The organism is Paraburkholderia sp. FW306-02-B, assembly GCF_058782725.1.
The window spans coordinates 1,665,070-1,722,740 of record NZ_JBYSXZ010000002.1 but is presented as its reverse complement, the minus strand read 5'-3'; the positions used below and the strand labels follow the sequence as shown (position 1 = coordinate 1,722,740).

The window sequence follows — 57,671 nt, the reverse complement described above, 5'->3', positions numbered from 1 at the left end:
TGTTCGCAGCTTCGTGCGTCAGCGCGGTGCATTTTGTCTAGACAGGTTGGTGCAAAGCGATCGAATGCGCTTCGCGATGGCGCAACCGCGCGGCTACCAGACGAACGGTATAAAGCGGTAGCGCACGCGGGTCATGTAGTCGGCGTAGCCGTCGAGTTGCGATGCCAGCAAGCGCTCTTCACGCACCGCACGCCAGCCGAGAGCGATCACCATGAGCGGCACGCAAGTGAAACCCCACCACGAACCGAGCAACAAAGGCGTGCCGACGAAGAACAGCAGCGCGGCGGCGTACATCGGGTGACGGACATACGCGTAAGGGCCGCTGTCGACAACCTTGTGACCACGGCTTGTCTGGATTTTCACGACCGGGGCGGCATAGCTGTTCGCCCGGAACACGAAGCGGCACATGAAGATGCAGAGGAACACGCAAAGCGAACCGAAGCTCACCAGCGGCACCGGCAACGGCGCCGACCAATGGAAGCGCATGGCGTCGAGCCCCATCAGGATCAGCCAACTGCACCACACCAGCGCGACGACCATCATGAAGAAGCGGTCCCAGCGGCTTTGTTGTGCCTGCATAATCGGCGCAAGACGTTCGGCGAGCAGGCCGGGATCGTGGCGCGCCAGCCAGAAGCCGATCCATAGGCTTAGCACGCCTATCTCGAACAGATACCACCCGGCGGCCGGCCACGCGAGCGTGCCCGCCGCGCCGAACAGCAGCACGCCCATGACGGCCAGCGAGATCGACGTTTGGAAGACGAGGCGCTTGATCATCGTTCTAGGCGGTGGTCGCCGCGGGCTGGCGCACGCGGTCGAATACGCCGGCGATGTCGATGTCGCCGGTGTTCAGGCCAAATTGATCGCGCAGGCAGGCAGCGAGTTCGTCTGCGGTTTTGAGTTGCCGTTCGCTGATTATTTCGCCGTCCGCGGCGCGTGTGTTGAGCTGGTCGTTGAGGAGCGTCAGGCGCGATTGCTCCAGTACGCGGCAGACGATCAGGTTGCTCGCGAAGATCGAATCGGGTGAGGTCGATGTGTACCAGTTGGAGGTTTCGTAGTCGATCCACTCGACTGGGTGCAGATCGAAGCGGTAGATGCGGGACCAGGTTTTGTCTCTCGCCTGCACTTCGAGGTAGAGCGCGTCGTGCGACGCGTCGGCGAGGTGGAAGGTGCCTAGCTGGGTCTGCTGCGCGATGCCTGGGGTCAGGCGTAGGGGCGCTGTTAGTGTCACGCTGCCGAAGCCGACGTCGGCGATCCATGGTGTTTTGTTGTTGTCGTTGTTTTTGTCGATGTCGACGCGGAGGATCATGTGCGTGCGAGGAGGGATTGCTTCTGGTTCGCGGCCCCACAGGACTCGGCCTATTAGCGGCGTTATTTTGAAGCCCAATTGCTTCAGCACGCTCGCGAAAAGTGCGTTTTGTTCGAAGCAGTAGCCGCCGCGGTTTTGGGTTACCAGCTTTTCTTCTATCGATGGGATGTCCAGGTTTACCGCGCGGCGCGTTAGAGGGTTCAGGTTCTCAAATGGGATCGCTTGAGGGTGGAGCTTGTGCAACTCCTGCAGCACTTCCAGCGTCGCCGCGCGCGGGCCTTTGTAGCCTATGCGGGTGAAGTAGTTGTCCAGGTTCACTGTGTCTGACATCGGTGTCGTCCTTTTGGGCGCTGGGCGCTTATGGGTTTTGCCCTTCGGTGCGGTCTTGGGTGATGATCATAGCTTTTTTTGTTGTCCGCCTGCGGTGGTGGCTTTTCCTTGTTTTCGTAGTGGTTTATTTTTTGTTGTTTGCTTGCGGTGGTGGCCTTTCCTTGCTTTGTTATTGGTTTATTAGCGTTCCCCCTGTGCGGGGGAGCACCTACTTTTCTTTGCCGGCCGCAAAGAAAAGTAGGCAAAAGAAAGCGGCTCACACCGCTAGTTCTTAAGTGGGTCCCCTGGCTTGGAGGAGGCAGTGGAGCATCTGGAATCTGTGCTCTCGCACACTCCGCGGCGGTGACAAGGCAGTCATACTTCCGGCGGCGCTGCGCGCGGCGGAGCGGTACTTCACAGAACCGCTCGCCGGTTTTAAAAGCCCACGTTTGGTTCGGCCCGGTGGCTCGCGCTGTGCGCGCCGAGCAGCACTTCAAAAAGCGGCTAGCGGGATCTCGTCCTTCCGGGCGAAACCCCGTCGTTTAACCTGTTTTACTGCCCGCCCTTCAACGCCGCCGTCGCTATCGACGGCACACTAATGCCGTGGCTCGATGCGAATTGCATCGCCGAACTCAGTGTCGACATCAACGATTGCAGTTGGCCCGGCGCGGATTGCGCTATATACGACGCGGCCTGCGCCGTCTGTGGATTCATCCCCGCCTGCAACAGCGACGAGGGGTTCATCTGGCCAATGCCGCCCAGCCCGGACTGCAAGCTCGAATACTGGCTCACGCCCTTGCCTAACGACGACAAGCCGTCCGTGAACGCCTGCTTGTTCACCGGTGTCGCCAACGCCGCGCCGCTCGCGCGATTCGCGAATGCCTGGGTCAGCGTCTGCGATAACGATTGCTGCGTACCCCCCATTTGCGTCAATTGACTCACCGACGGCGTGCCGCCACTCAGCAATCCCGCCGCCTGTTGCGCCTGGCCCGCCGCGCCGCTCAATCCCATCGCCGAGGCAAGACTCGATTGGCCACTCAGCACCTGCTGGTTCGCGCCGACGTACGTCTGCAGCAACTGCGACATACCACCCGATGACGCCGTCGCCCCAGCATCCGCCGAACTGTCGCCGCCTATGCCGAACTGCTTCAGATTCAACTGCGCGTTCGATACGCCACTCACCAGCAAACCACCACTAGCAAGCAACGAAAGCAAAAGCATGCGTTTCTTCATATCTATCTCCTGACAGGGGTCTTCCGAGGTACTCGTGCACTTCGACACCCCCTCATGCCACACGTTCGATATGACTGAATCCATACCAAAACCTTACACATTTATTCCGTTTTAATTACGCGCAAATGCCGTTTCCCAGCAGTGCGTAAATATCGGTATTACATCTCAGTAATATTGATGCGAATCGTTCTCATTTGTGTTGACGCATCCATTCTGCATGCGTACGATCTCGCCATCTGCTGCATCCGGCGTCGCGAACCGATGCGGCAAATCGCCGGCACGCAGTCATGTAACGCCGCGATGGTTAGATCAGTCGATACAACACAATAAGGATTTCGATGAAGTTCGCCCAGTCCAACGGATCCGCCGCTCACGCGAGTTCACCCCGGGATGCCGATCCGTACGGCCGCGCCGTGCGCCGCTCCCGTCTGCCTTCAATGCGGCGCGCCGCCCTCTGCACCGCTTTCGCATGGGCCTCGCTGACAGCCGGCGCAGCCATGGCCGAAGCCAATCCCGATGCAGCACCGGAAGCGCCTGAAGCCGACCTGAATATCAAGGCGACCCAAACGAGCCAGTGGACCGGTTTCTGGAATCGCCAGACCATGCTCGGCGACATGGGCGGTCTGCGCCCCTGGCTCGGTAAATACGGCGTGACGTTCGCGCTGACCGAAACCAGCGAACTTCTCGGCAACGTGCGCGGCGGCCTCGATCGCGGCGTCGCCTACGACGGTCTGACGACGGCCACGGTACAAGTCGATACGCAAAAAGCATTCGGCTTGCCGGGCGGCCAGTTCAACGTCAGCGCACTGCAAATCCACGGCCGCAATCTGAGTGCCGACAAGCTCGGCACGCTGAATACGGCGAGCGGTATCGAAGCGCAGGATACAACCCGTCTTTGGGAACTCTGGTATCAGCAGTCGTTCCTGAACAAGCGCGTCGACGTCAAAATCGGTCAGCAAAGTATTGACCAGGAATTCATCGCCAGCACGTATTCGGCGCTGTTCGTCAACACCATGTTCGGCTGGCCTGCCCTGCCGTCCTACGATATGCCCAATGGCGGCCCGGCTTATCCGCTGTCGGCCCTCGGCTTGCGCGTGCGCGGTCAGATCACGCCTTCGTTGACGGCGCTCGCGGGCGTGTTCGACGGCGATCCGCTCGGCAACAATCCGAACAACAGGAGCGGCACCAACTTCAACCTGCATAACGGCACGTTGTTCATCGGCGAATTGCAGTACGCCATCAACCAGCCGGCCGACGGCGAAATGGTCGGCGCGGGCGGCGGCGGTTTGCCGGGCACCTACAAGATCGGTGTCTGGTACAACAACGGCAGCTTCGCGGATCAGCGCTACGACAACACCGGTTTGTCGCTGGCGAATCCGGCAAGCACCGGCATCGCCGCGAATCATCGTGGCGACTACAGCTTCTACGCGGTAGCCGACCAGATGATCTGGCGTCCGAACCCGGACGAAGCGCGCAGCCTCGGCGTGTTCGCCCGGGTGATGGGCGCGCCGGGCGACCGCAACCTGGTGAGCGTCGCAGCCAACCTCGGCATCGTGCTGAAAGCGCCGTTCGCAGGCCGCGACAACGACAGCGCCGGCCTCGCGCTGACCTACATCAAGGTCGGCAGCCACGCGCACGGACTCGATCAGGATAACCTGGCATTCAGCGGCGGCCCGTACGGCGTGCGCACCAGCGAAACCGCGCTCGAAGCGACCTACCAGTATCAGGTCAACCCGTGGTGGACGCTGCAAGCCGACGCGCAATACACGTTCAACGCCGGCGCCGGCCAGAACCCGAACGATCCGACGCAACCGCTGCGCAACACGTTCGTCGTCGGCGTACGGACCAACATCACGTTCTGACGCCGTTAGCGCCATTTACACACGACCATTCGCACGCTTCCAATCAATCATGCTTTCGAACATGACCGCATTCACCGCTTTGTGCGCAGGCACGGAGGCTCATTCATGAACAATCGCACGCGCAAATTTTCGCCGCGCGCCGCGCGGGCCTTGGTCGCCGTCACTGTCAGCGCCGCCGCATTCGCGACGGCCGGCAGCGCGCACGCCGAGCCGCAGGGTTTCCTTGAAACCGTCAAGCACCACGCCACGCTGATCAACACCGTGCCGGAAAACGGCGACCAGAATCCGTACGCGGTGGTGGTCGCGCCGGTCACGGCAGGCACCGTCAAGCAAGGCGACGTGCTGGTCGGCAACTTCAACAACTCGACCAATCTGCAAGGCACCGGCAGCACGATCGTCAACTATCACCCGGACACGAAGCAGATGACGGTGTTCGCTACAGTGCCGCGCGATCTGAAGGAATGCCCGGGCGGCATCGGCCTGTCGACCGCGATGACGATGCTCAAGTCGGGCTACGTGATCGTCGGCAGCACGCCGAGCAACGACGGCACCACCGGCACCAAGGGCGCCGGCTGTCTGATCGTGATCGATCCGAACGGCAAGGTCGCCTCGACCATCGTCAGCCCGAACATCAACGATCCGTGGGGCAACATGGCGGTCGTCGATCACGGCAGCAGCGCGACGCTGTTCGTCAGCAACGCCGGCTTCGGCGTGGGCGGCGCGAACGGCAATCCGCCGGTGTTCAAGCAGGCCACCGTGCTGCGTCTGGACCTCGATGTGCCGGCCGGTAAGCCGCCGGTCGTCAAGAAGGAAACCGTGGTTGGCAGCGGCTTCGGCGCGCAGGCCGACAAGGGCGTGTTCCTCGTCGGTCCGACCGGCCTCGCGCTGTCGGCCGATCAGAAACTGCTGTACGTGTCCGATGCGATCGGCAACCGTGTCACCGAAATCGACGATCCGATGACGCGCGACACCAGCGCTGGCGTCGGCCGCCAGTTGACCGCCGACGGCCTGCTGCATCGACCGCTGGCGATGGTCACCGCGCCCAACGGCCACCTGCTGGTCACGAATGCGTTGAACGGCCAGGTTGTCGAAATCGATCCGGCCAGCGGCAAGCAGCTCTACGCCCGCTGGATCGACACCGACAAGGCGCAATCGCCGCCCGGCAACGGCGACCTGTTCGGCATCGCGATGACGCCGGAAGGCGACGGTTTCTACTACGTGCAGGACGACGTGAACACGCTGGTGCTGGCGAAGTAAGCGACGCAAACCCCGCAAAACCCAAGGCCAAATAAAAGCTAAGTCACCATGGCAAACGATCATCCGTCGCGGCCCGCAAGGCGCGGCTTTCTCAAAGCGGGCGGCGCCGCGGTAGCGGCCGGCGCGAGCCTCGGCGCGGGTCTGGGTACGCCCCAGGCCGCGCTCGGCAAGACGCCGGCGCACAATGCCGATCCGCACATGGCGGTCGAGCCGTTCTATGGCGCGCATCAAGGCGGCATCGTCACGCCGCAGCAGAGTCACACGTACGTGGCCGCGCTCGATCTGACCACCGACAAGCGCGACGACGTCATTGCGCTGCTGCGTGCATGGACCGACGCCGCCGCACGCCTGACGCAAGGCGCCACGGCCGCGCCGTTGCCCCCCGGCGACGCGGGCGCAGATAAGGCCGCGCCCGATTCCGGCGACGTGCTCGGTCTCGGCCCAGCCGGTTTGACAATCACGTTCGGCTTCGGCCCGGGCCTCTTCACACGTGAAGGCAAGGACCGCTACGGCCTCGCCGCGCGCCGCCCCGCCGCGCTGGTCGATCTGCCGCGCTTTAACGGCGACCAGCTGATCGCCGAGAAGACCGGCGGCGACCTGTTCATCCAGGCATGCGCGAACGATCAGCAAGTCGCTTTCCACGCGGTCCGGCAACTGGCGCGCCTCGGCTACGGTGTCGCGACCATGCGTTGGGGTCAGTCCGGCTTCCTGTCGGGTCCGCGCGGTCAGACGCCGCGCAATCTGATGGGCTTCAAGGACGGCACCAACAATCCGTCGACCGCCAGGCCGCAGTTGATGAACGAGTTCGTGTGGGCCGGCGCCACTGCCGATGCGCCGTGGATGGAAGGCGGCACCTACACCGTCGTGCGGCGCATCCGCATCACGCTCGAACACTGGGACAACACCGAACTGGGTTTCCAGGAACAGGTGTTCGGCCGTCACAAGTACAGCGGCGCGCCGATCGGCAAGAAGAACGAGTTCGACCCGGTGGATCTCAAGGAAGAGGATAAGGACGGCAATCCGGTCATTCCGGAGAACTCGCATGTTCGTCTGTCGAATCAGGCGAGCAACAACGGCGCGCAGATTCTGCGCCGCTCGTACTCGTACAACGAGGGCACGAACTTCTACATCGAGCGCTGGCCGCCTTGGCGCCAGGAAACCGAATACGACGCGGGGCTGATTTTCGTCGCCCACCAGAGCGACCCGCGCACCGGCTTCATTCCGATCAACGACAAGCTCGCGAAGTTCGACATGATGAACCAGTTCACGACGCACGTCGGCAGCGCGGTGTTCGCGGTGCCGCCGGGCGCGAAGCCGGGTTCGTATATCGGCGCGGGGCTGTTCGAGACATAATGGCAGCCGCCAGGCGATCAGCAAAACAAGCAGCAGAAAAGATCAACTATTACATCATCAACGGACTTTAGGATCATGGCTCATTCCTGGTTTATCACCCGCCTGCGCCTCGTCAGCAGCGCGGTCGCGCTCACGCTGGCCGCACTCGGCACCGCGCCGACAGCGGCTCATGCTGCGTCGATCACGCTGTACAACGCGCAGCACGAACAGGTCGTCAATCTGCTCGCCAAAGACTTCGAAAAACAGTCGGGCATTTCGGTGAAGATCCGCAACGGCGAAGGCCCGGCAATGGCCGCGCAGCTCGTCGCGGAAGGCGCCGCCACGCCCGCCGACGTGTACTTCACGGAAAACTCGCCGGAGCTGACGCTGCTCGAGGAGAAAGGCCTCTTGAACAAGGTCGACGGCTCGACCCTCGCCACCGTGCCGGCGCGCTTCAACTCGCCAGCCGGCGCATGGGTCGGCGTGACCGCGCGTGAAAGCGTGCTGGCCTACAACACGAGCAAGCTGCAAGCATCGCAACTGCCGCAATCGCTGTTCGACCTGGCCAAGCCCGAATGGAAAGGCAAGGTCGGCATTGCACCGAGCGACGCCGATTTTCTGCCGCTCGTGAGCGCCGTGCTCGCGCTGAAGGGCGAAGCGCAAACCGTCCAATGGCTGAAGGGCCTGAAAGCCAACGCGCAGATTTTCGACGACGAAGAAGGCGTGGTCGCCGCGGTCAATCGCGGCGGCGTGGCCACCGGTGTGATCAACAACTACTACTGGGACCGTCTGCACGCCGAACTCGGCGACGCGAAAACCCGCAGTGCGGTTCATCACTTCGGCAACGGCGATGTCGGCGCGCTGGTGAACGTGTCGGGCGCGGCAGTGCTGAAGTCCGCGCACAACACGGACGGCGCGCAGAAGTTTCTCGCCTATCTGGTCAGCGAACGCGCGCAAAAGTTGATGGCGAACAGCCACGTCATGTTCGAATATCCGCTGCATGCGGGCGTCGCGCCGGACCCGATCCTCAAGCCGTTCGCCGAACTGAGCCCGCCGTCGCTGACGATCGAGCAACTCGGCGACGACAGCCAGGCCGGCAAGCTGCTGCGTCAGGCAGGCTTGCTGTAAATGAGCGATGCCGTGTCAGCCGGGCCACCGGCTGTGACCCCCGCCCCGGCGCGCGCCCACTCGCGCGCGCCGCGCGGTTTGTTTGCGGCAGCAACACTCAGCGCTTTGCTGGTGTTGCTGCCGATTGCGTTTACCTTCTGGCGGGCGGCGAGCTTCGGGATCGGCGAGGCGGTCGACCTGATAGTCCGGCCATTGGTGGGTGAACTGCTGGTCAACACGCTGCTGATCGCCGTGTCGACCACGCTTGTCTCCGCTGTCATCGGCACGGCGGCCGCATGGTTCGTCGAACGCACGCATTTGCCGGGACGCCGCGCGTGGGCCGTGCTCACTGCCGCGCCGCTCGCGATGCCGGCCTTCATCTCGAGCTATGCGTGGGTGTCGTTGAGTCTCGATTTGCAGGACTTCGCGGGGGCGCTGCTGGTGCTGACGTCCGCGTACTTCCCGCTGGTCTATCTGCCGGTGGCCGCCGCGTTGCGCGGCATGGACCCGGCGCTCGAAGAAAGCGCGCGCGCGCTCGGCTGCAACCGCTGGACAACTTTCATTCGCGTGGTGCTGCCGCAATTGCGCCCGGCGCTGCTCGGCGGCATGTTGCTGGTCGCGCTCGGCGTGCTGTCCGAATTCGGCGCGTTCACGCTGCTGCGTTTTCGCACCTTCACGACGCAAATCTACGCGGAATATCGCACCAGTTTCGACGGCGGCGGCGCTTCGCTGCTCGCCTGCCTGCTGATCGTGATCTGCCTCATCGTGCTCGCGTTCGAGTTCCGTGTGCGCGGCGCGGCGCGTTATGAACGCGTCGATCGCGGCACGCGTCGCGCGGTGCTGCGCTACGAGCTCGGCGCATGGCGCTGGATCGTGGTGGCCGGCTTTGCCGCGCTGGCGATCGCGACGCTGGGCGTGCCGCTCGGCATGATCGGCTACTGGCTCACGCAGCCGGGCGCTGCCGCCGTCACACCGGCTGACGTGTCGCCCGAGTTGCTGTTCAACGCGACGATCTCGTCGCTTGGATTCGGCCTCGCCGCCGCGGCACTGACCACGCTGCTGGTCCTGCCGCTCGCGTTCCTGCTGGTGCGCTATCCGACGCGTTTCGCGACGCTGTTCGAACGCACGGTGTTTCTCGCCCAAGGCATTCCGGGTCTGGTGATCGCGCTGGCGATCGTCTCGCTCGCAGTGCACGCACTGCAACCGCTTTATCAAAGCACGACACTGCTGATCATCGCGTATGCGATCCTGTTCATGCCGGTTGCGTTGGTGAGTGTGCGCGCGGCCCTGATGCAGGCACAACCGCGCCTTGAAGAGACGGCTCGCGCGCTCGGCCTCGGCTGGTCGCAGACTGTGTTCCGCGTGTTGTTGCCGCTTGCCGGCCCGGGGCTCGGCGCGGCGGCGGCGATGGTGTTCATCTCGGTCGTCACCGAACTCAATGCGACGCTGCTGCTCTCGCCCATCGACACCCAAACGCTCGCGACACAAGTCTGGGCCGACACATCGACGATGGCCTTCGCCGCCGCCGCGCCGTATGCGGCGCTGCTAACCGGCATTTCGCTGTGCGCCTCCGGCCTGCTGTTCGCGCTGCTCGGCAAATCGGCGCTGCTCGGCGAGCGCAGTTGACGCCCGTCGCTTTTTCCATCGAATTCTCATGAGCGAACTTCGTATCCGCGGACTGCAAAAATCGTTCGACGGCCATCCGGTGCTGCACGGCATCGATCTGTCCATCGAGCGCGGCACGCTCCTCGCGCTGCTCGGGCCATCTGGCAGCGGCAAGACCACCCTGCTGCGCCTCCTGTGCGGCTTCGAACGCGCGGACAGCGGCACCGTCGAAATCGACGGACGCCGCGTGGCCGGCGAGAACCTGCATGTCCCGTCCGAACAACGCCGCATCGGCTATGTGCCGCAGGAAGGCGCGCTGTTTCCGCATCTTTCCGTGGCGGACAACATCGTGTTCGGCCTGCCGCGCGCACAACGCCGTGCGCGTCATCGCGTGGCCGAATTGCTCGAACTGGTCGGCTTGCCGGCGAACTTCGGCGAGCGCGCGCCGCAGCAACTGTCCGGCGGGCAGCAGCAGCGTGTCGCGCTGGCGCGGGCGCTCGCGCCCTCGCCGACGCTGGTGATGCTCGACGAACCGTTTTCGTCGCTCGACGCGGCATTGCGGCTTGAAACGCGGCAAGCAGTGGTGAGCGCGTTGGCCGCGACCGGCGCGACCGCCGTGCTGGTCACGCACGATCAGTCGGAAGCGCTGTCGCTCGGCCATGAAGTCGCGGTGCTGTGGCAAGGCAAGCTGATTCAGACGGCGACGCCGGAGACGTTGTATCGGCGGCCAGTCACGCGAGAACTGGCGTCGTTTGTCGGCGAGGCGGTGTTGTTGCCGGGCGTGGCCGAACAGGATCGCGTGACGTGCGAATTGGGTGAACTGCCGTTATGCGCGCCGATGGGTCGTGGCGCCGTCGACGTGATGGTGCGCCCTGAACAGATCCGTCTGCTGCGCGCGGACGAAACGATGGCGAATGGTGCGGCGTCGTATGAAGCGGTCGTGCAGGACGTGATCTTCCAGGGGCAGGACGCAGGCGTTGCGCTGCAATTGCAGTCGCCCGCGCAGACCGTGGTGCGCGCGCGCGTACCGGGCTATCTGACGCCGCGGCCGGGCGAGCATGTGCGGCTCGCCGTCGACGGCGATGTGACGGCCTATCTCCGCGATTAACTGACAAAAGTAAGTGACGCAAATAAGCGACGCTGCGATGCGTCACCTATCAGCCGTTACGCGGACGCCGCCGCACCCGGCGCGCGCGTCTGCGGACGCAGCGACAAGTCCTGCACCATCTGCGCGGCCAGATAGTCGCACGTGGGCCGGTCCGATTTGGCGCTGCGCGCCACCACGATTTCCAGCGGCGCGATTTTCGGCAAACCTTGCGCTTCGCCGAGAATCGCCAGCCGCGACGGTACGCTGCAACGCGTCAGCGCAATCACCGACAACCCCGCATCCACGGTCGCCACGAGACCCATCAGACTCGCGCTGCTGAACGCGGCCCGATAACGGATCCGCGCGCCGTCGAGTGCGGCCAGCGTATGCTGCCGCGCGACACATCCAGGCTCGTAGAGTCCCACCGGCAACGGCGACGCCGCCAGCACCGGGGTATCCACCGAAGCCCCCACCCACACCATCGGCTCGCTGCGCACGAATTCACCGCGCAACTTGCGATCGCGCGTGACGAAGGCGAGATCGATCTTGTTATCGGCCAGCATCGGCGCGAGCGACGTGCTCTGCGCGCAGACGATCTCGATCTCCACGTGCGGATACAGATTCGAAAAGCGCCGCAATACCGGCGACAGCAACGACGACACGTAATCGTCCGGCGCGCCGAGCACCACGCGCCCGCTCACCTCGGGCCGCACGATCGCCGACCACGCTTCCTCATGCAAAGCCAGCACGCGCCGCGCGTACTCGAGCAGCGTATTGCCAGGCCGCGTGAGCGAGAGATTGCGCGTGTTGCGGGCGAACAGCGTGGTGCCGAGCATGGTTTCGAGCCGCTTGATCTGCATGCTGACCGCCGCCTGCGAGCGGTGCACGGTTGCTGACGCCTTCGTGAAGCTGCCCGTTTCCACCACCGCGACGAAAGTCCGCAGCAGATCGACGTCGAATTCGGGGTGCATGATTTATCAATCCAGCTTATGGGATTTCTCAATTTAATTCGTTTGTCGGTGCCATGCAAGCCACGCAATACTTGGGACTCACTGCCACGGAGCCGCTTCGCATGCCCCTCACCTCACGTCAACAAGGCGCCATCACGCTGGCCGGCGGCGGGCTATTGATGGGCACGCTCGGCATCTTCGTCGAGGAAGCGCGGCTCGGTGCGCTCACGCTGGTGTTCTTTCGCTGCCTGTTCGGTTTTCTTGCGCTGGCAGCGTATTGCGCGTGGAAGGGCTTTTTCACGCGCCAGCACTTCACGCGGCGCACTGTCGTGCTGGCGCTGATCTCCGGCCTGTTGATGGTCACGCAGTGGGTCGGCTTCTTCGATGCGATTCATCGCACCAGCATCGCGGTCGCGACGGTCGTGTTTCATGTACAGCCATTCTGGGTCGTGCTGATCGGCGCGGCGCTCTTCAACGAACGCCTGGGCGTCGACCGGCTCGGCTGGATCGCGACTGCGTTCGTCGGGCTCGTACTCGCGTCGGGCGTCGCGGCGACCGACAATCTGCAAGGACACACGAGCTATCTGATCGGCATCGGCGAAGCGTTGGCAGGTTCGGTGCTGTATGCGAGCGTCACGCTGATTGCCAAAGGGCTCGGCAGTTTACGGCCGCACCTGCTGACGCTCGCGCAGTGCTTTGTCGGCGTGGTGTGTCTGCCGTTCATTGCGCCGCTCACCGCCGCGCATATCGGGCCGATGCAGTGGTTCTGGCTGGTCGGCATGGGCGTGTTGCACACAGGGCTGTCGTATGTGCTGATCTACGGCGCGCTGCCCAAGCTGACGACGCCGGTTATCGCCGTGTTGCTGTTCGTGTATCCGCTGACGGCGATTGTCGTCGATGCCGTCGTGTATGGGCGGGCGCTGTCGCTGCCGCAACTCGCGGGCATGGCGTTGATTGTCGTCGCGAGTCTGGGCGTCAATCTCGGCTGGCCGCTGCTTTCGATGTTGCGGCCCGGTGGACGGACGCGGCATCACGCCGATTGAGTTTCAGCCGCGCTGCTTGCAGGCGGACCGCGCGCGCTGGACTTTCAGGTGCTGCTTTCGTTGCAGGCGTTGAACAAAAAATCGGGCGTTGCGCCCGATTTTTCTAGTCATCGTAGTGATCGCCGCTCTGCCGGGTTATCAGCATGGGCATGTGATCGCGGCAAACGTCGTCCATCGCTTGCTTAAAGCCGGCACGCGCCTCGCTATAAGTAAGGACGTTCATTCGTTTTCTCGACCTGAGAGGTTGCCCTCCAGTCGCTCCTGTCAAAAAGTTAGAGATGGCTCCACTGCCAAACGGATTTCTTCTCCCTCAGCGGCAGCCAGATAAGCCGGTGACCCGGATGAAAAATCATTCCTAGTCACGCAATCGTTGTACAGATAATCGTACAAATCGGCAAACCAAAAATGGCGGTGGAACACGTCGTCTAACCGACAGAGAGCATGCCCGCTAGCGCCCATGCCCGCCACTCAGGCAAACGGCCAGCCTCACTGCGGCAACACCTCCCCCTTCGTCTCCGGCGCAAACGGAATCACGAACAACCCGGCGATAAACGCCAACGCCGTCAACGCCACCGGCACGCCGAGCGTATGCATATGCAGCACGGCCGCCCCTAGCAAAAAGTTGACGCCCGCGCCGACAAACCGCCCGAACGATGTGCAGAACGCAAACGCCGTCGCCCGCACGCGGGTCTCGAACTGCTCCGGCAGCCACAAACTGAACAACGCAAAATTACCGCCGAAAAATCCCAACACGAAGAGCCACGCGATGAACGGCGCAAGCCCATTGGGCAGATAGAACGCCCAGCCGAAACTGCCGGCGATCGACACCGCCATACCCGTGAAGTAAACCGCCAGCGTCTTCTTGCGGCCAATGCGTTCGGCCAGCAGCGGCAACGTGAGACAGCCGAGAATTGTCGCGATCGACAGCAAGCCGGTGGCCAGCGACGCGGTTCTGATTGCATCGTTCTTCGCCATGCCGGCTTTGGTCGCCAGTTGAATCACCGCGGACGGCTCGTACACCGCGCCCGCCCACAAGCCGATGATGGCGATCGTCAGCAGAATGCACGCGACCCACGTGCGGCGCCGGTAAGCCGGCCCGAGAATCTCACTCAACGGTTTGGTGCGCACGGTGCGCGCTTCGGCTTTCTGCCACTTCTCCGACTCTTTCACGCGCAGCAAGATCAGAATCGCCACCACCACCGGCACCGCGCCGGTCAGGAACATCGCGCGCCAGCCGTAATGCACGCCGACCGTGTAATTAAGCGCCGCGGCCAGAAAGAAGCCAGCGTAGTAGCCCGTTTGCAAATAACCCGCGCCCATCTTGCGGCGATCTTCAGGCCACGACTCGGCCACGTACGTGCCCGCCAACGCCCACTCGCCGCCGATGCCGACGCCGGCAATGAAGCGGTAGATGCCGAGCTCCCACACGTTGTGCGACGTCGCGGCGAGCCCGGTAAAAATGGCGAACGTGAAGATCGTGCCGGCCAGCACCTTGGTGCGGCCGAAGCGGTCGGCGAGCGGTCCCCAGATAAACGACAGCCCCCACCCGACCAGGAACAGCGCGAATAGAATCGAACCGGCAAGGCCCACGTTCGCGGGCGTCGCCGCATAGCCCGAGCGCGGCAATAATTCGGTCAAGGCCGGCGTCAACACGAGCGCGTAGATGAACGAGTCCATCCCGTCGAGCGTCCAGCCGGCCCAAGCTCCCCAAAAACCTACGATCTGCGAACGATTGAGCGGCGTGCGACGCCGTGCAACCGACGTGCTGTCGGTCAGTGAATTCATCATGCTCCTCCGGCCCTACAAGTTGGCGTACAGGTGGTACATATCGGGAACAACGGGATGGCGCGCTTGCGATGAAGTTGAATCGCCCTGGGGCAACCACTGCAACGGGCGGTGCCGGCGGCCCGATGGAAAACATTCCGGGTTTGTCCGCCTGTAAAACGCGTCTTTTTATATATAATATTTGATCTTATGAGCGACGCAATCGATGGTTTTCCCCTGGACGCCCCGGCGCACACCCCGCTTCTGCCTGCGGCGGCGCCGCGCGAAAGCACGTCCCGCGTGATCGCGGAGGCGCTGCGCGCGGCGATTGTCGACGGTACGCTGGCGCCTGGCGCGCCGCTGCGGCAAGACGCCATTGCGCGGCATTTCTCCGTCAGCGCCATTCCTGTACGCGAGGCGCTGCGCCAGCTGGAAAGCGAAGGCTGGGCGAAAGCCGCGGTGCATAAAGGCGCAACCGTCGCGCCGCTGTCGGCGGACGAAGCGCGCGAGATCTACGAGATCCGTTCGGCGCTGGAGAGCCTCGCCATCGGCCTCGCGATTCCGAATCACACCGCCGCCACGCTGCGCGAATCCGCCGACCTGTGCCGCGCAGCCGAACGTGAAGCCGACCCGTCGCTGTACGTCACGCGCAACGCCGCGTTTCACATAAGCCTGTATGCGCCCGCCGCCCGTCCGCAACTGGAGGACATGATCGGCGCGTTGCATCGGCGCGGCGAACGGTATCTGCGACTGAAGTTCGGGCTGCCGTCGTACAAGGGCGAATCCGATGAAGAACACACCGCCTTGCTCGACGCGGTGCAACGCCGCGACATTCCGGCGGCTCAAGCGCTGGTGGTCGCGCATTTGCTCGGCACCGGCGATCTGCTCTACCGTTTCCTGACTGAACGCGCGCAGGCGGAAGCCGCGCTAGCGAATCAACCCAAGCCGCGCGCCAGACGCACGCGCACCACCTCCGGGAGCTGAGTCCGCCGATGAACCGATCCGCCGAAGCGTCACCCCCAACCCGTTCATGGACCACGCGCCGCGACGAAAAGAACCGGCGCCTGGCCGCCATTGCATCGTGGCTGGAAGACGGCGTACTGCCGACCCACCGCATCGTCGATGCGCTCGAAATGTTGATTCAACCCGGCGACCGCGTCGCGCTCGAAGGCGACAATCAGAAGCAGGCCGACTTCCTGTCGCGCTCGCTCGCCAAAGTGGATGCACAGAAGATTCACGATGTGCATCTGCTGATTTCGAGCATCAGCCGTCCTGAACATCTGACGCTGTTCGAGCGCGGCATCGCGCACAAGGTCGATTTCTCATTCGCTGGACCACAGAGCCTGCGGGTCGCGCAACTGCTCGAAGACGGCCAGCTGGAAATCGGCGCGATCTATACATACGTCGAGTTGTACGCACGGATGTTCGTCGACCTGACGCCGCACGTCGCGCTGCTGTGCGCGGAGAAAGCGGACCGTCACGGCAATCTGTACACCGGCCCGAATACCGAAGACACGCCGACGATCGCCGAAGCCGCCGCGTTCCGGCACGGCATCGTGATCGTGCAGGTCAATGAGATCGTCGACGAACTGCCGCGCGTCGACATTCCGGGTTCGTGGGTCGACGTGGTCGTGCAGGCTGACCGGCCGTTCGCCGTCGAGCCGCTCTTCACACGCGATCCGCGGCATATCGGCGACTTGCAGGTGCTCACTGCGATGATGGTGATTCGCGGCATCTACGCGCCGTACGGCGTGACGTCGCTGAATCACGGCATCGGCTTCGACACCGCGGCGATCGAATTGCTGCTGCCCACCTACGGCGAATCGCTCGGTCTGAAAGGCAAGATCTGCCGCAACTGGACCCTCAATCCGCATCCCACGATGATCCCCGCGATCGAATCCGGCTGGGTCGACAGTGTGCATTGTTTCGGCAGCGAAGTCGGCATGGAGGCGTATATCGAAGCGCGGCCGGACGTCTTTTTCACCGGCAGCGACGGCAGCCTGCGTTCGAACCGCGTGCTGTGCCAGTTGGCCGGGCAATACGCCGTCGATCTGTTTATCGGCTCGACGCTGCAGATCGACGCGGACGCGAATTCATCGACGGTGACGCGCGGGCGTCTCGCGGGTTTCGGCGGTGCGCCGAACATGGGTCACGATCCACGCGGCCGGCGTCATTCGAGCGAAGCGTGGCTCAAGCTGCTGAAGGATCGAGGGCCGGTTTCGCGCGGCCAGAAGCTGGTCGTGCAGACGGCCGAAACGTACAAGAAAGGCGGCGAGCCGACTTTCGTCGATGAACTCGATGCGATCGCGGTCGGCGCGCAAAGCGGCATGCCGATCGCACCCGTGATGATCTACGGCGACGACGTGAGCCATGTGGTCACCGAGGAAGGCATCGCGCATTTGCACAAGGCCGAAGGCATCGACGAGCGGCGCGCGGCACTGGCCGCGGTGGCGGGCGTGACGCCGATCGGGCTGCGTGCGAAGCCGGAAAAAACGGCCGAGTTGCGCAGGCGCGGCATTGTTGCGTATCCGGAAGATCTGGGCATTCGTCGCGGCGAAGCGAAGCGTTCGTTGCTGGCCGCACGCAGCATCGACGATCTGGTGACGTGGTCGGGCGGGCTTTACGCGCCGCCGGCGCGCTTCAGGAGCTGGTAGCGATGGCACCCGCTGTTTTGCTCGAGCGTGCGGATGGGTCGTCCAGGCTCGCTACGTGCGATGCCTGGCGTGCAACGGCTGAGAACGCTTCCGATGACGCGGATCTTGCCCGGCTTGCCGTCACCGCGCTGATCGAAGAAGCCCAGCTCACGCCGAAACCGGCGCTAGTCGACCGGCGCGGCAGCGGCGCGCATCGCGACCTCGATCTGACCACCATGCTGCGTTCCGCTCATTCGCTCGAGCCAACCTTCGCAGCGCTCGCGCACGCATCGCGGCGGCGTGAACCGTCCGCGGTTTTGCGCGCCGAACTCGCGCAGATCGGCCGCGCGGGCGAAGCGGACATGCTGCGCGCCACCGGCGGAAGCAATGCGCATCGTGGCGCGATCTGGATCGTTGGCTTGCTTGTCGCGGGCGCGTCCGGATCGGGCGGATCTTCATCCTTGCCGGCTGCGCACATCTGCACGCGCGCCGCGCGGATCGCCTGCTTCCCGGATCGCTTCGCCGCGCCCACCGGGAGCCATGGTGAACGTGTGCGTCGGCGCTACCGGGTCGGCGGCGCGCGACGCGAGGCGCAAGACGGTTTCCCGCACGTCATCGACGTCGGCCTGCCCGCGTTGTTAGCAGCGCGCGCCCGAGGCGTCGCCGAAGACGCCGCGCGCGTCGACGCCCTGCTCTCGATCATGGGCTCACTCGACGATACGTGCCTGTTGCATCGCGCGGGCTTGCCCGGTTTGCACGCTGGACAACGCGGCGCGCGCCGCGTCCTCGACGCCGGCGGCAGCTCGAGCGCGGCCGGCCGCGCCGCCCTCGCCGCGCTCGAACACGAACTGCTGTCGCTCAATGCATCGCCCGGCGGCGCAGCCGATCTGCTCGCCGCTACCCTCTTTCTCGACATGCTGGCGCATCACGACGCCGGCGGGAGCTCAATCCCATGGAACATCTGACCTTCGACTATCCGGCGCAACGCGCCGTCACGACCCGCGCGCATGTCGGCGTGGTCGGTTCGGGCGACCTTGAAGTGCTGCTGTCGCCGGCCGATAGCACTGCTGCGTTGACCGCGCATGTGGTCGTGCGCACCAGCGTCGACGGCTATAGCCATATCTGGAAGAGCGTGCTCGACCGCTTTTTCACGCGCTACGACGGCGCCGCGCAAATCGAAATCAACGACTTCGGCGCAACGCCGGGCGTCGTGGCATTGCGGCTCGCGGAAGCCGTCGAAGCCGCCGAAGAGGGAGACGACGCATGAGTGCCGTTGCTACAACAGCGACAACGGCTGCCGCGCCGATGCTGCGCGAAAGCTTCATCGAACTGCCGGCGCGCGAGCGTGCCCGCGCGCTGCTGGATGCGGGCACCTTCCGCGAGTTGCTCGGCCCGTTCGACAGGATCGAGTCGCCGTGGCTGCCGCTGCAAGGCGTCGTCTGCCAGGCGGACGACGGCTGCGTGATCGCGCGCGGCACCATCGACGGTGAACCGGCCGTGGTGGCCGCGATCGAGTCCGCGTTCCAGGGCGGCAGCATCGGTGAAGTGTCGGGAAGCAAGATTGCGGCGGCGCTCGACATGGCCTTGCGCGATTGCGAACGCGGCAAACCGGTGCGGCCTGTGGTGCTGTTCGAAACCGGCGGCGTGCGCTTGCAGGAAGCCAATCTGGGCCTTGCGGTGATCGCCGAGATTCAGGCCGCAATTGTCGCGTTGCGCCGGCATGTGCCGGTGGTCGGCGTGATCGCGGGGATGGTCGGCTGCTTCGGCGGCATGTCGCTGGCGGCTGCGCTGTGCTCGTATCTGGTGATAACCAGACAAGGGCGGCTCGGCATGAACGGCCCGGAAGTGATCGAGCAGGAAGCTGGCATCGACGAACTCGACGCCGGCGATCGCCGGCGCGTGTGGCAGCTGATCGGCGGCGAACAACGGGCGGCGGCCGCGCTCGCCGATCAGTTGGTCGACGATGACGCAAACGCGGTGCGCGCCGCCGTGCGTTCGGCATTCGCGCAGGGACTGCCGGCTGCGCATCGCAGCGAACAGGTCGACACGTTCCTGAACCGTCTTGCGCAGATCGATCCGGCCAGCGTCACGCCTGAAACAATGCGAGCGGTCTATAACCCGCGCAAGGAGCAAGCATGAGCGACACCACCCTGAGCCGCGGCGCGCGCTGGTTCCGTGCGTTGGCCGGAGAACCGTCCGGTAAGGCCCCTGTATGGAGCGGCGATGCCTCCCTCGGCGACGAGACCGCGCGTTTCATTGCGGTCGTCCCCGATCCCGACAACCGCTTTCCGCGCGCGACCGATAACGTCGTCGGCCTCGAACAAGGGTGGCTCCTCGCGCGTGCTGTGCGCGACGCCATCGCACAGGACGAAGCGAGCGGCACGCGCCGCCCGATCGTTGCGATCGTCGATGTGAAAAGCCAGGCGTACGGTTATCGCGAGGAGATGCTCGGCATTCACCTCGCCTGCGCCGCTGCCGTCGATGCCTATGCAACGGCGCGCGCCGCCGGGCATCCGGTGATTGCGCTGATCGTCGGACCGGCGATGTCGGGCGCATTCCTCGCGCACGGCTATCAGGCCAACCGGATCGTCGCGCTCGACGCGCCCGGCACCATGGTTCACGCAATGGGCAAGGAAGCGGCCGCGCGCGTCACGCGGCGCACGGTCGAAGCGCTCGACGCGCTCGGCGAAACCATCGTGCCGATGTCGTACTCGATGGCCTCGTTTGCCAAACTCGGGCTGCTGGACCAATTGATCGAAGGCATCGACGCGGATGCGCCGGATGCGGTGCAGATCGAGCGCGTGCGTCAGGTGTTATCGGACGAGATTCGCCGCGCGCGAGAAGGCCGCCGCGATCTGTCGCATCGATTGGAATCGGCGGCGGCGAAACAGAACCGCGCGGCGTCGATCGAAGTGCGGCGGCGCCTCGCCGAACAATGGGATGCAGTGTGATGCAGGCATGTCCTGCCCCGCCGTTCGCAGCTGGTCGCGCGTTAGATGTCGGGTTAGGTTACGACCCGCGCTGGCGGCCGCATGATCTGCTGCGGCTGCGTCGTTTGCAGCGGTTCGACGGCGAACCGGCGTGGGTGCGGGACGCCTTTGAACGCGCGCCGTATGCAGTCGTGAGACGCGCGCTGGCCGCGGAAGGCTTCGTCGCGATTGGTCTGCGCGGTACGGCGCGGTCGCAGCGCTACGGCACATGGGCGCGCTCGGCCGATATCGAGACCGTGGTGGCGCCAGAAGCCTTGGCGGAATGCCAGCCCGATTCAGAGCGCGGCACATTGGCTGCCTTTGCAGCCTTCGTGGCATTGCAACGCGACATGACCGGCACGCTAGCCGGCTTCATCTGGGGGCCAACCGGCAGCACGGGTTTCGAACTGGCGACGCAGGCGCCCACTGTCACTGCGTCGAGCGATCTGGATCTGTTGATTCGCGCGCCAGCAAAACTCTCACACGACACCGCCGTTCAGATCCTGAACCAGCTGCAAGCTCACGCACAACGCGCCGGCATTCGCGTGGATGCGCAACTCGAAACACCCGCCGGCGGCGTGGCACTCGCCGAGTGGGCAGCGGGCAAAGCACGCGTGATGGCTCGCCATGCACAAGGCCCGCAACTGATTGCCGATCCGTGGGCGCTTGCTCACGGCGCTGACTGATGCTCGCCCTTCTATTTCCCGGTCAAGGCGCGCAGACCGACGGTTTCCTGCACCGTCTGCCGCAGCACCATGCGGTGCGCGAAACGCTCGACGAAGCGTCCCAGGCGCTCGGCACCGATGTACTGACACTCGACACAGCGGATGCGCTTCGTTCTACCGTCGCCGTGCAAGTCGGCTTGACGGTCGCGGGCGTGGCCTTCGCACGCGCGCTCACGCACGAACACCTCACGCCGGAGATCAGCGCGGGCTTGTCGGTCGGCGCCTATGCCGCGGCGGTCAGTTGCGGCGCGGTTCGTTTTGACGACGCACTGCGGATGGTTCGCAAACGCGCTGAATTGATGGAGACGGCATATCCAGCAGGTTATGGTCTCGCGGCCGTGTCGGGTTTGACCGAACACCAACTGGAAACACTCGCCGCGCAACATGCGAGCGAAGACAATCAGCGTGTCTATATCGGCAATGTCAATGCGCCACGTCAGATCGTGATGGCTGGCGCGAATGACGCACTGGATACGTTTATAGAACGCGCGCTGGCGGCGGGCGCGCGCAAGGCAACCCGCCTCGCGGTGAGCGTGCCGTCGCATTGCGAACTGCTCGCGCATGCCACGGACGAGCTGGTTGCGTATGCGCGGGATGTGCCTTTTCGCGCGCCGCACAGCACCTATATCGGCAATCGCGGCGGCCGTCCGCTGTACACGGCGGAGGCCATCCGCGACGATCTCGCGACGAATATGCGCTACACCGTACGCTGGTTCGACGCGCTCAGCGTGATGCTGGAAATGGGCGTCCGCGTGCTGGTCGAAGCGCCGCCGGGCCAAGTGCTGACGGACATCGCGCGCGAGAACTTTCCGGACACCGCTGCGCTGGCCGCGAGCACCTTTTCGTTCGACAAACTGGCCACTACCGTGCGACGGCGCCTCGCGCCCGGCGAGCAATAGCAAAATGGATCATCGCCGCTCGATCAACTGCCGCCCCATCGTCTTCACATACTGGTCGCATGCGCTGCGCGCAACGCGTGACGCCGCCAGCACGCCCACGTCTGCATCGTCGCGGTAATACATCGCGACGGTGATCGGCGGCGGCAGCGGGCGCACCTGCAATTGCCCCAGCTCGCCGCTGTGCAAAAACGGCTCGACGAACAGCGCCGGCACCGCCGCGATCCCATAGCCGTCGCGCAGCAGTTTCACGATCACCGCCACCGACGGCATGCAGGTCACCTGCGTGTCCGCGAGCGGCACGCCGGCGCGCCTGGCAAGTGCCGCCACGATCGCTTCGACGGCGACTTGCGGCGCGGTGCCACGACCGAACGTCAGCACGGGTTTGTGCAACACCGTCTGAACATGTTTCGCGCGGCTGGCCGGAATCAGGTCGCTGCGCGCGATCCAGCGCACCGGATAACTGGCCAGTACGGTCGCGACGATCGACGGATCATCGTCGCCGCTCGTCTCCTCGACCTGGATGACCAGATCCAGTTCGCCCGCGCGCAGCCGCGGCGCCAGCGCGGCGCTCGAATCGACCGTCAGGTCCACCACGATGCGGTTGTATTCGACGTTCAGCATCCGTATGTAGTCCGGCAGCCAGCTATGCACCACCGTTTCGATCACGCCGAGCCGCAGCCGCTTCGTCACCTGGGTTTCGTCTTGCGCGGCCAGTTGCAGCGAGCGCGTGGCCTGCACCACGGAGCGGGCATGCGCGAGCAGCCGTTCGCCATTCGCCGTGAGTTGAAACTCCGCGGCGTCGCGCTCGATCAGCTCGACACCTAACTCCGCTTCGAGCGTCTTGATGCGCAGCGAAATCGCGGCGGGCGTCGCGTGCATCGCAGCAGCGGTCGCGCGAAAACTGCCCAGACGAGCAAGCGTCAGAAACGTTTCGACAAAGCGGGTATTCATTGCATGCGTTCTCCCAACTCTCCCAACAGCCATAAGGTGCACTCAATCATCGCGGCATAACGGCCGCTGTGGCGTTAAGTTTAATTTAACGAAACGCAAGAAAAACTCGCTGGATGGATATTTTTGTCGTTACTAATCTGGGTTGCATCAGTCACCCGTAGCTCACCCGGAGTCCAGCCGTTCATGTCCTGCACGCCATCCGAGTTTCGTCAGCAGATTCGCAGCCGCCGGCTGTCCGGCCCGACTGCCGGCCACTGCGGCGACTATGCGCAAGCCAACCTGGCGATCCTGCCCAGCCAATACGCCGACGATTTCCTGCGCTTTTGCACGCTCAATCCGAAGGCCTGCCCGTTGCTGGGCGTCGGCGAACCGGGCGAGTGGCGCGTGCCCGCGCTCGGCGCCGACCTGGACGTGCGCAACGACGTCCCCGCGTTTTACGTGTACCGCCACGGCGAACGCGTCGAAGAAGTGCGCAGTCTCGACCCACTATGGCGCGACGATCTGGTGGTGTTCGCGATCGGCTGCTCGTTTTCGTTCGAAGAAATGTTGCGGCGCGAGGGCATCCCGCTGCGCCATATCGAACAGCAGGTCAACGTGCCGATGTATCGCACCCGGGAGCGCAACGTACCGGCCGGCGTATTCGGCGGCAACCGCGTGGTGTCGATGCGGCCGATGAAAGCCGCCGACGCGATCCGCGCGATCCAGATCACCAGCCGCTTTCCCGCCGTGCACGGCGCGCCGGTTCACATCGGCGATCCTTCGCTGATCGGCATTCGCGATCTGGCGCGGCCGGACTTCGGCGACGCGGTCGAGGTGCGCGGCGACGAGTTGCCGGTGTTCTGGGCCTGCGGCGTCACCCCGCAAGCCGCGATCGAAAGCGCGCGCCTGCCGTTCGCGATCGCGCACAAGCCGGGACACATGCTCGTCACCGATATACCCAACACCACGCTGGCGATTCTCTAGCCGCAGCGTATTCATTCCCACCACGAGCCGCGCGGCAAGACGCGGCCAACAGCATACGACCGGAGTTCAAGCATGGAAACCGAAGCGCAGTTAGCCGCAGACGCCGAGCGCTACGAAGCACCCGGCAAAGGGAAAGACCCGTTCGCCTGGTATCGGCAGATCTCCGCCAGCGAGAAACGCGCGTTCTGGAGCTGCAAGATCGGCTACGTGCTCGATGCGATGGACACGCAATTCCTGAGCTTCGTGATTCCGACGCTGATCGCCACATGGGGCATCACGCGCGGCGACGCCGGACTGATCGGCACGGTCACGCTGCTGAGTTCGGCCGTCGGCGGCTGGGCGGCCGGCGTGCTGTCGGATCGCATCGGCCGGGTGAAGACCCTGCAGATCACGATCCTGTGGTTCGCGATCTTCACGCTGGCTTGCGCGCTGGCGCAGAGCTTCTCGCAATTGCTGTGGGCGCGCGGCTTGATGGGTCTCGGCTTCGGCGGCGAGTGGACGGCGGGTGCGGTATTGATCGGCGAAGTGATTCGTGCGCGTGATCGCGGCAAGGCTGTCGGTCTGGTGCAGGCCGGCTGGGCGATCGGCTGGGGCGTGTCGACGCTGCTGTTCATGGCCGTGTTCTCGCTCGTGCCGGCCGATTACGCGTGGCGTGTGCTGTTCGCAATCGGCATTGCGCCGGCGCCGTTCGTGATCTGGATCCGGCGCTTTGTCGAAGAACCGGCGGTGCACCAGCAGCAGAAAGAGGCGCAGGCGGCAACGCAAACGCGCACTTCCTTGCTCGATATCTTCCGCGCCGATATTGTCTGGACCACGCTGCGCGCATCCATTCTTGCAACCGGCGTGCAAGGCGGTTACTACGCGGTGACCACGTGGCTGCCGACCTATCTGAAAACTGAGCGGCATCTGAGCGTGATCGGTACCGGCAGCTATCTGGGCGTGGTGATCGTCGGCTCGTACTGCGGCTATCTGACGGGCGCCTACGTCAGCGACAAAATCGGCCGCAAATGCGCGTTTATCGCGTTCGCGCTGGCATCGTGTGCGATTGCGCTGATCTACACGCAACTGCCGCTCGATAACCTGTCGATGCTCGCGCTCGGTTTCCCGCTCGGCTTCTGCGCATCCGGCATTTTCTCCGGCATGGGCGCGTTCCTCACTGAACTGTTTCCGACGCGGATTCGCGGGTCAGGCCAAGGGTTTTGCTACAACTTTGGCAGGGCGGTCGGCGCGACGTTTCCGTTCCTGATCGGTTACGTGTCGCAGACAATGACGCTTGGTCACGCGATCGGGGTGTTTGCCGCGGCGGCCTACGGCGTGGTGATCCTCGCCGCGTTGACGTTGCCCGAAACCAAAGGACGTCAACTGAGCGCGTGAGACGCGGCGGCTTGCGCTACTACAACGCCTGCTCCGGCGCGCGTCCGATCGCATGCGAGTCGGACGCCGCCACGTCGCCACGGCCCTGCCCACGCTCGCGGCCAGGCGTCACGACCGCGCCCGTACCACCGGGCCGCCGCACCGATTTTGCGTGCCGCTCGATCAGCCGCTGCAGCAGGCAGAACGCGCACAGCAACGCGCCGATCACGATGCGGGTCCACCACGAGCTGAGCGTGCCGTCGAAGGTAATCAGTGTCTGGATCGTACCGAGAATGCCGACACCGAACAGCGAGCCGATCACATAGCCGACGCCGCCCGTCAACAAAGTGCCGCCGATTACCGTCGCCGCGATCGCGTCGAGCTCCATGCCCTGCCCCTGCAGGCCATAACCCGACAGCACATAGAAAGTGAACACCGCGCCGCCTAGCGCCGAACAGAACCCGCTCAGCGCATACACGCCAATCCTCGTACGCGCGACCGGCAAGCCCATCAGCAACGCCGAGCGCGCATTGCCGCCGATCGCATACACGTTGCGGCCAAAGCGCGTGAAATGCGCGACATAGATCGCCGCGACCAGCGTGACGAATGCGATCAGCACGTTGGCCGTGACCGAACCGATGCCGATGTCGAGGCGGAACGCCGAGATCTTCTGGAACGTCGGATCGGTGATGGTGATCGACTGCGTCGTGATCAGGAAGCACAGGCCGCGCGCGAAGAACATGCCGGCCAGCGTGACGATGAACGCCTGCAAGCGGAAGAAGTGAATCAGCGCCCCCTGCACCGCGCCGAACACGGTGCCCATCAGCAACACGATCGGCACGATCAGCCAGACCGGCAGATGCATGTGCTCGGACAGCACGGCTTCGACAATCGTGGTCAACGCCACCACCGAGCCCACCGACAGATCGATCCCGCCGGACACGATCACAAAAGTCATGCCGATCGCGACGATCAGCAGGAACGCGTTGTCGACCAGCAAATCGAGCAGCACTTGCCACGAGAAAAATCCGGTGTACATCACCGAGCCGAAACCGAACAGCGCGCAGAACAGCAAAATCGTCACCGCGATCGGCAGCGTGCGCGGATCGACGATATGGGCACACGCCTCAAGAAGCCGTCTCATCGCGCCACCCCGTGCTGCGTGACAAGCGACATGGCCAGTGCTCGCGCCGACGGCGACTGGATCACACTCACGGCAAGCACCACGGCCGCCTTGACAACGAGCGTCGCTTCCGGTGGCACGCCGATCGAATAAGTGGTGTAAGTGAGCGTCTGGATGATCAGCGCGCCGAGCACGGTGCCCGCGAGACTGAAGCGGCCACCGAGCAGCGAGGTGCCGCCGAGCGTCACCGCCAGGATCGCATCGAGTTCGAGCAGCAGCCCGGCGTTGTTGCCGTCGGCACTGCGCACGTTCGAGCTGATGAGGATGCCCGCCATCGATGCGGTCAATCCCGAGAAGCCGTACACCGCGAACACGAGCGCTTTCGAGCGCAAGCCGACAAGGCGCGTCGCCACCGGATTCACGCCGATCGCGCGGATGAAAAGCCCAAGCGCGGTGCCTTCGACGAGCACCGCGGTAGCCAGCACGGCAGCGCTCGCGATCCACACCGAACACGGCACGCCCAGCCAGTAACCACCGCCGACCAACAGGTAGCCCGGCGCGCCGATCGGAATGATCTGCCCGGCCGTCAGCAATTGCGCGACGCCACGGCCCGCAACCATCAGAATCAACGTTGCGATGATCGGCTGCATGCCAACGAACGAGACCAGCAGCCCGTTCCACATCCCGCTCAGCACGCCGACGATCAACGCCGCCACCAACGCTTGCGCGATCAGCCCGGCACTCGGTGCGGGCTGCGTCGCCAGGATCGTCGCCGCTGCGGCGCCGGCAATCGCCACTACCGCACCGACCGAAATGTCGATGCCGCGAGTCGCGATCACGAGCGTCATGCCGGTGGCGACGAGCACCAGCGGCGCGGCGCGATTCAATACGTCGATCGGCGCGCCGAACAGATGGCCGTCGAGCATGCGCAGTGACAGAAAATGCGGATTCACCCACAGGTTCAAGCCGCACAACAGCACCAGCGTCACGCACGGCCAGATCAACGGACGCTCCGCGCCGTCGCGCACGAACCAGTTCGATAGCTTCATTCGCCGCTCCCCGCGATGAGTCGATAGATGTTGTCTTCGTTCGAGGCTTGACCGGCCACCTCCGCGATCTTGCGGCGATCGCGCAAGACCACCACGCGATGACTGACCCGCAGCACCTCGCTGATCTCCGACGAAATGAACAGAATGCTCAAGCCGTTCGCGCACAGCGCCAGCAAACGATCCATGATGTCGAACTTGGCGGCGACGTCGATGCCGCGGGTGGGCTCGTCGAGAATCAGCAGCTTGGGGTTGGTGGCGAGCCAGCGCGCCAGTAAGGCCTTTTGCTGATTGCCGCCGGAGAGAAGGCCGATCGGCTGTTCAGCGTCCGTTGCCTTGATGCCGAGCCGTTCGATCCACATGTCGGCCAGTTCGCGCGCGCGATTCCGGCTGATTTTGCGCAACCAGCCACGCCGCGCTTGCAACGCCAGCAGGATGTTCTCGCGAATCGACAGCTCGGCGACAATGCCCTCCTTCTTGCGATCCTCCGCGCAGTAGCCGATGCCGTGACGGACCGCATCGCGCGGCGAACGCAGCCGCACGGCGCGGCCTTCGATCACGATCGTGCCGCTGTCGGCGCGGTCCGCGCCGAACAGCAGCCGCGCGGTCTCCGTGCGGCCCGAGCCGAGCAAACCGGCGAGACCCAGGATCTGGCCCGGCTGCACGTCGAAATCGATCGGCTGCAGCGTGCCGCGCCGTCCAACACCGCGCAGTTCGACGAACGGCTGCACAGCCTGCCTGCTCGCCGGCCCTTCGTGTACCTCGTGTACCTCGTGTCCTTCGTGCGCCGCTTCGCGTAGCCGCGCGCTCATGCGCTCGTGGCCGACCATCTTCGCGACCAGTTGATCGGCGGACAAATCGCGCGCGAGATATTCGCCTTCGCGTTCGCCATTGCGCATCACCGTAATGCGATCGGAGATGGCGTAGGTCTGCTCGATAAAGTGCGTGACGAACAGAATCGCGATGCCGGATTGCTTAAGATGCCGAAGTATTTTGAACAGCTGGGCGACTTCGCTGTCGTCGAGACTCGAGGTCGGCTCATCGAGAATCAGCACGCGTGCATCGACCGAAAGCGCTCTGGCGATCGCCACCATTTGCTGCACGGCGATGGGATAGGCATCGAGCGATTTGGTGACGTCGAGCGTCACGTCCAGACGGGCGAGCGCGGATTGTGCGCGCCGCTTGATGTCGGGCCAGTCGATCGCGCCGAAGCGCTTTGGCTGCCTGCCCGCGAAAATGTTCTCTGCCACCGACAGGTTCGGGCACAGATTCACTTCCTGATATAGCGTGCGCACGCCGGCTGCTTCGGCCTCCTGCGGCGATGCAAACGCCACGGTGTCGCCGCCGAGCCGGATCGTGCCGGCGTCAGGCGCGACCACGCCGGTCAGCACGTTGATCAAGGTGGATTTGCCAGCGCCGTTCTGGCCCATCAGCGTGTGGATCTCGCCCGGAAACAGCCGGAAGTCGACTCGCTGCAGCGCTTTGACACCTGGATACGTCTTGCTGACCCCGGTGGTCGCCAGTATGGGCTCGCGTTCGTTCGAGGCGATGCCAGCGCTTTCAACTGCGCCGCTGGCTGGCGGATTCGGTTCGGAAGCGGGATACGTCATAGACCTCGCTCGATCGGCGGTGCTTCGGTTCAGCAGGGTCAGTGGAAAAGAGACCGCCCGCAGCCGAAGCAGCCGGGCGGTCAGGCACCACTGGAGAAACCCTGCAATCTGCCTGTACTTCGCTTTTGTCCTGCTTCTGTCCTATGGAGTGCTCAGTACTTCGCCTTAGTACTTGCGCGTCGGCAGAGTCTGCGCCGCGACGCTCATCGGGAAGACGGTCTCTTCCGTCAGGATGCGCTTGGGCAGCGGCTTGCCTGCCATCACGTCCTTGACCGCCGACATCAGTTGCGGCCCCAGCAACGGACTGCACTCGACGTCGACGTTCATCTTGCCCGCGGCCATCGCCTGGAAGCCGCCCTTGGTCGCGTCGAACGAGACGACAGTGATGTCCTTGCCGGGATGCATGCCGGCCTCTTCCATCGCCTGGATGGCGCCGAGCGCCATATCGTCGTTATGCGCATAAACTACATTTATTTTATTTCCATAAGTTTTTATAAACGCTTCCATCACCTGCTTGCCGCCGGCAAGCGTGAAGTCGCCGCTTTGCGACGCGATGATCTTGAATTTGGGATCGCTCTTGATCACTTCGATCAAGCCCGAATGCCGGTCGTTGGCAGGCGCCGAGCCGACCGTTCCCTGAAGTTCAGCGATGTTAATCGGGCCTTGATCGTTTTTATAGTGATCTGCGAGCCAATGGCCGCCACGGCGCCCCTCTTCCATGAAGTCGGAACCGATCATCGTGACGTATAGCGAGGTGTCTTTCACGTCGATGTTGCGGTCGGTCAGGATCACCGGAATCTTCGCGGCTTTGGCCTCACGCAGCACGGGCTCCCAACCGGATTCAACGACCGGCGAGAACGCGATCACGTCGACCTTCTGCGCGATGTAGGAGCGGATCGCCTTGATCTGGTTTTCCTGCTTTTGCTGGGCGTCCGAGAATTTGAGCTTGATCTTCGCGTCCGCGGCCGCGGACTTCACCGACTCGGTGTTGGCGGTTCGCCATGCGCTTTCAGCGCCGACTTGCGCGAAACCGAGCGTGATCTGTTTGTCTTGCGCGTAAGCGTCCGGCGTTGTCAGCGTCAGCGCACCGATGCCCGCGCAAATCGCGAGAACGCCCAACGCACGACATGCGGCGCGTCGTGTATTCGCCATAACTGTCTCCTGATCGTTGTTGTGTAGGCGATCCATCGAACCGCCCGCCGTTCCGGCATGTCTCGGAGCGTGGATCGTGTTGTAGCGTAGTGTCTGACGCGTTAACCGTCCAATTATATGATTTACGTTGGCGATACCAATTTCGGTATAACGCGCGGTATCGACCATGGCGCCGACATCAGGGCGGCCGCCGCTGTCGCGCGAGTCGCGCCGACCGGGAACCCGTGCCCTCCACGTGCTTTTTATGCGCTTAAGTGCTCGACGGCCGATGCGTCTAACGGTTCGCCGTGCGCGGCGTCACCCAACGGAAGGTCAGATTGATTCGCTCACCGGCGACGCCCGGTTCTTTCGGCACCCGGTGCCGCCACTCGGCCTGCGTGTTGCCCTTCATCACCAGCAGGCTGCCGCCCTTCAGCGAAAACGACTGAACCGTACCCGTGCTGTTGTGCCGCAAATCGAAAGTGCGCGCCGCGCCCAGGCTGATCGAGGCGATGATCGGCCGCGCGCCTAGCTCGGGCTCGCGGTCCGCGTGCCATCCCATGCTGTCGGTGCCGCTGCGATAGCGATTGATCAGTACGCTGTTAAAGCGGGCGTTGCAGGTTGCTTCGGCGGCGGCCTTCAGTTCGGCTACTGTTCGGGTCCACGGTTGGGGCACATTGCGAATGCCTGAGTAGACATAGACCGCGTCCGGCTCGCCCTGCCAGGCGGTCAGCCGCGGCAGCGGCACGCGCCCGGCGGGCGTGCCTATCATGTCCTGACGCCACTCGACTTCGCCGATGAGGTGAGCCAACGCATGCACCGCTGCTTCAGGCGCGAGCCAGTCGGGATACCAGTCGACGTCGGGTGCCGGAAGGTCATCGAAAAGATCCGCCATGAGATTGCCTGAATGCGATTGCGCACGCTCAGCGTGCTCGTGTGAGAACCTTGGCTATTATGGCGGCAGCGACGGCGCCGCTCACGCAGGCGGCTTGCGCTGTCATCCGGTTTTCTTCACTTCAGCGGACTACCATCATGATTCTCTCGGACCAGGCTCTCGATCAACTCTTTCGCGAGGCGCGCACGCATAACGGCTGGCAGCCCGAACCTGTCGACGACGCCGTGCTCAAGCAACTCACCGAACTGGTGCTGCTCGGCCCTACGTCGGCCAATTCGAGCCCCGGTCGCTTCGTCTACGTCAAGACGCCGGAAGGCAAGGAGAAGCTTCGCCCAGCGTTGTCGGCAGGCAACCTCGAAAAGACGATGGCGGCCCCGGTCACGGTGATCGTCGGGATGGATATGGCGTTCTACGAACATCTGCCGAGACTGTTTCCACACGCCGACGCGCGCAGCTGGTTTGCCGGCAACGACAAGGCAATCGCCGATACCGCCTTTCGCAATTCGACGCTGCAAGGTGGTTACCTGATTCTCGCGGCCCGCGCGCTCGGCCTGGACACGGGCGCGATGTCAGGCTTCGATGCTGCCAAGGTCGACGAAGCCTTCTTCGCCGGCACGACGGTGAAGTCGAATTTCCTGATTAATCTGGGCTACGGCGACGCGTCGAAACTGTTTCCCCGCAGCCCGCGCTTCACCTTCGACGAAGCTGCGCGGATCGTCTGAATAGTCTGAACCTGCCGCTGCGCTTATGTGAACAGCGCCACGTAGAACACCACCACGCCGATTACCGCACCGATAAAACAAAAACCTTCTTCGGCGTCGTCGCCATTGGAACGCAACCACCCGCCGACGACGCCGAACAACCCGGCAATGCCGAGCGCAACGCATACCATCACGACGTCGAATAACGCACTTCGTCCCAGTTCGGAAATGTCGATGTCGCGTACGCCGTAGTACAAGCCGACTGCCATCAGCGATATGGCGACCAGCGGCAGCATCACGTGGCTTCCCTCATATCCGACGTGATGCGCGTGATGTGCGTGGCGTGCCTGATTGCCTGATCTCAGCAGTTTCATCATGCGTCTCCTGCCTCCGCCCTCTGCCGGCGATAAACCGAACCGCCACTGAGTCGCGACGACCCTGATATAAGCCGGTTCTCTTTCAGAATAGTCCACGCACAACGACAATTCAAAGGCCGTTTAATTACGCTGAGCGGCCCGCCTGGAAGGGCTTCATACGGTACGACGGATGCTGCGCTGCGGAAATCGCCGGCAGAGACGCCGGTGGCCTGGTTCGCACCCGAGGAACCCAATTTGACACGGCCGGCAAGGGATAGCACATCCCAGTAGAATGATCTGGCCGTCAGCGTTTTTCCTGGTTCGAGCTGACGAGCCGCCGCCGGTCTTCCAACTGCGCCGGCCCCTTCCCGCCTCTATCCTCTCTATGCGCCGCTCATCGTTTCTTGTTCGCATCATCCTGATTGGCATTCTGCTGCACATTTACGTCGGTTTTCGCCTGATTCCCGATTTGCCGATCAATGCCGCCGGCCGGTGGCTGTGTGCGTTGTGGCTGGTGCTGTCGATCTTTCTGATTCCGCTCGGCATGCTGGCGCGCACGGTCAAACAGCAACCGCTCAGCGACCGGCTAGCGTGGGTCGGCTTGCTGACGATGGGCTTCTTCTCATCGCTGCTGGTGCTGACTTTCGTGCGCGACCTTGGTCTGGCTTCGCTGCTGACCGTCGACGCAATCTGGCCGAACACCGTCGCGCTGGCACGCTGGCGGACCGGCTCGGCGGCAGCCGTGCCAGTGCTCGCACTGCTCTCTACGCTGGTCGGCCTCTTCAACGCGCGGCGCCGCGCCCGGGTCGTGACGATCGAGGTGCCGATCGACGATTTGCCGGCGGCGCTCGACGGCTTCACGATCGTCCAGATCAGCGATATCCACGTCGGCCCAACCATCAAACGCCGTTACGTGGACGCGATCGTCGACACGGTCAATCGCCTCAAGCCTGACCTGATCGCCGTAACCGGCGATATCGTGGACGGCAGCGTGCCGCAGCTGACCAAACACACGCAGCCGCTGGGGCGGCTCAGCGCGCGTCACGGCGCCTTCCTGGTGACCGGCAATCACGAGTACTACGCCGGTGCGAACGCATGGATCGACGAGTTCCGGCGCCTGGGTCTGAACGTTCTGCTGAACGAGCACGTGATCGTCGATCACGACGGTGCACGCGCCGTGATTGCGGGGGTGACCGATTACTCGGCAGGTCATCATGATCCGTTGCACCGCAGCGACCCGGTTGCGGCACTCGCCGGCGCGCCGGGCGACGTGCTGATCAAAGTGCTGCTCGCCCACCAGCCGCGGTCCGCCGAAGCGGCCGCCGCAGCAGGTTTCACGTTGCAGTTGTCCGGCCACACGCACGGCGGCCAGTTCTTCCCGTGGAATTTCTTTGTGCGTTTTCAGCAGCCGTTCACAGCGGGTCTCGCGCGCCTGAACGGACTGTGGGTCTACACGAGCCGCGGCACCGGCTACTGGGGGCCGCCGAAGCGCTTGGGCGCGCCCTCGGAAATCACGCGGCTGCGCCTCGTGCCCGGCGAGCCAGACTGAAGCGCCACGTCATATGGCAGTGCGTTGAAACGACAGCGCAGATGTCCGGGAAGGACATCCGCGCCTCGGCGCAAACGCGCCGCTCAAACTCAATGAGCTTACTGCGCGGGCGCCACCGCCACGCTCACCTGCGGCGCGTACGCCACCGACACCTGCATGCCCGGCGTGACATCAGCGACCTTTGCCGGCTCACGCCTCCGAATGTGGAACACGGCGCCATTCGGACCTGTCAAGGCCATGATGCCGGTGGCGTGATCGACTGCCTGAACCTCAGCGGTCACGTTATGCACAGTGTTCGCCTGAGCTGATTGAGCCGCAGTGCCGTGTCCGCCGGCACCACGTGTCATGCTGACCATGGCATTGCGCATCATCCGGATATGAACTTTACCGCCCTGCTTGGTCTGCGCGAGGTTGCTGGTATCCGCGATATTGAACGAGGCTTCGCCGCCCTGTGCGTCGAGCACGGTAGCCGAATATTCCTCAATTGAGTGAACAGCGGAAAAGAGATGACGTCGCGCAGAGCGTTCTGCGAAGCCGTGAGAAGTGAAACGCGGATTGAGCGCCAAACCAGACCGGTGCAGCACGACGTGTCCTGAATCATCCAGACAGTGTGTTTTCCGGGACGGACACCGTCAATATTCGGAGTCCGTATTTATGCAGGGAAAAATCCGGGTTCGCCGCGGAAACTTCCCAAAGGTTGAAAAAAGCAACATCGCAACCAGACTTCATCCCGGCTTGACTTAACTTTGCAGAGCTGCCTAAAATTCGCCCAGTTCATTTAACCGGAATGACGATCTTGGACAGTAGCAGTAGTCGCAGTCGAGCTTCGATTCGCCCGATCGCCTGATCCGCAAGATTTCCGCGTCAGCAGTTTGCCTGCCGCTGTCTTGCCGTGAGGCCAGACGGTGCACGTCGTTTATCCCCTCGTACTGCCCATGAAGCGCTGCATGGCTCGATGCCGTACAGATGCTCCACTGCATTTCGCGCCGCAAGCCTTTGCTTGTGCGCCTCGTCACGCCTGATCGCGCCCGCGTGTCCACGTCCGGATACGCGCTGCTGTCACGCGTAGGGTTCACAATGTGCGAAGCGCGCACCAACCTTTCTTATCGATGACACTTGAATTCGTCTTGCGGCTCCTTGCCGCTTTCGCCTGCGGCGTCGCCATCGGCCTCGAACGGCAGATGCGGCAGCGCAGTGCCGGCCTGCGCACCATCACGCTGGTCGCCAGCGGCGCGTGCCTGTTCGTTACCCTCGGCGTGCTGACCGGCACCGGCACGGCCGGCATCACGCAGATTGCCGCATATGTCGTGTCCGGCGTCGGTTTTCTCGGCGGCGGCGTGATCATGCGCGACAAAGGTTCCATTCAGGGGATCAACACGGCCGCGACCTTGTGGTGCTCCGCGGCGGTCGGCGTATTGTGCGGCGCAGGCCACTACGGCCCGGCGCTCGCCGGCACCGTGGTCGTACTGCTGACCAACACGCTGCTGCGCGAAGTTAGCCGTACTATCAACGCGACGCCCGTCTCGAACGCAGACCTGGTGCGCGAGTACGTGCTGACGGTAGTGTGCCGGGAGGCTGACGAGATTCATATTCGTACAGCCCTGTCCAATTCGATGTATTCAGCACCGCTGTCGTTCCAGAGCCTGACGAGCGAAGACGTCGAAGACGATGCGGGCCGCATTCGCGTCACAGCCACGTTGAAACTGCATCCGAAGGATCAATCTAAACTGGAGCAGATGGCGAGCCGCATCAGCATGGAAAAGAGCGTATCCAGCGTCAGTTGGATCGCTAAAGAAGCAGAGCCGACACCGGAATGACCGGCCGTCGACAAGTCCCCCATATCTCCACGCATCGTCTACACTTAGTTTGCAATAGATTTAGACAATGTTAATTCCACGTCCTGAATATGGACGGCACAACAGCCTTCGACTAAGCTCTGTCACCGTGAATTTTTCACACTCAACCATGGAGTCTCAATTATGGAACACGGCATCATTGCATGGCTCATCATCGGCGCGATCGCCGGCTGGCTCGCTGGCGTGCTCGTCAAGGGTGGCGGCTTCGGCCTGATCGTCGATATCATCGTCGGGATTGTCGGCGCGTTCATCGGCGGCTGGCTTGCCGGTGTGCTGCATATTTCGCTCGGCGGCGGCTGGATCGGCTCGATCATTACTGCTGTGATCGGCGCGGTCATTCTATTGTTCATTATCCGGCTCTTCCGACGCGGTACCTGACCGTAGCAACTGATGTTGTGCGGCGTCAGGGGCCAATGCCACTTGACGCCGGCCTTAATTAAAGAAGTGCTTCCCCCGCCGGCAACATCGAGCCGGTGTCACGCAGCCGCGTATGCCATGCGAATGCCTGGTCCAACCGATGCGGCGTTTGTCCACCCCACTGCAAGGCGTCCCGATAGTAGTCGCGAAGCAGATCGCGATACAGCGGATGCACGCAGTTCTCGATGATCAGCGTGGCGCGTTCTCGCGGCGCAAGCCCGCGCAGATCGGCGAGCCCCTGCTCCGTCACCACCACATCCACGTCGTGTTCGTTGTGATCGCAATGCGGCACCATTGGCACGACGCTCGAGATCCGGCCACCCTTGGCCATCGACTTGGTCGCAAAAATCGCACACGACGCATTGCGCGAAAAGTCGCCCGACCCGCCGATACCGTTCATCATGTGCGTGCCGCCTACGTGCGTCGAATTCACGTTGCCGTAGATGTCGAATTCCAACGCGGTATTCAATGCGATCAGCCCGAGCCGGCGAATGACTTCAGGATGGTTGCTGACCTCTTGCGGACGCAACACGAGACGGTCGCGATAGCGCTCGAGCGCCCCGAACACCTGCGCCTGGCGCGTGGCCGACAGCGTGATCGACGCACCGGAGGCGAACGTCACCTTACCGGCGTCCATCAGGTCGAAAGTCGAATCCTGCAGCACTTCTGAATAAATTTCGAATGCATCGAACGGCGCATCGACAAAGCCGGCGAGCACCGCATTGGCAATCGTACCGATGCCGGCCTGCAACGGCGGCAAGCTCTTGGGCATGCGCCCGTGCGACACCTCGTGCTGGAAAAATTCGATCAGATGGCCGGCAATCTGCACGGTCTCCGTATCCGCGGGCAGCACCGTGGACGGACTGTCCGCCATATCGGTAATGACGATCGCGGCGATTTTTTCGGGCGGAATCTCGATAGCCGGCGTGCCGACGCGGTCTTGCGGACTAACAATAGGCAGCGGTTCGCGGTGCGGCCTGCGGCCCGGGATCCAGATGTCGTGCAGCCCTTCGAGCGCGAGCGGCTGAGCGAGATTGATTTCGACGATGACCTTGTCCGCGAGGATCGCGAAGCTCGCCGAATTGCCAACCGAGGTGGTCGGCACAATGCCGCCGGTTTCGGTGATCGCGGCGGCTTCGATAATGGCGATGTCGAGCTTGCCGAGTTGATTCGCGCGCAGCATCTCGACGGTTTCGGACAGATGCTGATCGACGAACATCACTTCGCCGCGATTGATCGCGTCGCGCAAGGTCTTGTCCACTTGAAACGGCAGACGGCGCGCCAATACGTGCGCCTCGGTCAGCATGCGGTCAACGTCATGACCAAGTGACGCGCCGGTCATCAACGTAATGCGCAGCGGTTTGCCTTCGTGGCGCGCCCGCTCGGCGAGCGCAACAGGGACAGCCTTGGTGTCGCCCGCGCGCGTAAAGCCGCTGGCGCCGACGCGCACGCCGTCCTGAATCAGCAGCGCTGCCTCGGCCGCTGAAGTGATCTTGCCGCGCAGCGCGGCACAACGAATCCGGTCTTCGTACATGAAACTGAGTCTCTCCATAGTCACCAGCCCAGTCTACCGGTGCGCACGTCTGCGGTGTGCTTCGCCCAGTAGCCAGATTGCCGCACCCTGCCGCGGCGTCTCGATGGGACGGCGTCGCGGCCAGATGTTTCGTCGCGCGCCAAACGCTCGCGACAGGTCTTGCGGGTATTGCGTGTGTTACGCGCGACGCTGCTTAGCTGCCGAAGTAGATATTGCAGAAGCTCACAGGACCGACACATTCTTCAACTTTGGCCTTCGGCGCAACAGTCCGGCCTTGCTCAGCGACGCTGTTGGCGCGCGGCGCATTCGCTTGCGAAACTTGCGGCGTCGGGGCGGCGGGGGCAGTTTGTGCGTGAGCAACGGCAGCGGACAAAGAGCAGGCAATCAGGACAATCTTCAACACTTTCATTTTATTCTCCAGTACTTACGGTTACGCCCCGTAGGACGTCCCCTTGGGGGACTGCGTGGCAGTGATGAAACTATATGGCTGCCATCTGCGCAGATAAACGGGGCTGCCCGGAAGTGATCTTTCCATCTGGCAGAAGGATCGGATCGCCTGGTGATCGGGCACCTCCTTCAGCGCGTGTTGAAGGGCGCGTCTTTGTCGAGCAAGGCTGTGCGAATGAAATGCAGGCAACTGAGGATGCGTTGCAGGTCGTGACGCTTATCGCGATCGGCATGAACGGTTTCGAGGACGTCCTGCACCGTCCACGTAGCCGAGCGCACGGATACGAGCGCTCGCTCGAGACTACGTGCGTCCGGCTGCGCGAAGAGCCGAGCGAGGTCAGCGCCGGTGCGCTCGAGGCTGCTGCCCCAGCGCGGGTGGAGCGCCTGCGCGTAGGGCGCGCGAGCCACTTCGTTGCGCAGATCGATCACGGCGTGCCCCACTTCGAGCGTGACCAGCATCCAGCGCAAGGCGTCGCGGCGGCGCCGCGAGCGCCGCGTCAGCAGCAGACGCAGTTGCGAAGTCAGATCGTGCGTGCTCGACTGGAATCGCTGATTGAGTCCCGGCAGTTCGCCCTTGCACGCGAACACGACCTGCGCGCGCAAATCGCCCTTGATTCTCTCCGTGAGCCACGGCATATCGGCCGGAAAAACCACCGCGAAGACGATCGCGGCGAGCAGCAGCGATGCGGTGACCGCGATACCGTTGTTAATCAGCAGATCGGGCGCATACGTGACGGCGTTGTCCGGTCCGGCGAGCAGGCAGAAGAACACCGCAAAACCGATGCCGTAACCCGACGCACGCTTGTGTGTCGCGATGAACGCGCCGAGCACAAGCACCGGTGCGAGCGACGTGCAAAGCAGCGGAAAACCGTCGATGTTCGGATAAACGTAGCAGGTGAACAGGTAGCCGGTCATGATCGCCAGCACGGCGCCGACGGCTATCTGCACGGCCATCTTCGAAGCGTTCGGCGCGGTGGACGTCAGCGCGCATACCAACGCTGCGCCAATAACCGCAAGACTGCCGCTCGGCCAGTCGGTAGCGATCCAGAACCAGCCGACGACTGCCGTCACCACCGCCGTCCTGACAAAGGTGAACGCAACGACGAAGCCGTTCGTCTTGCTGGCATAGCGGCTGGTGTTGCGCTGCCGCCCTGCCGGCTTGCGCTGCGCCAGCGATGCGTAAGTCTCCGAATACCCGATCCATTCGCCGACGAACCGATACAGTAGTTCCGCGGCCGTATCGAAGTCCGCCAGCGATTCAGCGGACGCCGCTTCGAGAGGCCGCCTTGTTGCGCGCACGCGCCGTGGCAGCGTCGCCTGAAAGAGCCGCAGACGGGCGGCCACGCGCGATGCATCGACAGTATCAGGCTGTGGCGCGATCAGCGCCGACAGCTCGTGAAAGTACGGCGTGATGGCCTCGACCATCCTTCGCGGCCCGCTAGCGCGCAAACGCTTGAGCAGCTGATGCAGCGCATGCAGCCGCGCGCATGCGTCCATGAATTCGCCGTTCAGACGACCGAGATGCTGACTGCGCGTGCGCATCGCGGGGTCTTCGAAGGCGGCAAAAATGCGCGTCGCTTCGAAGCTGACAATTTCATCGACCAGATCGGCAAAGCGCCGCTCGAACTGCCCACGCTCGAGCCCGCGGCCCAGCACGTCGGCGGCGAACGCAGTAAAATTCGTATATCGAATTTGTAGCGCGCGTCGCAGCGCAAGGCTGGAACGCTGCGGCACGATTAGCGCGCTCACCGCACTCGAACACACGATGCCGACCGCCACTTCCGCCGCGCGCGTTAGCGCGGCCAGAAACAGGTCGTGGGGCGCCGTGACATTCGGAATGCCGATCAAGGCGGCGGTGTAACCCGCCAGCACGAAGCCATACCACCTGAAATGCCGATAACGGACCGCCGCAGCGATACAGGCGCTCACCCAGCAAGTCATGCCGAGCATGTACAACTCGGGCTGCTGGACAAACAGCGAGCCGAGCACCAGCGCAGCGACCGTACCTACAGCGGTCCCCAGAATCCGATAGAAACTCTTGGCGAGCACCATGCCGCTGAATGGCTGCATCAGCACGAACACCGTGGTCATCGCGATGCGCGGCTGTTGCAGATCCAGCAGCATGGCAATGCCAAGGGCCAGCAGGCCGGCTGTTACGGTCTTCAGCAGATGCAGCCAGACCAGACCGTCGCTGCTCGCCCAATCTCGAGTGGCGGCACTGAGCGCTTGCAACATGTCGTTCCACTGCGGGCGGGAATCCGCCGTCTGTTTGATCGCATGTTGGCGTTTCATGGAAAAGCAATGCGCCCCGGTTTGTCACTGAAGAAAGCACCGGCGAAGAAACCGCGCGCACCGGCAGGCAAGGCGCCGATTGTAGGAGCATGCGTCGCGCGCATTAATAGGACGGGGACGGAACGTCCCTTCCAGAATGAACAACAATGAGTTTTCGCGACAGGCGGACAATATGGCCTCCGCCGTGAAATAGAAGGATCGATGGATACGTTACAAAATATGCGAGTGTTCGTGCGCGTGGTCGAAGCCGGTAGTTTTACCGCCGCCGCGCAGTCGCTCAATTCAACGACCGGTGCGATGTCGCGCGCGGTCTCGGAACTCGAAGCACATTTGCGCACACGTTTGCTGAACCGTTCGACGCGGCGCCTTGCGCTCACCACGGCTGGCGAGCGCTACCTGAAGCGCGGCCTGCAAATTCTCGCAGACGTCGATACAGCGGAAGAAGAAGCAAGTTGCGCGCACGAGCGGCCGAGCGGCGCTTTGCGCATGCATAGCTTTGCCAGCATCGGCCAGCATTACGTGCTGCCGGCCATCTCGCGCTATCGCGCGCTGTATCCCGAGGTCACCGTCGAACTCACGCTATCGCAGCGGATGCCTGATCTCTTCGAAGGTAGCAGTGACGTGGCTGTGGTCGGCGCATCGTCTTTGCCGAATTCGGACCTCGTGTCGCTGCTGCTAGGCTCGACATTCAGCATCTTGTGCGCGTCGCCGGCATACGTGCGCAACCGCGGCACGCCGAAAGAACCTCGCGATCTTGCGCATCACGAATGCCTGATCTTGTATACGCCAGCCTTTCCGCCCCATGAATGGGTACTCGACGGGCCTAACGGCAGTGAAACGATGGAGGTCAACGGGCCGGTTCAGGTCAATATCGCGGAATCGCTGATCGTGGCGATTCGTGAAGGAATGGGCATCGGCATGGTACCGCTCTATTCTGCGATTGCGGGCTTGCGCGACGGAACGCTGGTGCGCGTGTTGCCGCAGCATACGCTGCAGAAGATGAACATTTACGCACTGTATCCGTCACGTAAGTTCATCGATGCAAAGACACGGACATGGGTTGAATTTCTGCGTGCGCATCTGCCAAAAGTGATTGCGCGCGACGAGGCTCTGCTCGCGGAAGTCGACCGGGCGCTCGCAGCCGATGACGCGTTGCACGTTCCGGCTCCGGCGGGCGTGATCGCCGATAGCGATAGCCATCCAGGACATTAATCCAGAACGCAAGGACGAGGCGGTGCGCTGGGTTTTCGGCGCATGCGCCTCAGCCGGGAAGGAACTGAGAGAAAGAACCAGGCGTGTTGTCAGTCGCGATGGTTTTTACCGGCGTAAACGCAGAAACCCCACCGTTGCGGGGTGGGGTTTCTGGTCCTGCATGGGAGCCTGACGATTACCTACTTTCACACGGGAATCCGCACTATCATCGGCGTGGAGTCGTTTCACGGTCCTGTTCGGGATGGGAAGGGGTGGGACCGACTCGCTATGGTCATCAGGCATGACTTGTTGCCGTACTGTTCTTTGGGAACAGCACAGCCAATCGGGAAGAAGTAGTTTCTGGTGATGCTCACCAGAGGGAGTTGTGTTGTTTCCGGCACAACATCGATCTCAACCTGTGTGTTCTGCTACCCCATCTGGGGGTTCACACGCATCCCCTTCGGGGATCGGACCAGCGTAAGGGCTTTGCATGGGCCCGGAGCAAGTGCTAAAGCACTCACTCCGGCCGACAGCTAAAGCGCTAACGCTGGTCGAGACACACCTGTTATAGGATCAAGCCTTACGGGCAATTAGTATCAGTTAGCTTAACGCATTACTGCGCTTCCACACCTGACCTATCAACGTCCTGGTCTTGAACGACCCTTCAAGGGGCTCGAAGCCCCGGGGATATCTCATCTTAAGGCGAGTTTCCCGCTTAGATGCTTTCAGCGGTTATCTCTTCCGAACATAGCTACCCGGCGATGCCACTGGCGTGACAACCGGTACACCAGAGGTTCGTCCACTCCGGTCCTCTCGTACTAGGAGCAGCCCCCTTCAAATATCCAGCGCCCACGGCAGATAGGGACCAAACTGTCTCACGACGTTTTAAACCCAGCTCACGTACCTCTTTAAATGGCGAACAGCCATACCCTTGGGACCGGCTACAGCCCCAGGATGAGATGAGCCGACATCGAGGTGCCAAACACCGCCGTCGATATGAACTCTTGGGCGGTATCAGCCTGTTATCCCCAGAGTACCTTTTATCCGTTGAGCGATGGCCCTTCCATACAGAACCACCGGATCACTATGACCTGCTTTCGCACCTGCTCGACTTGTCGGTCTCGCAGTTAAGCACGCTTATGCCATTGCACTATCAGCACGATTTCCGACCGTACCTAGCGTACCTTCGTACTCCTCCGTTACACTTTGGGAGGAGACCGCCCCAGTCAAACTGCCTACCATGCACTGTCCCCAGTCCGGATCACGGACCAAGGTTAGAACCTCAAACAAACCAGGGTGGTATTTCAAGGACGGCTCCACGGAAACTGGCGTTCCCGCTTCATAGCCTCCCACCTATCCTACACAGATCGGTTCAAAGTCCAATGCAAAGCTACAGTAAAGGTTCATGGGGTCTTTCCGTCTAGCCGCGGGGAGATTGCATCATCACAAACACTTCAACTTCGCTGAGTCTCGGGAGGAGACAGTGTGGCCATCGTTACGCCATTCGTGCAGGTCGGAACTTACCCGACAAGGAATTTCGCTACCTTAGGACCGTTATAGTTACGGCCGCCGTTTACCGGGACTTCAATCAAGAGCTTGCACCCCATCATTTAATCTTCCGGCACCGGGCAGGCGTCACACCCTATACGTCCACTTTCGTGTTTGCAGAGTGCTGTGTTTTTATTAAACAGTCGCAGCCACCAGTTTATTGCAACCCCTTCACCCTCCTGGCGCAGGCCAGTCAGGCTACAGGGGCGTACCTTATCCCGAAGTTACGGTACCAATTTGCCGAGTTCCTTCTCCCGAGTTCTCTCAAGCGCCTTAGAATACTCATCTCGCCCACCTGTGTCGGTTTGCGGTACGGTCCTGTTAAACTGAAGCTTAGAGGCTTTTCTTGGAACCACTTCCGATTGCTTCTTCACCGAAGTGAATGGCCTCGCACCCTTGAATTCCGCGCCCGGATTTGCCTGAGCGCCTTCTCCAATGCAAGGACCGGGACTTCCAACACCCGGACAACCTTCCGCGATCCGTCCCCCCATCGCATTTAACAATGGTGCAGGAATATTAACCTGCTTCCCATCAGCTACGCATTTCTGCCTCGCCTTAGGGGCCGACTCACCCTACGCCGATGAACGTTGCGTAGGAAACCTTGGGCTTACGGCGAGGGGGCCTTTCACCCCCTTTATCGCTACTCATGTCAGCATTCGCACTTCCGATACCTCCAGCGCACTTTTCAATGCACCTTCGCAGGCTTACGGAACGCTCTCCTACCATGCACATTACTGTGCATCCGCAGCTTCGGTATATTGCTTAGCCCCGTTACATCTTCCGCGCAGGACGACTCGATCAGTGAGCTATTACGCTTTCTTTAAAGGATGGCTGCTTCTAAGCCAACCTCCTGACTGTTTTAGCCTTCCCACTTCGTTTCCCACTTAGCAATATTTGGGGACCTTAGCTGGCGGTCTGGGTTGTTTCCCTCTTGACACCGGACGTTAGCACCCGATGTCTGTCTCCCGTGATTGCACTCTTCGGTATTCGGAGTTTGCTATGGCGTAGTAATCCGCAATGGACCCCACAACCATGACAGTGCTCTACCCCCGAAGGTGATACACGAGGCACTACCTAAATAGTTTTCGGAGAGAACCAGCTATTTCCAGGTTTGTTTAGCCTTTCACCCCTATCCACAGCTCATCCCCTAACTTTTCAACGTTAGTGGGTTCGGACCTCCAGTACGTGTTACCGCACCTTCATCCTGGCCATGGATAGATCACCTGGTTTCGGGTCTACACCCAGCGACTGAATCGCCCTGTTCGGACTCGCTTTCGCTACGCCTGCCCTAATCGGTTAAGCTTGCCACTGAATGTAAGTCGCTGACCCATTATACAAAAGGTACGCCGTCACCCCTTCGCAGAGGCTCCGACTGTTTGTATGCATGCGGTTTCAGGATCTATTTCACTCCCCTCCCGGGGTTCTTTTCGCCTTTCCCTCACGGTACTGGTTCACTATCGGTCGATCACGAGTATTTAGCCTTGGAGGATGGTCCCCCCATCTTCAGACAGGATTTCACGTGTCCCGCCCTACTTGTCGTACACCCAGTTCTTCCATTCTGTTTTCGTCTACAGGGCTATCACCTGCTATGGCAGCACTTTCCAGAGCTTTCGACTAACAGTACGGATAAAGAGTACAGGCTGGTCCCATTTCGCTCGCCACTACTCTGGGAATCTCGGTTGATTTCTTTTCCTGCGGTTACTTAGATGTTTCAGTTCACCGCGTTCGCTTCACGTAGCCTATGTATTCAGCTACGGATGACCCATACGGGCCGGGTTTCCCCATTCGGATATCGGTGGATCAAAGCTCGTTTGCCAGCTCCCCACCGCTTTTCGCAGGCTACCGCGTCCTTCATCGCCTGTGATCGCCAAGGCATCCACCACATGCACTTGTTCGCTTGACCCTATAACGGGTGTGTCTCATGTGTCACCCACTGGGAATGACACGTTCGTCACAATCGCTACAGGTTGAGTATTCGTGTTGCGCCGTATTCCAAGAGCAATCTTTCGATCTCTCTTTTCATACATTGATACAATCACAACCCTGATTCACCTACTCAGCACCCATCTCTAAGTGCCTTTCGTGAATCTCTTTACTACTTCTTCCTGATTGTTAAAGAACGACAGCCGATATCGCAGTTGCTATAACCACGTATCACTCTGACTGGCTCAATCGCCAATGCCTGTTTCACTACACCGCAAACCTCTTTCAAGGTTCACCGCAGTAAAACCGGCATTGAAGATTGGTGGAGGATGACGGGATCGAACCGACGACCCCCTGCTTGCAAAGCAGGTGCTCTCCCAGCTGAGCTAATCCCCCAGTCATGCACAGATAATCACCCTACTTCGGGATTCATCGATTAGCGCAGCCATCGCAGACAAGACAATGGTGGGTCTGGATGGATTCGAACCATCGACCCCCGCCTTATCAAGACGGTGCTCTAACCGACTGAGCTACAGACCCCTCAGTCTGTCTGACTTACTGTCCTAATTCACAGCCGATAAGCGTGAGCGCTCAACGTTTGACACGTTAGCTCGAGAAAGGAGGTGATCCAGCCGCACCTTCCGATACGGCTACCTTGTTACGACTTCACCCCAGTCATGAATCCTACCGTGGTGACCGTCCTCCTTGCGGTTAGACTAGCCACTTCTGGTAAAACCCACTCCCATGGTGTGACGGGCGGTGTGTACAAGACCCGGGAACGTATTCACCGCGGCATGCTGATCCGCGATTACTAGCGATTCCAGCTTCACGCACTCGAGTTGCAGAGTGCGATCCGGACTACGATCGGTTTTCTGGGATTGGCTCCCCCTCGCGGGTTGGCGACCCTCTGTTCCGACCATTGTATGACGTGTGAAGCCCTACCCATAAGGGCCATGAGGACTTGACGTCATCCCCACCTTCCTCCGGTTTGTCACCGGCAGTCTCCCTAGAGTGCTCTTGCGTAGCAACTAGGGACAAGGGTTGCGCTCGTTGCGGGACTTAACCCAACATCTCACGACACGAGCTGACGACAGCCATGCAGCACCTGTGTTATGGCTCCCTTTCGGGCACCCCGACCTCTCGGCCAGGTTCCATACATGTCAAGGGTAGGTAAGGTTTTTCGCGTTGCATCGAATTAATCCACATCATCCACCGCTTGTGCGGGTCCCCGTCAATTCCTTTGAGTTTTAATCTTGCGACCGTACTCCCCAGGCGGTCAACTTCACGCGTTAGCTACGTTACCAAGTCAATGAAGACCCGACAACTAGTTGACATCGTTTAGGGCGTGGACTACCAGGGTATCTAATCCTGTTTGCTCCCCACGCTTTCGTGCATGAGCGTCAGTATTGGCCCAGGGGGCTGCCTTCGCCATCGGTATTCCTCCACATCTCTACGCATTTCACTGCTACACGTGGAATTCTACCCCCTCTGCCATACTCTAGCCCGCCAGTCACAAATGCAGTTCCCAGGTTAAGCCCGGGGATTTCACATCTGTCTTAGCGAACCGCCTGCGCACGCTTTACGCCCAGTAATTCCGATTAACGCTTGCACCCTACGTATTACCGCGGCTGCTGGCACGTAGTTAGCCGGTGCTTATTCTTCCGGTACCGTCATCCCCCCGCCGTATTAGGGCAGAAGTTTTCTTTCCGGACAAAAGTGCTTTACAACCCGAAGGCCTTCTTCACACACGCGGCATTGCTGGATCAGGGTTGCCCCCATTGTCCAAAATTCCCCACTGCTGCCTCCCGTAGGAGTCTGGGCCGTGTCTCAGTCCCAGTGTGGCTGGTCGTCCTCTCAGACCAGCTACAGATCGTCGCCTTGGTAGGCCTTTACCCCACCAACTAGCTAATCTGCCATCGGCCGCCCCTGTAGCGGGAGGTCCGAAGATCCCCCCTTTCCTCCGTAGAGCGTATGCGGTATTAATCCGGCTTTCGCCGGGCTATCCCCCACTACAGGACACGTTCCGATGTATTACTCACCCGTTCGCCACTCGCCACCAGGATTGCTCCCGTGCTGCCGTTCGACTTGCATGTGTAAGGCATGCCGCCAGCGTTCAATCTGAGCCAGGATCAAACTCTTCAGTTCAAACCTGTTACTGTTTTTCGGTTCTCGCAGTTGCCTGCTTATGAACCGGTCGCTCACTCAACGTACTGACGAATGATCAACCTGCCGGCGTGAATCCACCCCAGCAGGAAAACCTTCCTTTAATACTAGTGTGAGACTTGATACTTTCGCTTATGCCGGACCCCGAAAGACCCGGCGCGCGTCGCGCATCAAGCGCCCACACTTATCGGCTGTTAATTTTTAAAGATCGATTACGCATTCACCACCGTCACAGCACCGCGCGTCGTCAACCTCACAACCACCCGGCACCGCTTCGTTCTGCGTCGCTGCATCAGCAGCAGAGAAACGAGATTATGGAGAACTTTCGCTACGTCGTCAACAGGTTTTTCTAACTTCCTGAACCTGCCCGACCTGTCGGAAACCCCCGCCATTGCTGGCTCTCCCGCCTCCCGCGCCCCGTTGTCCGAAGCGCGAAAGAGCGAGATTCTAGCGAGCCGGACGACGGCTTGCAAGCGTTATTTTGATACGTATGGACTGCGCCAGATTTGGCGCGAAGATAGCAAACAAGAATAACCGATTCAGGCAGTCACGTGTTTCTGCATCGCTCGCTCAATCACACCTAAATAGTGATCGAGATCGGGCGTCACACGGCCCTCTTCTTTTGCGCGATCGTCCCATTTGCGCAGGCGCAATGCGTCTTCGGCGTAGGGCTTCTTCAGGAACATCGCAGCCTCTTCCTCGCTGAAGATGCCGCCTTGCAACTCCAGGCTCCGCACCGAATCGGCCGAAAGCTTGCCGAAATAGGCATTGTCGATCGCGCATAGGCAGCGCTTGGCGTCGACGTGCAGCCGGATCGGCTCCAATACCGCATCCGACAACACTGGCCGCAAGAACGGTAGCGCAAAATATTGATGCAGATCGTCGATGCCGCGCTCCGTCGGTGTTTCGCCTTGCAGATTCAGCAGATGGCCGAGGTCGTGCAAAAAGGCGGCGGCGACCAGTTCGTCGTCGACACCCTCTTCTTCTGCCAATGCGCCGCTTTGCAGCGCGTGTTCGAGTTGCGTCACCGGCTCGCCGCTATAAGCGAGATTGCCGTATTGCTCGAATAGCGAACGGATGTCGCTCAGACTCAATGCCACGCCATTACTCCCACGGTAATGAAAAGGTCTTCAGGTTGGTGAAGCTCTTCATCGCTTCCTGAACGCCTTCTTTATAGCCAAGCCCGGAATCCTTGATGCCGCCGAACGGCGTCAATTCGATCCGGTATCCCGGCACTTCCCATACGTTGACCGTCCCCACGCGCAGCTCATTGATGAGGCGCGTGATCGCGTCCTGCCGGTTCGTGCACACACCGGACGACAACCCGAACGGCGTCCCGTTGCTGATATGAATCGCGTCGTCGAGCGTATCGAAGGCGATGATCGGCGACACGGGCCCGAAGGTTTCCTCGCGCACAAGCGTCATCGACGGATCGACGTTATCGAGCACCGTCGGCGAATAGAGTGCGCCGTTGCGCTGGTTGCCGATTCGCAACCGCGCGCCGCTCGCCACCGCTTCGTTGACGCGCGCTTCGAAAAGCTGTGCGGCGGCGGCGTCGATCACGGTGCCCATCTGATTCGAAGCATCGAACGGATCGCCATAGGTCCACGCGCGCGTTTTCTCGACGACCAGATCCGTGAAATCCGCCGCGATACGCTTCTGCACCAGCATCCGCTTGACCGCGGTGCAGCGCTGCCCGGAGTTCTTATACGAGCCCTGCACGGCAAGCGTCGCCGCGCGTTCGAGGTCGGCGTCTTCGAGCACGATCAGCGGATCGTTGCCGCCCAGTTCCAGCACGACGCGCCGGTAGGCCGCCTTCGCGGCAATGTATTTACCGATCGCCACGCCGCCCGTAAAGGTCACGAGCTCGGCCAACGGATGCGTAATCAGTTCATCGGCGATTTCGCGCGGATCGCCGGTCAGCACCTGCAGCATCGGTGCGGGCAAGCCGGCTTCATACAGAATGTCCGCCAGATAGAACGCCGACAACGGCACCTTCTCCGACGGCTTGAGCACAACGCGATTATTCGTCGCGATCGCCGGCGCAATCTTATGCGCGACCTGGTTCATCGGATGGTTGAACGGCGTAATCGCGACGATCACACCCGCCAGCGGCTCGCGCTGCGAAAACACCCGGCGCTTCTTGCCATGCGGCGTCAGATCGCAGGAGAAGCTCTGCCCGTCGTCGCGCAACGCTTCGATCGACGCGAACTTGAATACATCGGCAACACGGCCGATCTCGTAACGTGAATCCTGCTTCGACAAGCCCGACTCGAGCGAAATCAGATCCGAGGCCGCTTCGGTCCGCTCGCGCAGCAACACTGCGGCGCGCTCGAGAATCTGCGAACGTTCGTAGCGTGTGAGCTTCGCCTGATACGCGGCGGCATATTCGAACGCGGCGCGCACGTCGTCGATGCTCGCCAGCGGGACGGTGCCAACCCGCGTACCCGTATACGGATCGAACACGTCAAGCGTGCGCTCACGCGTCGCTCGCTCGCCTTTGAGCCGCAGCGCTTCCGTGCGAAATGCCGGATGGTCCTGCAGCATCGCATTCATGATGCCGCCACATGATTCAATGCGACATCGAAGATATCGAAGTTGCGCAGCCTCTTACCACTTTTACCAGCTGGCAAAGCCTCGACGCGCCGATTGAACAGCAGCGGCACTTCCTGCTCGGAAATCCCGCCGTGCGAGCGCAGTGGCACGGTCAGCCCGGAGAGGTCGTGTTGTTCGCGACGTGTACCGAGCACGACATGTCTGGTGCTCACCACGACGATATCGCCGACGCGGTCGTTCGGCAGCTCGAAGCGCTCGCACGCAGCGCGATTGTCGAGCACCACTTCGATGCCTTGCAAGCCGCCGATCTGCTCGATGACCTGCGCGACGTTGACATCGCGCGGCAGGTAAATCGTCGCGAACGAACCGAGCGCGCCGTGATGCACCACATACGGATCGGTGATCGGCAAGATGACACGTGCGCGGCGAGCGCCGAGCCAATCGTCCATCACGTCCTGCAAATAGATCACGTTCGGCTCGCCGGTCTGCGGATCGTGTTTGGCGTTCATGCCGTGGTCGGCGGTGAGGCCGATCACCCAGCCGAGCGCGTCGAGCTTCGCGAGATAGCCGTCCATCATCGCGTAGAACGCGTTCGCGCCTTCGGTGCCGGGCGCCCATTTGTGCTGGATGTAGTCGGTAGTCGACAGGTACATCAGATCGAGCTTGCGGGTTTGCGCGAGCCGCACACCGGCGGCGAATACGAACTCGGACAGACCGGCGCTATATACGTCCGGGACCGGCAAGCCGACCAGATCGAGCACCTCATCGATGCCGTTTTCCTCGCGCGTCACCTTGTCGGCTTTTTCCGCCGAGAAGCAGATGCCTTTCAGTTGCCAGCCGAGCAGCCGGCGCAGCTTGTCTTTCGCGGTGACCACGGCAACCGCGGCGCCTGCTTCGGCGGCAGCTGCCAGCAGCGTACCGGCGCGCAGATAGGCGGGATCGTTCATCATCACTTCCGCGCCTTCGCCGCCGTTCGCGTCCGGATCCCAGAAGTAGTTGCCGCAGATGCCATGTACCGACGGCGGCACGCCGCAGACAATCGACAAATTATTGGGGTTGGTGAACGACGGAATCACGCAGTCACCTCTGAAGGCCGCACCGCTCCTGAGCATCTTGCCGATGAACGGCGCCACGCCCGCCGCGACGGCGGCTTCGAGGTAATCGTATTCGCAGCCGTCCACGCAGACGACCACGGTAGGCTCAGCCGGGAGCCGGTAGCTACGGCCGTTCACTTCGATACTGCGTTCGCCTGGAGTTGTCATCGTTACCTTCCGTGCGTGTCGATCACGCGTGTTTGTAGTCAATCCGCTGCAATCAAACCCTAACCGGACCTTTGCATTCCGCCCAACGCGCCCACCGGTTCGCACGCCTCATGCGCGCGCTGCCGGCCGCCGTTCACATGCGCGTGCATCAGCGCGGCGGCACACTCGGCATCGCGCGAGGCCAGCGCGGTCAGAATCGCGCGATGTTCGGCAAGCGAGCGTTCCATCGCGTCGGCACGCACTACCAGCGCCGCGCGACGAAACAGACTCAATTCGCTCACCAGCCTTCGATATGTCTCGTACAGCTTGACGTTGCCCGCGGCCGCCACGATCGCGTCGTGAAACGCGACATTCGCGCGCGCGTAGGCGCCGTGATCCTGCGCATCGAGCGCGGCGCGCATGGCGTCGAGCCACTCGCGCAGCCCGGCAAGCTGCCGCGCATCGATACTCGAAGCCAGCATCCGGCACGCCGCTTCTTCGAGCACCGCTCGCACCGCGTAAATCTCGTCCGCTTCCGCCAGCGACACCGTCCGCACGAACACGCCGCGGTTTTTCTCGGTGCGCACGAGGCCGGCTTGCTCCAGCCCGCGAAACGCTTCGCGCACCGGTCCGCGCGACACCTGCAGACGCGCGGCCCAGTCGGCTTCGTTGAGTTTGTCGCCGGGAGCCAATGCGCCTTCGATGATGTGCCGTTCGATTTCGTCGCGGACTAGCGCCGTCAACGAATGCCTGCGCACAACCTCGATCGGATCGATTGAAGCAGTTTGCATATATTCGGTCATTTTGACATATTTTGCCACATTGCCATGTGCGACTTATGCGATTTGTGCCCCATGCAGCGCAAACGCAAAAATCAACAATTGCCCGTCAGTCCAAGCGCCGACGCGGGACACGCGCTGCAATCAGCAGCAGCGCAGCAAGCGAGACCAGCAGCAGAATCAGCGACAGCGCGGAGGCCGGCAGGTAATAGCCGCGCTCCACTTGCCCGACGACGACGATTGGCACCGTCGCAAAGCCGGGCGGGTACACGGTCAGCGTCGCGCCGAGTTCGCCGAGCGATAGCGCAAAACCCAGTGCGAGACTGGCACGGATCGCCGGCACCAGTTGCGGCAGCACGACGCGGCGCAACACCATCGACGGCGGCGCCCCCAGGCTTGCCGCGGCTTCGCGCAAGATGGTCAACTCCGGGCGCAACGCGGCGGCCGCGCACCGGTAGCAGAACGGCAGCACCAGCGCGAGCTGGACGAACACGACGATCGCCGCCGAACTGGACAGATCGACCGGACGCTTGTGATACGCGATCAACACCGCCAGCCCGAGCACCACGCTCGGCACGCCGTTGGGCATCATGGCGATCGTATCGACGATGGCGCCGAGGCCGCGCCGGTCGCGCCCTTCGAGCGCCAACGCCAGCCACAAACCGAGAATCGTGCCGAGCACAGCGACGCCCATGCCGATTTCGAGGCTGGTGGTCAGCGCGTCGAAGTCGCTCGAGCCGAGCCGCTCGAACCAGCGCATGCTGAAGCCATCCGGCAAGATCGTGCCGGACCAGTGCGTGGCCACGCTCGACAGCGCAACCACCAGCACCGGCAGGACGAACAGCCAGAAGCACAGCAACGCGGCGAAACCGAGAAACAGACTGCCCAGCATCCGCACCGCGAGACTGCGGCGCACCGGCCGTGCCTTCTTGTGCATGACCGGCAATACGGTCGGGTCGAGTTCAACGGCCATGGCCCGCTCCTTTCACCTTGCGTCGGTTGACCTGGCGGTACAACGCGTACAGCGACAATGACATGATCAGCATCACGACCGCGCCGGCGGCGGCGGTCGGCAAGTCGAGATCGACGGTGGCAGAGCTGTAGATCGCGACCGGCAACGTAATCAGGTGGGCGCTGCCGAGCACCAGCAGAATGCCGAACTCGTTGAGCGTCAGCAGAAAACACAGAATCGTGCCGGCGGCGATGCCCGGCCACGCGAGCGGCAGAATCACCTTGTACGCGACCATCCAGCCATGCGCGCCGAGGCTGCGCGCAGCTTCGATCAAACGCATGTCGAGCGTGGCAAACGACGCGAGAGTCGGTCGCACGACGAACGGCGCGTAGAACACCACTTCCGCGAGAATCACGCCGCCGACGCCGAACAGGAAATCGAGCGGCGGCGCCTGCAGATGAAACAGCCGTTGCAAGCCGATGCTGACCGAGCCTTGCGAGCCGTACAGAAAGATCAGCGTGAACGCGACCAGAAACGACGGAAACGCGACGAACAACTCGAGGAAGCGCGTGACCATCCGCGCACCTGGAAACGGCTTGAAGAACAACAGCGACGCCAGCGCGACGCCGAGCAGCGACGCAAGCCCGGCGCTGGCAAACAGGATCCACAGCGTCGTGCCGACCACACCGCGCGTCTCCGGATTGCCGAAGAACGCGGCGTAGGCTTGCAGGCTCAAACCGTGCGACCCCGTCAGGCTCAACAGCACGAGCCGCACGAGCGGATAAATGACGAGCGGTCCGAGCACGACCACCGCGAGGAACAGCAGGTGCCATTGCGCCGCGCGTTCGCGGCGCTTCACCGCTGCCGTATGCGCCGCGGCACTGGCGCGGCGGCGGGCGTCGGCGTCCGCCGCGCTGAGCGAATTAGGCGTATCAGGGGTTGATAAGGACGACATCGTCTGCCTCATAACGCAGGGAAACACGCGCGCCCTTCTCCGGCATCATGCCTTGGCCGCGCTGCATGGTGACCAGTACGGGCTCGTTGGGCATCGCGTCGAGCACGACCGACACCGACAACACCGCGCCGTACCATTCGACCGACGTGATCGCGCCATGCAACTGGCCTTCGCCGAGCGGCGCGATACGCAGCGCTTCCGGACGCAGACAGGCCACGCGCTCACGCTCGTTGTAGCGCGCATCCCCCATGCTGAACGCGACCTGCGGCGGCAGCAGATTAGCTGCGCCCAGATAGCGCGCGACGAACGCGTCATTCGGCGTGTCGTACAACTGCTGCGGGGTGCCGACCTGCGCGATGCGGCCTTCGCGCATCAGCAGTGTGCGGTCGGACAGCACCAGGGCGTCGTCCTGATCGTGCGTCACGCAGACGATCGTCAGATTCGGCAAGCGCTCATGCAGCGCCTTCAATTCGGAACGCACCGACGCGCGCAGATTGGCGTCGAGTGCGGAAAGAGGTTCGTCGAGCAACAGGACGTCAGGCTCGATCACCAGTGCGCGCGCCAGCGCCACGCGCTGCTGCATGCCGCCTGACAACTGCGCGGGCATGACATGCCCGGAATCGCCCAGTTGCACGAGCTTGAGTGCATCGGCGACGCGCCGCGCAACGTCTTTGGACGGCGTGCGGCGCGCGCGTAATCCGAAGGCCACATTGTCGAACACCGACAGATGCGGGAACAGCGCATAGCTCTGGAACAACAAGCCAAGATTGCGCTTGTGAGGCGGCACATGGGTGAGGTCGTGACCGGCGACCGTCAGTGTGCCGGCCAGACCGTCCGCTTCGATGAACCCGGCGATGAAACGCAACAACGTCGTCTTGCCGCAACCGCTGCGGCCGAGCACGGTCAGCAATTCGCCGCGCTCGATGGTCAGCGTCAGATCGTCGAGCACCGTGCGCGAACCGAAGCGCACCGTCAGATGGTCGATCCGCACGCCGCCCGGCGTATTCGAACGCGCGGCTTCGAGCGCGTCCGGTGAGGCGCCGAGCGCGCCTGGCTGAGCAAGACTGGCCGTATTCACCGGGTTCATCCTCCAACTGGATTAATGCTGATGCGGCGCCTCGCACGATCCCTGGAGGCGCCGCCTGATTCGACTGCTGATTGCAACTCGCTGCGTGCGGCTTACTTCGGCTTGACGACTTCGATCTGCTTGCCCGACGAACCGATCACGTCGCTCTTCCAGCGTGCGGTCCAGTCGGCCTTCTTCGCCATCACCTGGGTCCAGTCCACCGGAATCAGCTTCACGCCAGCAATCGCCTGCTTGACGGCTTCGCCGTTCTTGCCGGCGAGCGGCACGTCGGTGCGGCCCGGGATGCCGAAGATGTCCGGCACCTTGGCTTGTACTTCGGTCGACATCAGGTAGTCGATCAGCTTCTTGCCTTCAGCCTGGTTCGGACCGTTCTTGATCAGGCCGATCGCGTACGGCAGCTGGAACGTGGTCGGCTGGCCGCCGGCGCCGGCTGCCAGGAAGATCGGCTTGAGCGACAGGCCGCCGTTCGCGGCGTCGTCGAGATCCATTTGCAGGTCGCCGTTGGCGAACGCGATTTCGTTACGCGAAAGCAGCACGTCGAGGTAGCCGGTGCCCTTGGTGTGGAACTTGGCGCTCACTTCGAGCTTCTTCAGATAATCGAACGCCTTGTCCTCGCCCATCAGCGACGTGGTCAGGATGATCACCGCCATGCCGTCGCCCGCCGTGGCCGGGTTCGAGTAGGCGACCTTGCCGGTGAAGTCCGGGTGCAGCAGGTCAGCGAAAGTCTTCGGCTGGGTCCTGGTGACTTCCGGGTTGATCGCGAACGAGAAATAGTTGTTCACGAAGGTCGCCCACGCACCGTTCGGCGCCTTGGCGATCGCCGGCACGTTCTTGTAGTTGGCGCTCTGGTAAGCCTGCAGCAGACCGCTCTGGTCGGCTTGCTGAATGAAAGGCGGCAGCGTGACGATCACGTCGGCCTTCGGCTGATCCTTTTCGATGGTGGCGCGGTTCACCACTTCGCCGCTACCCGCCGTGACGATGTTGACCTTCACGCCTTCCTTCTTTTCGAAGGCCGGCAGCACATCTTTATAGAGGTTTTCGAGGCCGTCGGCGGTGTACAGCACCACTGCGTCGGCCGCCTGGGCCGGCATGGCCGCGCCGCCGAACGCTGCCGCGGCGACCAGCGCCGGCAGCAGTTTGCGTACGAGGCCAGCAGTTGCGTGAACGGAATTCGTCTTTGTCATGTCGCTCTCTCCGAAAGGCAAAAAACCAGACGGTCGGGAAAACCCGATACCTGTTGTGATTGAACGGCGGTAGCGCCGCGCCGCTTGCGTGTTGCCCGCAGCCAGTTGCCATGCAGATTCACACGATTGCAGATTGCCGACAACTTTGCCGCTTCTTCTCCAGCCTGACTTACAGCCCACCTACGACAGTCGCGCTGCCTGCCATGCCTGAACGGGCACAGCAAGAATCACAGGTTTCCATGACAACGCCATGACTATTCTGTCGAATTCCAAAAAATGACACAATTCGCCAATAATATGCAAATCAAACTTTTCGTCACCTTGCTTGGGCGACGTGTATTCATCTGATGAAGGAGGCCATGTGATCCTTGGAAACGACCCAGTCCTGCTGACCCCGGGACCGCTCACCACTTCGCCCCAAACGCGCGAGGCCATGCTGCGCGATTGGGGTTCGTGGGACGCCGCGTTCAACCGCATGACCCATAGCGTGTGTGCCGACCTCGTGAAAATCGTACATGGCGATCATGACTATGTATGCGTACCGCTTCAAGGCAGCGGCACATTTGCGGTCGAGGCGGCGATCGGCACGCTGGTGCCGCGTCAAGGCTGTGTGCTGGTACCGAACAACGGCGCGTATTGCGCCCGCGTAATCAGGATATTGCAGCGGATGGGGATTGCTTATGTCGAGCTGGCGCTGCGCGAAGACGAACCGGTCGGCGCCGCCGCCATCGAAGACGCCTTCAATCGCGACTCGCGCATCACCCACGTCGCGCAAGTGCATCTGGAAACGAGCGCCGGCCTGCTCAATCCGCTCGACGATATCGCCGCAGTATGTCAGCGGCACGGCAAGAGTCTGATTGTCGACGCGATGAGTTCGTTCGGCGCGCTGCCGATCGATCTGCGGCGCGGCGGCATCGACGCGCTGATCTCGGCGAGCGGCAAGTGCCTCGAAGGCGTGCCCGGAATGGGTTTCGTGATTGTGCGGCGCAGCGTGCTGGACCAGAGTGAAGGCCGTTCGCCGTCACTGGCGCTCGATCTGCACGATCAGCACGTCTATATGCAGAAGACGACGCAATGGCGTTTCACGCCGCCGACTCATGTGGTCGCCGCATTGCGCACCGCGCTCGATCAGTTCATCGCGGACGGTGGCCAGCCCGCGCGCGGCGCACGCTACGCGCTCAATTGCGCGACCTTGGTGAGCGGGATGAAGGCGCTCGGCTTCGAACCGTTTCTGAAGCCCGAAGTGCAGGCGCCAGTGATCGTCACGTTCCACGCGCCACGCGACCCCGCGTGGAATTTCGCCGATTTCTACGCCGCGGTGCGCGAGGCCGGTTATGTGCTGTATCCGGGCAAGCTGACGCAAGTGGAAACGTTTCGCGTCGGCTGCATCGGCGCGATCGATGCGAACGAACTGCATAACGCGGTGGCCGCGATCGGCCGTACGCTCGAACGGCTCGGCATCCGCGTGAAGTAACGGTCAGTAGCAGTTCAACCGCTCAGGCGATCAGGATCTCCGGACCATGCGCCGTAATCGCTTTGCCGAGCGCGCGCTCCGGCGCCAGCTCGGTGACCAGATAACGCGCCGACTCGATACCGTTGATACGCACCGGCGTCACACGCCCGAACTTCGAATGGTCGGCAACGATGACCACTGTGTCTGCGGCGGCGATCATCCGGCTGCGCACTTCGGCGGCCATCCGGCTGTAGTCGGTCAGGTAGCCGTCCAGCGAGATGCCGCCCGCGCCGATGAAAGCGAAGTCCGTGTGGTACTGCGTGAGTTGATGCAC

49 protein-coding genes, 2 tRNA genes and 3 rRNA genes (1 of these 54 running past the window's edge) are annotated in these 57,671 nt (G+C 62.3%); 23 read left to right on the top strand and 31 right to left on the bottom strand.

The features are described from left to right. Positions 1–93: 93 nt before the first annotated feature. The 3 genes from AC3WOG_RS28905 to AC3WOG_RS28895 all read right to left on the bottom strand — a co-directional run bounded on the left by AC3WOG_RS28905 (position 94) and on the right by AC3WOG_RS28895 (position 2,848). A complete protein-coding gene (locus AC3WOG_RS28905) occupies positions 94–774 on the bottom strand; it encodes a methyltransferase family protein (RefSeq protein ID WP_492581238.1) in 681 nt (226 codons plus the stop codon). A gap of 4 nt (positions 775–778) precedes the next feature. After that, positions 779–1,636 carry an arylamine N-acetyltransferase family protein gene (locus AC3WOG_RS28900; RefSeq protein ID WP_492581237.1) on the bottom strand — a complete coding sequence of 286 codons (858 nt, stop codon included), beginning with the start codon at positions 1,634–1,636 and terminating at the stop codon, positions 779–781. A 531-nt stretch (positions 1,637–2,167) separates the two neighbouring features. Next, positions 2,168–2,848: a hypothetical protein gene (locus AC3WOG_RS28895; RefSeq protein WP_492581236.1), complete on the bottom strand. Its 681-nt coding sequence runs from the start codon at positions 2,846–2,848 to the stop codon at positions 2,168–2,170. Between the two features lie 338 nt (positions 2,849–3,186). On the opposite strand from AC3WOG_RS28895, the gene AC3WOG_RS28890 reads away from it, so the two are divergent. The 6 genes from AC3WOG_RS28890 (at position 3,187) to AC3WOG_RS28865 (ending at position 11,119) form a co-directional block, all read left to right on the top strand. Continuing rightward, positions 3,187–4,710 (top strand): carbohydrate porin, encoded by a 1,524-nt coding sequence (locus AC3WOG_RS28890; protein ID WP_492581235.1) that lies wholly within the window; start codon positions 3,187–3,189, stop codon positions 4,708–4,710. 105 nt (positions 4,711–4,815) lie between these two features. After that, entirely contained in the window at positions 4,816–5,967 is a 1,152-nt protein-coding gene (locus AC3WOG_RS28885) for an NHL repeat-containing protein (RefSeq protein WP_492581234.1), read from the top strand. 48 nt (positions 5,968–6,015) lie between these two features. Next, positions 6,016–7,320: an iron uptake transporter deferrochelatase/peroxidase subunit gene (gene efeB, locus AC3WOG_RS28880; protein WP_492581233.1), complete on the top strand. Its 1,305-nt coding sequence runs from the start codon at positions 6,016–6,018 to the stop codon at positions 7,318–7,320. Between the two features lie 75 nt (positions 7,321–7,395). Then, the gene (locus AC3WOG_RS28875; RefSeq protein WP_492581232.1) at positions 7,396–8,427 is read left to right on the top strand and encodes an iron ABC transporter substrate-binding protein; all 1,032 of its coding nucleotides are present in this window, start codon (positions 7,396–7,398) and stop codon (positions 8,425–8,427) included. Then, on the top strand, positions 8,428–10,032 hold the full coding sequence (locus AC3WOG_RS28870) for an ABC transporter permease (protein WP_492581231.1): 1,605 nt from the start codon (positions 8,428–8,430) through the stop codon (positions 10,030–10,032). It begins immediately after the preceding gene. Between the two features lie 28 nt (positions 10,033–10,060). Further along, a complete protein-coding gene (locus AC3WOG_RS28865; RefSeq protein WP_492581230.1) occupies positions 10,061–11,119 on the top strand; it encodes an ABC transporter ATP-binding protein in 1,059 nt (352 codons plus the stop codon). A 56-nt stretch (positions 11,120–11,175) separates the two neighbouring features. Here AC3WOG_RS28865 and AC3WOG_RS28860 read toward each other — a convergent pair whose 3' ends face one another. After that, the gene (locus AC3WOG_RS28860) at positions 11,176–12,069 is read right to left on the bottom strand and encodes a LysR substrate-binding domain-containing protein (RefSeq protein ID WP_492581229.1); all 894 of its coding nucleotides are present in this window, start codon (positions 12,067–12,069) and stop codon (positions 11,176–11,178) included. A 101-nt stretch (positions 12,070–12,170) separates the two neighbouring features. Here AC3WOG_RS28860 and AC3WOG_RS28855 point away from each other — a divergent pair, with 101 nt between their 5' ends. Continuing rightward, the gene (locus AC3WOG_RS28855) at positions 12,171–13,091 is read left to right on the top strand and encodes a DMT family transporter (protein WP_492581228.1); all 921 of its coding nucleotides are present in this window, start codon (positions 12,171–12,173) and stop codon (positions 13,089–13,091) included. Positions 13,092–13,194: 103 nt separating this feature from the next. On the opposite strand, the gene AC3WOG_RS28850 is transcribed toward AC3WOG_RS28855, so the two are convergent. Both AC3WOG_RS28850 and AC3WOG_RS28845 read right to left on the bottom strand, forming a co-directional pair. Then, complete coding sequence (locus AC3WOG_RS28850) at positions 13,195–13,314, bottom strand: type II toxin-antitoxin system Phd/YefM family antitoxin (RefSeq protein WP_492581227.1); 120 nt, start codon at positions 13,312–13,314, stop codon at positions 13,195–13,197. 263 nt (positions 13,315–13,577) lie between these two features. Then, the gene (locus AC3WOG_RS28845) at positions 13,578–14,876 is read right to left on the bottom strand and encodes an MFS transporter (protein WP_492582483.1); all 1,299 of its coding nucleotides are present in this window, start codon (positions 14,874–14,876) and stop codon (positions 13,578–13,580) included. Positions 14,877–15,065: 189 nt separating this feature from the next. Between AC3WOG_RS28845 and AC3WOG_RS28840 the strand changes: the two genes are divergently transcribed. From AC3WOG_RS28840 to mdcH, 8 genes are read left to right on the top strand one after another with little or no spacing between them, the layout of a single operon-like run. After that, positions 15,066–15,839, top strand: a complete 774-nt coding sequence (locus AC3WOG_RS28840; protein WP_492582482.1) for a GntR family transcriptional regulator — start codon at positions 15,066–15,068, stop codon at positions 15,837–15,839. An 8-nt stretch (positions 15,840–15,847) separates the two neighbouring features. After that, entirely contained in the window at positions 15,848–17,509 is a 1,662-nt protein-coding gene (gene mdcA / locus AC3WOG_RS28835) for a malonate decarboxylase subunit alpha (RefSeq protein WP_492581226.1), read from the top strand. A gap of 2 nt (positions 17,510–17,511) precedes the next feature. Further along, entirely contained in the window at positions 17,512–18,453 is a 942-nt protein-coding gene (locus tag AC3WOG_RS28830) for a triphosphoribosyl-dephospho-CoA synthase (protein WP_492581225.1), read from the top strand. Continuing rightward, entirely contained in the window at positions 18,441–18,755 is a 315-nt protein-coding gene (locus AC3WOG_RS28825) for a malonate decarboxylase subunit delta (RefSeq protein ID WP_492581224.1), read from the top strand. Before AC3WOG_RS28830 ends, AC3WOG_RS28825 begins: the two co-directional genes overlap by 13 nt. Further along, positions 18,752–19,627: a biotin-independent malonate decarboxylase subunit beta gene (locus tag AC3WOG_RS28820; RefSeq protein ID WP_492581223.1), complete on the top strand. Its 876-nt coding sequence runs from the start codon at positions 18,752–18,754 to the stop codon at positions 19,625–19,627. Before AC3WOG_RS28825 ends, AC3WOG_RS28820 begins: the two co-directional genes overlap by 4 nt. After that, complete coding sequence (gene mdcE / locus AC3WOG_RS28815; RefSeq protein WP_492581222.1) at positions 19,624–20,439, top strand: biotin-independent malonate decarboxylase subunit gamma; 816 nt, start codon at positions 19,624–19,626, stop codon at positions 20,437–20,439. The genes AC3WOG_RS28820 and mdcE overlap by 4 nt, the downstream gene beginning before the upstream one ends. Continuing rightward, positions 20,439–21,143 (top strand): malonate decarboxylase holo-ACP synthase, encoded by a 705-nt coding sequence (locus tag AC3WOG_RS28810; RefSeq protein WP_492581221.1) that lies wholly within the window; start codon positions 20,439–20,441, stop codon positions 21,141–21,143. The genes mdcE and AC3WOG_RS28810 overlap by 1 nt, the downstream gene beginning before the upstream one ends. After that, complete coding sequence (gene mdcH, locus AC3WOG_RS28805; RefSeq protein ID WP_492581220.1) at positions 21,143–22,081, top strand: malonate decarboxylase subunit epsilon; 939 nt, start codon at positions 21,143–21,145, stop codon at positions 22,079–22,081. The genes AC3WOG_RS28810 and mdcH overlap by 1 nt, the downstream gene beginning before the upstream one ends. A gap of 9 nt (positions 22,082–22,090) precedes the next feature. Here mdcH and AC3WOG_RS28800 read toward each other — a convergent pair whose 3' ends face one another. Continuing rightward, a complete protein-coding gene (locus AC3WOG_RS28800) occupies positions 22,091–23,032 on the bottom strand; it encodes a LysR family transcriptional regulator (protein WP_492581219.1) in 942 nt (313 codons plus the stop codon). A gap of 183 nt (positions 23,033–23,215) precedes the next feature. Between AC3WOG_RS28800 and AC3WOG_RS28795 the strand changes: the two genes are divergently transcribed. After that, positions 23,216–23,995: a putative hydro-lyase gene (locus AC3WOG_RS28795; protein WP_492581218.1), complete on the top strand. Its 780-nt coding sequence runs from the start codon at positions 23,216–23,218 to the stop codon at positions 23,993–23,995. A 72-nt stretch (positions 23,996–24,067) separates the two neighbouring features. Beyond that, the gene (locus AC3WOG_RS28790) at positions 24,068–25,369 is read left to right on the top strand and encodes an MFS transporter (RefSeq protein WP_492581217.1); all 1,302 of its coding nucleotides are present in this window, start codon (positions 24,068–24,070) and stop codon (positions 25,367–25,369) included. A 19-nt stretch (positions 25,370–25,388) separates the two neighbouring features. Here the strand turns inward: AC3WOG_RS28790 and yjfF are convergent, their stop codons facing one another. The 5 genes from yjfF to AC3WOG_RS28765 form a co-directional block, all read right to left on the bottom strand. Further along, positions 25,389–26,492 (bottom strand): galactofuranose ABC transporter, permease protein YjfF, encoded by a 1,104-nt coding sequence (gene yjfF, locus AC3WOG_RS28785; RefSeq protein ID WP_492581216.1) that lies wholly within the window; start codon positions 26,490–26,492, stop codon positions 25,389–25,391. Beyond that, positions 26,489–27,520, bottom strand: a complete 1,032-nt coding sequence (locus AC3WOG_RS28780) for an ABC transporter permease (protein WP_492581215.1) — start codon at positions 27,518–27,520, stop codon at positions 26,489–26,491. Before AC3WOG_RS28780 ends, yjfF begins: the two co-directional genes overlap by 4 nt. Next, entirely contained in the window at positions 27,517–29,127 is a 1,611-nt protein-coding gene (locus tag AC3WOG_RS28775) for a sugar ABC transporter ATP-binding protein (protein WP_492581214.1), read from the bottom strand. The genes AC3WOG_RS28780 and AC3WOG_RS28775 overlap by 4 nt, the downstream gene beginning before the upstream one ends. 165 nt (positions 29,128–29,292) lie before the next feature. Next, complete coding sequence (locus AC3WOG_RS28770; protein ID WP_492581213.1) at positions 29,293–30,279, bottom strand: ABC transporter substrate-binding protein; 987 nt, start codon at positions 30,277–30,279, stop codon at positions 29,293–29,295. Positions 30,280–30,553: 274 nt separating this feature from the next. Then, entirely contained in the window at positions 30,554–31,153 is a 600-nt protein-coding gene (locus AC3WOG_RS28765; protein ID WP_492581212.1) for an alpha-ketoglutarate-dependent dioxygenase AlkB family protein, read from the bottom strand. Positions 31,154–31,290: 137 nt separating this feature from the next. Between AC3WOG_RS28765 and AC3WOG_RS28760 the strand changes: the two genes are divergently transcribed. Then, entirely contained in the window at positions 31,291–31,875 is a 585-nt protein-coding gene (locus tag AC3WOG_RS28760) for a malonic semialdehyde reductase (RefSeq protein ID WP_492581211.1), read from the top strand. 23 nt (positions 31,876–31,898) lie between these two features. Here the strand turns inward: AC3WOG_RS28760 and AC3WOG_RS28755 are convergent, their stop codons facing one another. Further along, positions 31,899–32,228, bottom strand: coding sequence for a hypothetical protein (locus AC3WOG_RS28755; protein WP_492582481.1), 330 nt, complete (start codon positions 32,226–32,228; stop codon positions 31,899–31,901). A gap of 367 nt (positions 32,229–32,595) precedes the next feature. Between AC3WOG_RS28755 and AC3WOG_RS28750 the strand changes: the two genes are divergently transcribed. Beyond that, the gene (locus tag AC3WOG_RS28750) at positions 32,596–33,759 is read left to right on the top strand and encodes a metallophosphoesterase (RefSeq protein ID WP_492581210.1); all 1,164 of its coding nucleotides are present in this window, start codon (positions 32,596–32,598) and stop codon (positions 33,757–33,759) included. A 98-nt stretch (positions 33,760–33,857) separates the two neighbouring features. Here AC3WOG_RS28750 and AC3WOG_RS28745 read toward each other — a convergent pair whose 3' ends face one another. After that, the gene (locus AC3WOG_RS28745; RefSeq protein WP_492581209.1) at positions 33,858–34,325 is read right to left on the bottom strand and encodes a hypothetical protein; all 468 of its coding nucleotides are present in this window, start codon (positions 34,323–34,325) and stop codon (positions 33,858–33,860) included. A 543-nt stretch (positions 34,326–34,868) separates the two neighbouring features. On the opposite strand from AC3WOG_RS28745, the gene AC3WOG_RS28740 reads away from it, so the two are divergent. Continuing rightward, positions 34,869–35,576 (top strand): MgtC/SapB family protein, encoded by a 708-nt coding sequence (locus AC3WOG_RS28740; protein WP_341316043.1) that lies wholly within the window; start codon positions 34,869–34,871, stop codon positions 35,574–35,576. A 162-nt stretch (positions 35,577–35,738) separates the two neighbouring features. Beyond that, positions 35,739–35,993, top strand: a complete 255-nt coding sequence (locus tag AC3WOG_RS28735; protein ID WP_410832234.1) for a GlsB/YeaQ/YmgE family stress response membrane protein — start codon at positions 35,739–35,741, stop codon at positions 35,991–35,993. Between the two features lie 58 nt (positions 35,994–36,051). Here the strand turns inward: AC3WOG_RS28735 and scpC are convergent, their stop codons facing one another. The 3 genes from scpC to AC3WOG_RS28720 all read right to left on the bottom strand — a co-directional run bounded on the left by scpC (position 36,052) and on the right by AC3WOG_RS28720 (position 40,305). Next, positions 36,052–37,566, bottom strand: coding sequence for a succinyl-CoA:acetate CoA-transferase ScpC (gene scpC / locus AC3WOG_RS28730; protein WP_492582480.1), 1,515 nt, complete (start codon positions 37,564–37,566; stop codon positions 36,052–36,054). Between the two features lie 193 nt (positions 37,567–37,759). Continuing rightward, positions 37,760–37,975 carry a hypothetical protein gene (locus tag AC3WOG_RS28725; protein WP_492581208.1) on the bottom strand — a complete coding sequence of 72 codons (216 nt, stop codon included), beginning with the start codon at positions 37,973–37,975 and terminating at the stop codon, positions 37,760–37,762. Positions 37,976–38,142: 167 nt separating this feature from the next. Then, positions 38,143–40,305 (bottom strand): FUSC family protein, encoded by a 2,163-nt coding sequence (locus AC3WOG_RS28720; RefSeq protein WP_492581207.1) that lies wholly within the window; start codon positions 40,303–40,305, stop codon positions 38,143–38,145. 201 nt (positions 40,306–40,506) lie between these two features. On the opposite strand from AC3WOG_RS28720, the gene AC3WOG_RS28715 reads away from it, so the two are divergent. Beyond that, positions 40,507–41,517 (top strand): LysR family transcriptional regulator, encoded by a 1,011-nt coding sequence (locus AC3WOG_RS28715; protein ID WP_492581206.1) that lies wholly within the window; start codon positions 40,507–40,509, stop codon positions 41,515–41,517. 166 nt (positions 41,518–41,683) lie between these two features. Here AC3WOG_RS28715 and rrf read toward each other — a convergent pair. The 13 genes from rrf to phnS all read right to left on the bottom strand — a co-directional run bounded on the left by rrf (position 41,684) and on the right by phnS (position 55,884). Beyond that, positions 41,684–41,796 (bottom strand): 5S ribosomal RNA (gene rrf / locus AC3WOG_RS28710). Positions 41,797–42,065: 269 nt separating this feature from the next. Beyond that, a 23S ribosomal RNA gene (locus AC3WOG_RS28705) occupies positions 42,066–44,947 on the bottom strand. A gap of 340 nt (positions 44,948–45,287) precedes the next feature. After that, a tRNA-Ala gene (locus AC3WOG_RS28700) sits at positions 45,288–45,363 on the bottom strand. Between the two features lie 67 nt (positions 45,364–45,430). Next, positions 45,431–45,507, bottom strand: a tRNA-Ile gene (locus AC3WOG_RS28695). Between the two features lie 76 nt (positions 45,508–45,583). Continuing rightward, positions 45,584–47,112: ribosomal RNA gene (locus AC3WOG_RS28690) — 16S ribosomal RNA — on the bottom strand. Together the 16S, 23S and 5S rRNA genes with 2 tRNA genes alongside form the textbook arrangement of a ribosomal RNA operon. Before the next feature lie 557 nt (positions 47,113–47,669). Continuing rightward, on the bottom strand, positions 47,670–48,230 hold the full coding sequence (locus tag AC3WOG_RS28685; protein WP_492581205.1) for a phosphonate degradation HD-domain oxygenase: 561 nt from the start codon (positions 48,228–48,230) through the stop codon (positions 47,670–47,672). A gap of 4 nt (positions 48,231–48,234) precedes the next feature. Continuing rightward, complete coding sequence (phnY, locus tag AC3WOG_RS28680; protein WP_492581204.1) at positions 48,235–49,686, bottom strand: phosphonoacetaldehyde dehydrogenase; 1,452 nt, start codon at positions 49,684–49,686, stop codon at positions 48,235–48,237. Continuing rightward, positions 49,683–50,948: a phosphonoacetate hydrolase gene (gene phnA / locus AC3WOG_RS28675; protein ID WP_492581203.1), complete on the bottom strand. Its 1,266-nt coding sequence runs from the start codon at positions 50,946–50,948 to the stop codon at positions 49,683–49,685. Before phnA ends, phnY begins: the two co-directional genes overlap by 4 nt. Positions 50,949–51,007: 59 nt before the next feature. After that, positions 51,008–51,730, bottom strand: coding sequence for a phosphonate utilization associated transcriptional regulator (locus tag AC3WOG_RS28670; RefSeq protein ID WP_492581202.1), 723 nt, complete (start codon positions 51,728–51,730; stop codon positions 51,008–51,010). Between the two features lie 85 nt (positions 51,731–51,815). Beyond that, positions 51,816–52,679 (bottom strand): 2-aminoethylphosphonate ABC transport system, membrane component PhnV, encoded by an 864-nt coding sequence (gene phnV, locus AC3WOG_RS28665; RefSeq protein ID WP_492581201.1) that lies wholly within the window; start codon positions 52,677–52,679, stop codon positions 51,816–51,818. Beyond that, the gene (gene phnU, locus AC3WOG_RS28660) at positions 52,669–53,613 is read right to left on the bottom strand and encodes a 2-aminoethylphosphonate ABC transporter permease subunit (RefSeq protein WP_492581200.1); all 945 of its coding nucleotides are present in this window, start codon (positions 53,611–53,613) and stop codon (positions 52,669–52,671) included. Before phnU ends, phnV begins: the two co-directional genes overlap by 11 nt. Further along, positions 53,591–54,691 carry a 2-aminoethylphosphonate ABC transport system ATP-binding subunit PhnT gene (gene phnT, locus AC3WOG_RS28655; protein WP_492581199.1) on the bottom strand — a complete coding sequence of 367 codons (1,101 nt, stop codon included), beginning with the start codon at positions 54,689–54,691 and terminating at the stop codon, positions 53,591–53,593. The genes phnU and phnT overlap by 23 nt, the downstream gene beginning before the upstream one ends. 101 nt (positions 54,692–54,792) lie before the next feature. After that, entirely contained in the window at positions 54,793–55,884 is a 1,092-nt protein-coding gene (phnS, locus tag AC3WOG_RS28650; protein ID WP_492581198.1) for a 2-aminoethylphosphonate ABC transporter substrate-binding protein, read from the bottom strand. A 361-nt stretch (positions 55,885–56,245) separates the two neighbouring features. Between phnS and AC3WOG_RS28645 the strand changes: the two genes are divergently transcribed. After that, positions 56,246–57,358: a 2-aminoethylphosphonate--pyruvate transaminase gene (locus AC3WOG_RS28645; RefSeq protein ID WP_492581197.1), complete on the top strand. Its 1,113-nt coding sequence runs from the start codon at positions 56,246–56,248 to the stop codon at positions 57,356–57,358. Positions 57,359–57,380: 22 nt separating this feature from the next. Here AC3WOG_RS28645 and AC3WOG_RS28640 read toward each other — a convergent pair whose 3' ends face one another. Beyond that, positions 57,381–57,671, bottom strand: partial view of a DeoR/GlpR family DNA-binding transcription regulator gene (locus AC3WOG_RS28640; protein WP_492581196.1) — the 3' end only. It continues 465 nt past the right edge of the window; only the last 291 of its 756 coding nucleotides appear in the window; its start codon lies beyond the right edge, outside the window; the stop codon is at positions 57,381–57,383.

Coding starts and splice junctions, on each gene's coding strand:
- AC3WOG_RS28905 (WP_492581238.1), bottom strand. CDS start 774: ATGATCAAGCGCCTCGTCTTCCAAACGTCGATCTCGCTGGCCGTCATG.
- AC3WOG_RS28900 (WP_492581237.1), bottom strand. CDS start 1,636: ATGTCAGACACAGTGAACCTGGACAACTACTTCACCCGCATAGGCTAC.
- AC3WOG_RS28895 (WP_492581236.1), bottom strand. CDS start 2,848: ATGAAGAAACGCATGCTTTTGCTTTCGTTGCTTGCTAGTGGTGGTTTG.
- AC3WOG_RS28890 (WP_492581235.1), top strand. CDS start 3,187: ATGAAGTTCGCCCAGTCCAACGGATCCGCCGCTCACGCGAGTTCACCC.
- AC3WOG_RS28885 (WP_492581234.1), top strand. CDS start 4,816: ATGAACAATCGCACGCGCAAATTTTCGCCGCGCGCCGCGCGGGCCTTG.
- efeB (WP_492581233.1), top strand. CDS start 6,016: ATGGCAAACGATCATCCGTCGCGGCCCGCAAGGCGCGGCTTTCTCAAA.
- AC3WOG_RS28875 (WP_492581232.1), top strand. CDS start 7,396: ATGGCTCATTCCTGGTTTATCACCCGCCTGCGCCTCGTCAGCAGCGCG.
- AC3WOG_RS28870 (WP_492581231.1), top strand. CDS start 8,428: ATGAGCGATGCCGTGTCAGCCGGGCCACCGGCTGTGACCCCCGCCCCG.
- AC3WOG_RS28865 (WP_492581230.1), top strand. CDS start 10,061: ATGAGCGAACTTCGTATCCGCGGACTGCAAAAATCGTTCGACGGCCAT.
- AC3WOG_RS28860 (WP_492581229.1), bottom strand. CDS start 12,069: ATGCACCCCGAATTCGACGTCGATCTGCTGCGGACTTTCGTCGCGGTG.
- AC3WOG_RS28855 (WP_492581228.1), top strand. CDS start 12,171: ATGCCCCTCACCTCACGTCAACAAGGCGCCATCACGCTGGCCGGCGGC.
- AC3WOG_RS28850 (WP_492581227.1), bottom strand. CDS start 13,314: ATGAACGTCCTTACTTATAGCGAGGCGCGTGCCGGCTTTAAGCAAGCG.
- AC3WOG_RS28845 (WP_492582483.1), bottom strand. CDS start 14,876: ATGAATTCACTGACCGACAGCACGTCGGTTGCACGGCGTCGCACGCCG.
- AC3WOG_RS28840 (WP_492582482.1), top strand. CDS start 15,066: ATGAGCGACGCAATCGATGGTTTTCCCCTGGACGCCCCGGCGCACACC.
- mdcA (WP_492581226.1), top strand. CDS start 15,848: ATGAACCGATCCGCCGAAGCGTCACCCCCAACCCGTTCATGGACCACG.
- AC3WOG_RS28830 (WP_492581225.1), top strand. CDS start 17,512: ATGGCACCCGCTGTTTTGCTCGAGCGTGCGGATGGGTCGTCCAGGCTC.
- AC3WOG_RS28825 (WP_492581224.1), top strand. CDS start 18,441: ATGGAACATCTGACCTTCGACTATCCGGCGCAACGCGCCGTCACGACC.
- AC3WOG_RS28820 (WP_492581223.1), top strand. CDS start 18,752: ATGAGTGCCGTTGCTACAACAGCGACAACGGCTGCCGCGCCGATGCTG.
- mdcE (WP_492581222.1), top strand. CDS start 19,624: ATGAGCGACACCACCCTGAGCCGCGGCGCGCGCTGGTTCCGTGCGTTG.
- AC3WOG_RS28810 (WP_492581221.1), top strand. CDS start 20,439: ATGCAGGCATGTCCTGCCCCGCCGTTCGCAGCTGGTCGCGCGTTAGAT.
- mdcH (WP_492581220.1), top strand. CDS start 21,143: ATGCTCGCCCTTCTATTTCCCGGTCAAGGCGCGCAGACCGACGGTTTC.
- AC3WOG_RS28800 (WP_492581219.1), bottom strand. CDS start 23,032: ATGAATACCCGCTTTGTCGAAACGTTTCTGACGCTTGCTCGTCTGGGC.
- AC3WOG_RS28795 (WP_492581218.1), top strand. CDS start 23,216: ATGTCCTGCACGCCATCCGAGTTTCGTCAGCAGATTCGCAGCCGCCGG.
- AC3WOG_RS28790 (WP_492581217.1), top strand. CDS start 24,068: ATGGAAACCGAAGCGCAGTTAGCCGCAGACGCCGAGCGCTACGAAGCA.
- yjfF (WP_492581216.1), bottom strand. CDS start 26,492: ATGAGACGGCTTCTTGAGGCGTGTGCCCATATCGTCGATCCGCGCACG.
- AC3WOG_RS28780 (WP_492581215.1), bottom strand. CDS start 27,520: ATGAAGCTATCGAACTGGTTCGTGCGCGACGGCGCGGAGCGTCCGTTG.
- AC3WOG_RS28775 (WP_492581214.1), bottom strand. CDS start 29,127: ATGACGTATCCCGCTTCCGAACCGAATCCGCCAGCCAGCGGCGCAGTT.
- AC3WOG_RS28770 (WP_492581213.1), bottom strand. CDS start 30,279: ATGGCGAATACACGACGCGCCGCATGTCGTGCGTTGGGCGTTCTCGCG.
- AC3WOG_RS28765 (WP_492581212.1), bottom strand. CDS start 31,153: ATGGCGGATCTTTTCGATGACCTTCCGGCACCCGACGTCGACTGGTAT.
- AC3WOG_RS28760 (WP_492581211.1), top strand. CDS start 31,291: ATGATTCTCTCGGACCAGGCTCTCGATCAACTCTTTCGCGAGGCGCGC.
- AC3WOG_RS28755 (WP_492582481.1), bottom strand. CDS start 32,228: ATGAAACTGCTGAGATCAGGCAATCAGGCACGCCACGCACATCACGCG.
- AC3WOG_RS28750 (WP_492581210.1), top strand. CDS start 32,596: ATGCGCCGCTCATCGTTTCTTGTTCGCATCATCCTGATTGGCATTCTG.
- AC3WOG_RS28740 (WP_341316043.1), top strand. CDS start 34,869: ATGACACTTGAATTCGTCTTGCGGCTCCTTGCCGCTTTCGCCTGCGGC.
- AC3WOG_RS28735 (WP_410832234.1), top strand. CDS start 35,739: ATGGAACACGGCATCATTGCATGGCTCATCATCGGCGCGATCGCCGGC.
- scpC (WP_492582480.1), bottom strand. CDS start 37,566: ATGTACGAAGACCGGATTCGTTGTGCCGCGCTGCGCGGCAAGATCACT.
- AC3WOG_RS28725 (WP_492581208.1), bottom strand. CDS start 37,975: ATGAAAGTGTTGAAGATTGTCCTGATTGCCTGCTCTTTGTCCGCTGCC.
- AC3WOG_RS28720 (WP_492581207.1), bottom strand. CDS start 40,305: ATGAAACGCCAACATGCGATCAAACAGACGGCGGATTCCCGCCCGCAG.
- AC3WOG_RS28715 (WP_492581206.1), top strand. CDS start 40,507: ATGGATACGTTACAAAATATGCGAGTGTTCGTGCGCGTGGTCGAAGCC.
- phnY (WP_492581204.1), bottom strand. CDS start 49,686: ATGAATGCGATGCTGCAGGACCATCCGGCATTTCGCACGGAAGCGCTG.
- phnA (WP_492581203.1), bottom strand. CDS start 50,948: ATGACAACTCCAGGCGAACGCAGTATCGAAGTGAACGGCCGTAGCTAC.
- AC3WOG_RS28670 (WP_492581202.1), bottom strand. CDS start 51,730: ATGACCGAATATATGCAAACTGCTTCAATCGATCCGATCGAGGTTGTG.
- phnV (WP_492581201.1), bottom strand. CDS start 52,679: ATGGCCGTTGAACTCGACCCGACCGTATTGCCGGTCATGCACAAGAAG.
- phnU (WP_492581200.1), bottom strand. CDS start 53,613: ATGTCGTCCTTATCAACCCCTGATACGCCTAATTCGCTCAGCGCGGCG.
- phnS (WP_492581198.1), bottom strand. CDS start 55,884: ATGACAAAGACGAATTCCGTTCACGCAACTGCTGGCCTCGTACGCAAA.